54 protein-coding genes, 1 other RNA gene and 1 pseudogene (1 of these 56 cut by a window edge) are annotated in these 56,160 nt (G+C 68.8%); 34 read left to right on the top strand and 22 right to left on the bottom strand.

Annotation, left to right across the window (positions count from 1 at the left end):
- Nucleotides 1–16 precede the first annotated feature (16 nt).
- The 3 genes from ACH4EW_RS08700 to ACH4EW_RS08710 all read left to right on the top strand — a co-directional run bounded on the left by ACH4EW_RS08700 (nt 17) and on the right by ACH4EW_RS08710 (nt 3,873).
- Nucleotides 17–1,249 (top strand): serine/threonine-protein kinase, encoded by a 1,233-nt coding sequence (locus ACH4EW_RS08700; RefSeq protein ID WP_398253451.1) that lies wholly within the window; start codon nt 17–19, stop codon nt 1,247–1,249.
- 163 nt (nt 1,250–1,412) lie between these two features.
- Nucleotides 1,413–2,519, top strand: a complete 1,107-nt coding sequence (gene prfB, locus ACH4EW_RS08705; RefSeq protein ID WP_398253453.1) for a peptide chain release factor 2 — start codon at nt 1,413–1,415, stop codon at nt 2,517–2,519.
- Between the two features lie 403 nt (nt 2,520–2,922).
- Nucleotides 2,923–3,873: a hypothetical protein gene (locus ACH4EW_RS08710; RefSeq protein WP_398253456.1), complete on the top strand. Its 951-nt coding sequence runs from the start codon at nt 2,923–2,925 to the stop codon at nt 3,871–3,873.
- A 108-nt stretch (nt 3,874–3,981) separates the two neighbouring features.
- Here the strand turns inward: ACH4EW_RS08710 and ACH4EW_RS08715 are convergent, their stop codons facing one another.
- Nucleotides 3,982–4,182, bottom strand: coding sequence for a hypothetical protein (locus ACH4EW_RS08715; RefSeq protein ID WP_398253458.1), 201 nt, complete (start codon nt 4,180–4,182; stop codon nt 3,982–3,984).
- Nucleotides 4,183–4,451: 269 nt separating this feature from the next.
- Here ACH4EW_RS08715 and ftsE point away from each other — a divergent pair, with 269 nt between their 5' ends.
- The 5 genes from ftsE (at nt 4,452) to ssrA (ending at nt 8,505) form a co-directional block, all read left to right on the top strand.
- Nucleotides 4,452–5,141, top strand: coding sequence for a cell division ATP-binding protein FtsE (gene ftsE / locus ACH4EW_RS08720; RefSeq protein ID WP_398253461.1), 690 nt, complete (start codon nt 4,452–4,454; stop codon nt 5,139–5,141).
- 23 nt (nt 5,142–5,164) lie between these two features.
- Nucleotides 5,165–6,082 (top strand): permease-like cell division protein FtsX, encoded by a 918-nt coding sequence (ftsX, locus tag ACH4EW_RS08725; protein ID WP_398253463.1) that lies wholly within the window; start codon nt 5,165–5,167, stop codon nt 6,080–6,082.
- A gap of 232 nt (nt 6,083–6,314) precedes the next feature.
- Nucleotides 6,315–7,502, top strand: coding sequence for a S41 family peptidase (locus ACH4EW_RS08730; protein ID WP_398253465.1), 1,188 nt, complete (start codon nt 6,315–6,317; stop codon nt 7,500–7,502).
- Between the two features lie 18 nt (nt 7,503–7,520).
- Nucleotides 7,521–8,009 carry an SsrA-binding protein SmpB gene (gene smpB, locus ACH4EW_RS08735; protein WP_398253467.1) on the top strand — a complete coding sequence of 163 codons (489 nt, stop codon included), beginning with the start codon at nt 7,521–7,523 and terminating at the stop codon, nt 8,007–8,009.
- A 126-nt stretch (nt 8,010–8,135) separates the two neighbouring features.
- Nucleotides 8,136–8,505: a transfer-messenger RNA gene (ssrA, locus tag ACH4EW_RS08740) on the top strand.
- Between the two features lie 369 nt (nt 8,506–8,874).
- On the opposite strand, the gene ACH4EW_RS08745 is transcribed toward ssrA, so the two are convergent.
- From ACH4EW_RS08745 to ACH4EW_RS08760, 4 genes are all read right to left on the bottom strand, one after another.
- Nucleotides 8,875–9,354 (bottom strand): TrmO family methyltransferase, encoded by a 480-nt coding sequence (locus ACH4EW_RS08745; protein ID WP_398253469.1) that lies wholly within the window; start codon nt 9,352–9,354, stop codon nt 8,875–8,877.
- 240 nt (nt 9,355–9,594) lie between these two features.
- A complete protein-coding gene (locus tag ACH4EW_RS08750; RefSeq protein ID WP_398253471.1) occupies nt 9,595–9,930 on the bottom strand; it encodes a DUF6415 family natural product biosynthesis protein in 336 nt (111 codons plus the stop codon).
- A 5-nt stretch (nt 9,931–9,935) separates the two neighbouring features.
- Nucleotides 9,936–10,136: a hypothetical protein gene (locus ACH4EW_RS08755; RefSeq protein WP_398253473.1), complete on the bottom strand. Its 201-nt coding sequence runs from the start codon at nt 10,134–10,136 to the stop codon at nt 9,936–9,938.
- Between the two features lie 187 nt (nt 10,137–10,323).
- Nucleotides 10,324–11,544 (bottom strand): helix-turn-helix domain-containing protein, encoded by a 1,221-nt coding sequence (locus ACH4EW_RS08760; RefSeq protein ID WP_398253475.1) that lies wholly within the window; start codon nt 11,542–11,544, stop codon nt 10,324–10,326.
- Between the two features lie 109 nt (nt 11,545–11,653).
- Between ACH4EW_RS08760 and ACH4EW_RS08765 the strand changes: the two genes are divergently transcribed.
- The 3 genes from ACH4EW_RS08765 to ACH4EW_RS08775 all read left to right on the top strand — a co-directional run bounded on the left by ACH4EW_RS08765 (nt 11,654) and on the right by ACH4EW_RS08775 (nt 14,090).
- On the top strand, nt 11,654–12,562 hold the full coding sequence (locus ACH4EW_RS08765) for an aminoglycoside phosphotransferase family protein (RefSeq protein ID WP_398253477.1): 909 nt from the start codon (nt 11,654–11,656) through the stop codon (nt 12,560–12,562).
- A 161-nt stretch (nt 12,563–12,723) separates the two neighbouring features.
- Nucleotides 12,724–13,422, top strand: coding sequence for a class I SAM-dependent methyltransferase (locus ACH4EW_RS08770; RefSeq protein WP_398253479.1), 699 nt, complete (start codon nt 12,724–12,726; stop codon nt 13,420–13,422).
- Between the two features lie 323 nt (nt 13,423–13,745).
- A complete protein-coding gene (locus ACH4EW_RS08775) occupies nt 13,746–14,090 on the top strand; it encodes a hypothetical protein (protein ID WP_398253481.1) in 345 nt (114 codons plus the stop codon).
- 199 nt (nt 14,091–14,289) lie between these two features.
- Here ACH4EW_RS08775 and ACH4EW_RS08780 read toward each other — a convergent pair.
- A pseudogene (locus ACH4EW_RS08780) lies at nt 14,290–14,454 on the bottom strand (IS5/IS1182 family transposase); the annotation flags it as partial.
- Between the two features lie 42 nt (nt 14,455–14,496).
- Nucleotides 14,497–15,777, bottom strand: a complete 1,281-nt coding sequence (locus tag ACH4EW_RS08785; RefSeq protein ID WP_398253483.1) for an MFS transporter — start codon at nt 15,775–15,777, stop codon at nt 14,497–14,499.
- Nucleotides 15,778–15,861: 84 nt separating this feature from the next.
- On the opposite strand from ACH4EW_RS08785, the gene ACH4EW_RS08790 reads away from it, so the two are divergent.
- Nucleotides 15,862–16,890, top strand: a complete 1,029-nt coding sequence (locus tag ACH4EW_RS08790) for a LysR family transcriptional regulator (protein WP_398253484.1) — start codon at nt 15,862–15,864, stop codon at nt 16,888–16,890.
- The gene (locus ACH4EW_RS08795; protein ID WP_398253486.1) at nt 16,887–17,450 is read left to right on the top strand and encodes a GNAT family N-acetyltransferase; all 564 of its coding nucleotides are present in this window, start codon (nt 16,887–16,889) and stop codon (nt 17,448–17,450) included. The genes ACH4EW_RS08790 and ACH4EW_RS08795 overlap by 4 nt, the downstream gene beginning before the upstream one ends.
- Before the next feature lie 65 nt (nt 17,451–17,515).
- Here ACH4EW_RS08795 and ACH4EW_RS08800 read toward each other — a convergent pair whose 3' ends face one another.
- Entirely contained in the window at nt 17,516–18,070 is a 555-nt protein-coding gene (locus ACH4EW_RS08800; protein WP_398253488.1) for a GNAT family N-acetyltransferase, read from the bottom strand.
- Nucleotides 18,071–18,189: 119 nt separating this feature from the next.
- Between ACH4EW_RS08800 and ACH4EW_RS08805 the strand changes: the two genes are divergently transcribed.
- The 4 genes from ACH4EW_RS08805 to ACH4EW_RS08820 all read left to right on the top strand — a co-directional run bounded on the left by ACH4EW_RS08805 (nt 18,190) and on the right by ACH4EW_RS08820 (nt 23,860).
- Nucleotides 18,190–18,846: a CGNR zinc finger domain-containing protein gene (locus ACH4EW_RS08805; RefSeq protein WP_398253491.1), complete on the top strand. Its 657-nt coding sequence runs from the start codon at nt 18,190–18,192 to the stop codon at nt 18,844–18,846.
- A gap of 94 nt (nt 18,847–18,940) precedes the next feature.
- Nucleotides 18,941–21,346, top strand: coding sequence for a HelD family protein (locus ACH4EW_RS08810; RefSeq protein ID WP_398253493.1), 2,406 nt, complete (start codon nt 18,941–18,943; stop codon nt 21,344–21,346).
- Between the two features lie 488 nt (nt 21,347–21,834).
- A complete protein-coding gene (locus ACH4EW_RS08815) occupies nt 21,835–23,265 on the top strand; it encodes an NAD-dependent malic enzyme (protein ID WP_398253495.1) in 1,431 nt (476 codons plus the stop codon).
- A gap of 313 nt (nt 23,266–23,578) precedes the next feature.
- Nucleotides 23,579–23,860, top strand: a complete 282-nt coding sequence (locus ACH4EW_RS08820; protein WP_003968811.1) for an HU family DNA-binding protein — start codon at nt 23,579–23,581, stop codon at nt 23,858–23,860.
- Nucleotides 23,861–24,054: 194 nt separating this feature from the next.
- Here the strand turns inward: ACH4EW_RS08820 and murA are convergent, their stop codons facing one another.
- On the bottom strand, nt 24,055–25,395 hold the full coding sequence (murA, locus tag ACH4EW_RS08825; protein ID WP_398253499.1) for a UDP-N-acetylglucosamine 1-carboxyvinyltransferase: 1,341 nt from the start codon (nt 25,393–25,395) through the stop codon (nt 24,055–24,057).
- A 277-nt stretch (nt 25,396–25,672) separates the two neighbouring features.
- Between murA and ACH4EW_RS08830 the strand changes: the two genes are divergently transcribed.
- From ACH4EW_RS08830 to mycP, 7 genes are all read left to right on the top strand, one after another.
- Entirely contained in the window at nt 25,673–26,233 is a 561-nt protein-coding gene (locus tag ACH4EW_RS08830) for a YqgE/AlgH family protein (protein ID WP_398253501.1), read from the top strand.
- A gap of 30 nt (nt 26,234–26,263) precedes the next feature.
- Nucleotides 26,264–26,557, top strand: a complete 294-nt coding sequence (locus ACH4EW_RS08835; RefSeq protein WP_398253503.1) for a DUF3039 domain-containing protein — start codon at nt 26,264–26,266, stop codon at nt 26,555–26,557.
- Nucleotides 26,558–27,094: 537 nt separating this feature from the next.
- Nucleotides 27,095–27,991, top strand: a complete 897-nt coding sequence (locus tag ACH4EW_RS08840) for an FAD binding domain-containing protein (protein ID WP_398253506.1) — start codon at nt 27,095–27,097, stop codon at nt 27,989–27,991.
- Complete coding sequence (locus ACH4EW_RS08845; RefSeq protein WP_398253509.1) at nt 27,988–29,901, top strand: 2Fe-2S iron-sulfur cluster-binding protein; 1,914 nt, start codon at nt 27,988–27,990, stop codon at nt 29,899–29,901. The genes ACH4EW_RS08840 and ACH4EW_RS08845 overlap by 4 nt, the downstream gene beginning before the upstream one ends.
- The gene (locus ACH4EW_RS08850; RefSeq protein ID WP_398253512.1) at nt 29,898–32,234 is read left to right on the top strand and encodes a xanthine dehydrogenase family protein molybdopterin-binding subunit; all 2,337 of its coding nucleotides are present in this window, start codon (nt 29,898–29,900) and stop codon (nt 32,232–32,234) included. Before ACH4EW_RS08845 ends, ACH4EW_RS08850 begins: the two co-directional genes overlap by 4 nt.
- 181 nt (nt 32,235–32,415) lie before the next feature.
- A complete protein-coding gene (locus tag ACH4EW_RS08855) occupies nt 32,416–33,090 on the top strand; it encodes a hypothetical protein (protein ID WP_398253515.1) in 675 nt (224 codons plus the stop codon).
- 290 nt (nt 33,091–33,380) lie between these two features.
- On the top strand, nt 33,381–34,775 hold the full coding sequence (gene mycP / locus ACH4EW_RS08860; protein WP_398253517.1) for a type VII secretion-associated serine protease mycosin: 1,395 nt from the start codon (nt 33,381–33,383) through the stop codon (nt 34,773–34,775).
- Nucleotides 34,776–35,126: 351 nt separating this feature from the next.
- Here mycP and ACH4EW_RS08865 read toward each other — a convergent pair whose 3' ends face one another.
- On the bottom strand, nt 35,127–35,774 hold the full coding sequence (locus ACH4EW_RS08865) for a hypothetical protein (protein WP_398253519.1): 648 nt from the start codon (nt 35,772–35,774) through the stop codon (nt 35,127–35,129).
- A 418-nt stretch (nt 35,775–36,192) separates the two neighbouring features.
- Between ACH4EW_RS08865 and ACH4EW_RS08870 the strand changes: the two genes are divergently transcribed.
- Together ACH4EW_RS08870 and ACH4EW_RS08875 are read left to right on the top strand one after the other, a co-directional pair.
- Nucleotides 36,193–36,756 carry an RNA polymerase sigma factor gene (locus tag ACH4EW_RS08870; RefSeq protein ID WP_398253522.1) on the top strand — a complete coding sequence of 188 codons (564 nt, stop codon included), beginning with the start codon at nt 36,193–36,195 and terminating at the stop codon, nt 36,754–36,756.
- Nucleotides 36,753–37,904 (top strand): CU044_5270 family protein, encoded by a 1,152-nt coding sequence (locus ACH4EW_RS08875; protein ID WP_398253524.1) that lies wholly within the window; start codon nt 36,753–36,755, stop codon nt 37,902–37,904. Before ACH4EW_RS08870 ends, ACH4EW_RS08875 begins: the two co-directional genes overlap by 4 nt.
- A 246-nt stretch (nt 37,905–38,150) precedes the next feature.
- Here ACH4EW_RS08875 and ACH4EW_RS08880 read toward each other — a convergent pair whose 3' ends face one another.
- A complete protein-coding gene (locus ACH4EW_RS08880; protein WP_398253526.1) occupies nt 38,151–38,558 on the bottom strand; it encodes a hypothetical protein in 408 nt (135 codons plus the stop codon).
- 78 nt (nt 38,559–38,636) lie between these two features.
- Between ACH4EW_RS08880 and ACH4EW_RS08885 the strand changes: the two genes are divergently transcribed.
- The 4 genes from ACH4EW_RS08885 to ACH4EW_RS08900 all read left to right on the top strand — a co-directional run bounded on the left by ACH4EW_RS08885 (nt 38,637) and on the right by ACH4EW_RS08900 (nt 41,146).
- A complete protein-coding gene (locus tag ACH4EW_RS08885; RefSeq protein WP_398253528.1) occupies nt 38,637–39,458 on the top strand; it encodes a Scr1 family TA system antitoxin-like transcriptional regulator in 822 nt (273 codons plus the stop codon).
- 2 nt (nt 39,459–39,460) lie between these two features.
- A complete protein-coding gene (locus tag ACH4EW_RS08890; RefSeq protein WP_398254737.1) occupies nt 39,461–39,703 on the top strand; it encodes a DUF397 domain-containing protein in 243 nt (80 codons plus the stop codon).
- A gap of 198 nt (nt 39,704–39,901) precedes the next feature.
- Nucleotides 39,902–40,495, top strand: a complete 594-nt coding sequence (locus ACH4EW_RS08895) for an AAA family ATPase (protein WP_398254740.1) — start codon at nt 39,902–39,904, stop codon at nt 40,493–40,495.
- A 135-nt stretch (nt 40,496–40,630) separates the two neighbouring features.
- Entirely contained in the window at nt 40,631–41,146 is a 516-nt protein-coding gene (locus ACH4EW_RS08900; RefSeq protein WP_398253531.1) for a DUF1269 domain-containing protein, read from the top strand.
- Nucleotides 41,147–41,243: 97 nt separating this feature from the next.
- On the opposite strand, the gene ACH4EW_RS08905 is transcribed toward ACH4EW_RS08900, so the two are convergent.
- Genes ACH4EW_RS08905 through ACH4EW_RS08920 form a run of 4 tightly spaced genes read right to left on the bottom strand, consistent with a single transcriptional unit; the run spans nt 41,244 to nt 44,711 of the window.
- Complete coding sequence (locus ACH4EW_RS08905) at nt 41,244–42,101, bottom strand: histidine kinase (RefSeq protein WP_398253533.1); 858 nt, start codon at nt 42,099–42,101, stop codon at nt 41,244–41,246.
- Between the two features lie 21 nt (nt 42,102–42,122).
- Entirely contained in the window at nt 42,123–42,734 is a 612-nt protein-coding gene (locus ACH4EW_RS08910) for a hypothetical protein (protein ID WP_398253535.1), read from the bottom strand.
- Between the two features lie 12 nt (nt 42,735–42,746).
- Nucleotides 42,747–44,198: a hypothetical protein gene (locus ACH4EW_RS08915; protein WP_398253538.1), complete on the bottom strand. Its 1,452-nt coding sequence runs from the start codon at nt 44,196–44,198 to the stop codon at nt 42,747–42,749.
- A 39-nt stretch (nt 44,199–44,237) separates the two neighbouring features.
- Entirely contained in the window at nt 44,238–44,711 is a 474-nt protein-coding gene (locus ACH4EW_RS08920; RefSeq protein WP_398253540.1) for a hypothetical protein, read from the bottom strand.
- A gap of 286 nt (nt 44,712–44,997) precedes the next feature.
- Here ACH4EW_RS08920 and ACH4EW_RS08925 point away from each other — a divergent pair, with 286 nt between their 5' ends.
- The 4 genes from ACH4EW_RS08925 to ACH4EW_RS08940 all read left to right on the top strand — a co-directional run bounded on the left by ACH4EW_RS08925 (nt 44,998) and on the right by ACH4EW_RS08940 (nt 49,028).
- Nucleotides 44,998–46,464, top strand: a complete 1,467-nt coding sequence (locus ACH4EW_RS08925) for an MFS transporter (protein ID WP_398253541.1) — start codon at nt 44,998–45,000, stop codon at nt 46,462–46,464.
- Between the two features lie 32 nt (nt 46,465–46,496).
- Nucleotides 46,497–46,694: an Arc family DNA-binding protein gene (locus ACH4EW_RS08930; RefSeq protein WP_398253543.1), complete on the top strand. Its 198-nt coding sequence runs from the start codon at nt 46,497–46,499 to the stop codon at nt 46,692–46,694.
- The gene (locus ACH4EW_RS08935) at nt 46,694–47,062 is read left to right on the top strand and encodes a type II toxin-antitoxin system death-on-curing family toxin (protein ID WP_398253545.1); all 369 of its coding nucleotides are present in this window, start codon (nt 46,694–46,696) and stop codon (nt 47,060–47,062) included. Before ACH4EW_RS08930 ends, ACH4EW_RS08935 begins: the two co-directional genes overlap by 1 nt.
- A gap of 184 nt (nt 47,063–47,246) precedes the next feature.
- Entirely contained in the window at nt 47,247–49,028 is a 1,782-nt protein-coding gene (locus tag ACH4EW_RS08940; protein ID WP_398253547.1) for a DEAD/DEAH box helicase, read from the top strand.
- A 64-nt stretch (nt 49,029–49,092) separates the two neighbouring features.
- Here the strand turns inward: ACH4EW_RS08940 and ACH4EW_RS08945 are convergent, their stop codons facing one another.
- The 7 genes from ACH4EW_RS08945 to ACH4EW_RS08975 all read right to left on the bottom strand — a co-directional run.
- A complete protein-coding gene (locus ACH4EW_RS08945; RefSeq protein ID WP_398253550.1) occupies nt 49,093–49,803 on the bottom strand; it encodes a hypothetical protein in 711 nt (236 codons plus the stop codon).
- 3 nt (nt 49,804–49,806) lie between these two features.
- Entirely contained in the window at nt 49,807–50,871 is a 1,065-nt protein-coding gene (locus tag ACH4EW_RS08950) for a hypothetical protein (protein ID WP_398253552.1), read from the bottom strand.
- Between the two features lie 128 nt (nt 50,872–50,999).
- Nucleotides 51,000–51,509, bottom strand: coding sequence for a GNAT family N-acetyltransferase (locus tag ACH4EW_RS08955; protein WP_398254743.1), 510 nt, complete (start codon nt 51,507–51,509; stop codon nt 51,000–51,002).
- 25 nt (nt 51,510–51,534) lie between these two features.
- Complete coding sequence (locus ACH4EW_RS08960; RefSeq protein ID WP_398253554.1) at nt 51,535–53,955, bottom strand: site-specific integrase; 2,421 nt, start codon at nt 53,953–53,955, stop codon at nt 51,535–51,537.
- A complete protein-coding gene (locus tag ACH4EW_RS08965; RefSeq protein WP_398253557.1) occupies nt 53,952–54,302 on the bottom strand; it encodes a helix-turn-helix domain-containing protein in 351 nt (116 codons plus the stop codon). Before ACH4EW_RS08965 ends, ACH4EW_RS08960 begins: the two co-directional genes overlap by 4 nt.
- Before the next feature lie 17 nt (nt 54,303–54,319).
- On the bottom strand, nt 54,320–55,423 hold the full coding sequence (locus ACH4EW_RS08970) for a tyrosine-type recombinase/integrase (RefSeq protein ID WP_398253559.1): 1,104 nt from the start codon (nt 55,421–55,423) through the stop codon (nt 54,320–54,322).
- 65 nt (nt 55,424–55,488) lie between these two features.
- Nucleotides 55,489–56,160, bottom strand: the 3' portion of a protein-coding gene (locus ACH4EW_RS08975; protein ID WP_398253561.1) for a DUF6571 family protein. The gene runs 615 nt beyond the window's last position; 672 of the gene's 1,287 nt are visible here — the last part of the coding sequence; its start codon lies beyond the right edge, outside the window — the gene reads right to left on this strand; its stop codon occupies nt 55,489–55,491.

Below are 56,160 nucleotides of genomic sequence, written 5' to 3' on the forward strand. Positions count from 1 at the left end.
CGCTGAGGGAGCAGTCTTGGCACGGAATATCGGCAGCCGGTACACCGCCCACCAGATCCTGGGGCGCGGCACCGCCGGCACGGTGTGGCTCGGCGACGGGCCCGAGGGCCCGGTGGCCATCAAGCTGCTCCGCGAGGACCTCGCGTCCGACCAGGAGCTCGTGGGCCGCTTCGTCCGGGAGCGCACCGCACTGCTCGGCCTGGACCATCCACATGTCGTCGCCGTCCGCGACCTCGTGGTGGACGGCAACGACCTGGCACTGGTCATGAGCCTGGTACGCGGCACGGACCTGCGCACCCGCCTCGACCGCGAACGCCGTCTCGCGCCCGAGGCCGCCGTCGCGATCACCGCGGACGTCGCCGACGGCCTGGCCGCCGCGCACGCCGCCGGCGTGGTCCACCGCGACGTCAAGCCGGAGAACATCCTGCTCGACATGGAGGGCCCGCTCGGCCCCGGAGGCTCGCACCCGGCGCTGCTCACCGACTTCGGCGTGGCCAAGCTGATCGACACCCCGCGCCGCACCAAGGCCAGCAAGATCATCGGTACGCCGGACTATCTGGCCCCCGAGATAGTCGAGGGCCTCCCGCCCCGCGCCGCCGTCGACATCTACGCCCTCGCCACGGTCCTGTACGAACTCCTCGCCGGCTTCACGCCCTTCGGCGGCGGACACCCCGGCGCGGTCCTGCGCCGCCATGTCACGGAGACGGTCGTCCCGCTCCCGGGCATCCCGGAGGAGCTCTGGCAGCTCCTGGTCCAGTGCCTGGCCAAGGCGCCGGCCTCCCGGCTGCGCGCCTCCGAGCTCGCGGCCCGGCTGCGCGAGCAGCTCCCGCAGCTGGCCGGCATCCCGCCGCTGGACGTGGACGAGCCGGGCGCCGAACCGGAACCCCGGACGTACGACGAGCAGCAGTACGCCCCCGCACCCGAGGAGCCCCGCCGCAGCGGCTCGGTCCCCCTGGTCCCCGGCTCGTCCACCGACTCCAACCGGGACACCCACACGAGCATGCGTGTCCCGGCCCCCGACGAACTCTCCGGCGGCCCCCGGGGCACGGCCAGGGCCCCGCGTTCCCCGGGGCGGCCCCGCCCGGGCTCGGCCCGCAACAAGTCCGCGGCCATCCGCAAGCGCCGCCTGACGCTGGGTGCCGCGGCGCTGGTGGTGGCGCTGGGCGTGGGCGGCTGGCTGGCGCTGGGCGGCGACGAAGCGGACGCACCCGCGCAGGACACGAAGAAATCGGCGCCGGAAACACCCTGACTCCATGGGCCCCGGCGAGGCGGTTCCTGATGGCTTCCGGGGGTCGAAGGGACCCCTGCCGCCCCTTCGCCGTACGGCCCGGGGACGCGCCGCCCACACGGTGGCGGAATCGTGATCATGCGGCCCGAGGAATGTCCGTGCCGACAGCCGTTACGCTGGACCCGTGGCAGTCGTCGATATTTCCGAAGAGCTGAAGTCCCTCTCCTCGACCATGGGGTCGATCGAGGCCGTCCTGGACCTGGATGCGCTGAGGGCGGACGTCGCCGCGCTCGAGGAGCAGGCGGCCGCGCCTTCCCTCTGGGACGACCCGGAGGCGGCGCAGAAGATCACCAGCAAGCTTTCGCATCTCCAGGCCGAGGTCCGCAAGACCGAGGCCCTCCGCGGCCGGATCGACGATCTCGAGGTCCTCTTCGAGCTCGCCCAGGACGAGGGCGACGCCGATGCCCTGGCCGAGGCCGAGTCCGAGCTGGAGTCGGTCAGGAAGGCGCTGGACGAGATGGAGGTCCGTACGCTCCTGTCCGGCGAGTACGACTCCCGCGAGGCCGTGGTCAACATCCGCGCCGAGGCCGGTGGCGTGGACGCCGCCGACTTCGCCGAGAAGCTCCAGCGCATGTACATCCGCTGGGCCGAGCGGCACGGCTACAAGACCGAGGTCTACGAGACGTCGTACGCGGAAGAGGCCGGCATCAAGTCGACCACCTTCGCGGTCCAGGTGCCGTACGCCTACGGCACGCTCTCCGTCGAGCAGGGCACCCACCGGCTCGTCCGGATCTCGCCCTTCGACAACCAGGGCCGTCGCCAGACGTCCTTCGCGGGTGTCGAGGTGCTGCCCGTGGTCGAGCAGACCGACCACATCGAGATCGACGAGTCCGAACTGCGCGTCGACGTGTACCGCTCGTCGGGCCCCGGCGGTCAGGGCGTCAACACCACGGACTCCGCGGTGCGCCTGACCCACCTCCCGACCGGCATCGTCGTCTCCTGCCAGAACGAGCGCTCGCAGATCCAGAACAAGGCATCCGCGATGAACGTCCTCCAGGCGAAGCTCCTTGAGCGCCGCCGCCAGGAGGAGCAGGCCAAGATGGACGCCCTCAAGGGCGACGGCGGCAACTCCTGGGGCAACCAGATGCGGTCGTACGTCCTGCACCCGTACCAGATGGTCAAGGACCTGCGTACGGAGTTCGAGATGGGCAACCCGGAAGCGGTCTTCAACGGCGAGATCGACGGCTTCCTGGAGGCGGGCATCCGCTGGCGCAAGCAGCGGGAGAAGTAGGCGGGCTCCAGCAGCCTGTTGCTGGTCCTGATTTTTACGGCGGTGCCGGATACCTCACGGGTTTCCGGCACCGCCGTTTTCGTCGGGGACGGGCACGAGGCGGCACCGGAAAGCGAGTTGGAGTTCCGAGTTGCGCAGGTACCGCGGTGAGTGCGTCACAGTCGTGATTCCGAATCAAGGTCAACTGCCGTCAAATCGGTGCAGTTTGCACGGAACGGCCTTGACGTAGTCCTTAACTGTGGACAGGGTGCTAGGGCAGCATGCGTATGTCCGGGACGGATGCGAACGGGGGCGGGCGGCACAGCCATGACTCGATGTGGCGCCGTTCGGAGCGAACCCCGCAGAGCAGAGACCTGCATATGGCTGCTCCACTGACGAGAACAGCTACTGGGGGTAGCAGCAGATGACCAAGAAGACGCGAGTACGCGTCGCGCGCATAGCCGCGGGTGCGGTGATCGCCGCGGGCGCCTCGCTCACCGCTGCCGGAGCGGCGTCGGCCGTCGGCATCGGCGTCAACGTCGGAGGTCTCGCCACCAAGGCTGAGGTCGAGGACAGCGGTCTGGGGATCGACGCCGGCTTCAAGGGCCCGCAGGGCGAGTCCGGCGGCGATGCGGCCGGTGGCGGCGACAACGGCGGGCAGGGTGGTACGACCACCGACGGTGGTGCCGGTAACGACGGTGGTGCCGGCAATGACGGTGGTGCCGGTAACGACGGTGGCGCTGGTAACGACGGTGGTGCCGGTAACGACGGTGGTGCCGGTAATGACGGTGGTGCCGGCAATGACGGTGGTGCCGGTAATGACGGTGGTGCCGGTAATGACGGTGGTGCCGGCAATGACGGTGGTGCCGGTAACGACGGTGGCGCTGGTAACGACGGTGGTGCCGGTAACGACGGTGGTGCCGGTAACGACGGTGGCGCTGGTAACGACGGTGGCGCTGGTAACGACGGTGGCGCCGGCAATGACGGTGGCGCCGGCAACAACGGCGGCGCGTCGACTGATGGCGGCAGCTCCGACAACGGTGGTAACTCCGACAACGGTGGTAACTCCGGCAACGGTGGTACCACCGGCAACGGTGGTACCACCGGCAACGGTGGTACCACCGGTAACGCCTCCACCGGTACCCCCGGTGGCGAGACCTGCACCGTCGACCTCGACGGTGCGACGTGCGCGGACAACACCACCCCCGACTCGGCCGGCAACCAGCCGGTCGCGCAGAGCAAGGGCAAGGACGAGCTCGCCGAGACCGGTGCCGCTGAGACCACGTTCCTGCTGGTCGGCGCCGCGACGATGATTGCCGGAGGCATCGGCTTCCGGATCCTGCCGCGCCTGATGAACGGCCGTACGGTCGCCTAAGGGCCGCTCGCGGCACAGGTACGCACAGAGGGCCCGGGACGCCTGTCGGCATCCCGGGCCCCTCCGCGTACACGTACACGCTCTTGCGGGTGGGCGGACGGCCTTCGGCTACACGCCCTGGTGCGCCAGCAGCGCCACCGCGCCCAGCAGCACCACCAGCAGGGCCACCAGTGTCACAGGGCTCAGCCCCGCGAAAACCCCTTGCCCCTGTTCCTGCTGCAGCCGCTCGCGGCTCGCCCGGCATACGGGGCAGCGGCCCTCGTTCACGGGCGCCGCGCAGTTTGCGCACACCAGTCGGTCATAGGTCATGCGCTTTCCTCCTCCCGCGCGGCGGAGCCGCATACGCCTTCACTCCGCACAACGCTCATGGAAACGCAACCGTTCCCCCTACCACTTTGCCAGCTCGCGCGGATTTCGGCGCGGCCCGCCGGACATCACCCGTTCCGTAGCGCTTCGGCCCCGCTCTCGACCAGTGCCGTTCCGCCATAAATCGCCCATCCCCGTACGCGCGCCTGCGCGCGTGAGCCGGGTTCGCGTAAGGTCACGCACACCTACTCCCGGCCGACCGTGGTGCATCCGTGATCCGATTCGACAACGTCTCCAAGACCTACCCGAAGCAGAGCCGTCCCGCTCTACGGGATGTGTCGCTCGATATCGAGAAGGGCGAGTTCGTCTTCCTGGTGGGCTCCTCCGGCTCCGGCAAGTCCACCTTCATGAGACTCATTCTCCGTGAGGAACGTGCCAGCACGGGCTCGGTCCACGTCCTGGGCAAGGACCTCGCGCGCTTGTCCAACTGGAAGGTGCCGCACATGCGCCGCCAGTTGGGCACGGTGTTCCAGGACTTCCGGCTCCTCCCCAACAAGACCGTTGCGGAGAACGTGGCGTTCGCACAGGAGGTCATCGGCAAGCCGCGCGGTGAGATCCGCAAGGCGGTGCCCCAGGTTCTCGACCTGGTCGGCCTCGGTGGCAAGGAGGACCGGAGGCCCGGTGAGCTCTCCGGTGGTGAGCAGCAGCGCGTGGCGATCGCGCGGGCGTTCGTGAACCGCCCCATGCTGCTGATCGCGGACGAGCCGACCGGCAACCTCGACCCGCAGACCTCCGTCGGCATCATGAAGCTGCTGGACCGGATCAACCGGACCGGCACCACCGTGATCATGGCGACCCACGACCAGAACATCGTCGACCAGATGCGCAAGCGCGTCATCGAGCTGGAGAAGGGCCGTCTCGTACGCGACCAGGCCCGCGGCGTCTACGGCTACCAGCACTGAGCATCGAGCACTGAAAGGACGCCATGCGCGCCCAGTTCGTCCTGTCGGAGATCGGCGTCGGCCTCCGTCGCAACCTTACGATGACCTTCGCCGTCATTGTCTCCGTCGCCCTCTCGCTCGCCCTGTTCGGCGGCGCGCTGCTCATGCGCGAGCAGGTCAGCACGATGAAGGACTACTGGTACGACAAGGTCAACGTCTCGATCTTCCTGTGCAGCAAGAGTGATGTGACCTCGACGCCCAAGTGCGCCAAGGGTGCTGTCACCGCCCAGCAGAAGAAGGAGATCGAAGGCGACCTCCGCAAGATGAAGGTCGTCGACACGGTCACGTACGAGTCGGCCGACGAGGCGTACAAGCACTACCAGGAGCAGTTCGGCGACTCGCCCATGGCGAGCAACATCACGCCGGACCAGATGCAGGAGTCGTTCCGGGTCAAGCTCCACGACCCGAAGAAGTACAAGGTCGTCGCCACCGCCTTCGCCGGGCGGGACGGGGTGCAGTCCGTCCAGGACCAGAGGTCCATCCTGGACAACCTCTTCGAGTTGATGAACGGCATGAATGTGGCCGCACTCTTCGTGATGGCGCTGATGCTGGTCATTGCCCTGATGCTGATCGTGAACACCGTCCGGGTGTCCGCGTTCAGCCGACGGCGGGAGACAGGCATCATGCGGCTCGTCGGCGCCTCCGGCTTCTACATCCAGATGCCGTTCATCATGGAGGCCGCGTTCGCCGGTCTCATCGGTGGTGTGCTCGCCTGCGTGATGCTGCTGGCGGGCCGGTACTTCCTGATCGACGCCGGTCTGGCGCTGCAGAGCAAGCTGACCCTGATCGACTTCATCGGCTGGGACGCGGTCTTCACCAAGCTGCCCCTGATCCTGGCAATCGGTCTGCTGATGCCCGCCGTTGCCGCTCTCTTCGCGCTCCGCAAGTATCTGAAGGTGTGACAAGCGCCCCTGTGGCACGCGGTCAACCGGCCGTGCGCCACAGGGGCGTTGTCCTATGTGCCGCGATCGGCAAGGTTTGCCCCGTCGCGGCGACCGGCACGCGCGCTCGCGGCGTTGGCCAAAAGCCCTTGTAGCGCCGCTACAAGGGCTTCCGGCCGCCTTGCGATCACACGCACCGGTCGCCGCTCCTTGACGGGCAAACCTTGCCGATCGCGGCACTAGACTCGACGCCATGTCGGGCCCCACGCAATGTTTCGGGCCCTGCGGTGTGCGCCGCGGGGCGGCTCTGGCATTGGTCTTCGTGACCGTGCTGGCCACCGCGGCGGCCACCGGCTCGCTGCCGCACGATGGTGCGAAGTCCTCGGGCACAGCGACCCGTTCCGTCGCCTCCACCGTCGACGGCGACGAGGTGGCCGAGGCCGCCGCCCGGGCCGTGGCCGACGGCAAGTCCGGTAAGGAGGCGGCCGAGGAGGTCGTCAGCCGCAGCGGCGACCGCTGGGGCGCGGTGTACGACGAGCGGCAGTACAAGGAGTTCGAGCAGGCCCTCGACGGCTCGTACACCGGTGTCGGGATCGCCGCGAAGCGTTCCGCCGACGGCCTGGTCGAGGTGACCCGGGTCCAGCCCGGCAGCCCCGCCGACCGCGTCGGCATCGAGCCGGGCGATCTGCTCCGTACGATCGATGGCCACCGGATCGACAAGCGCCCCGTCGCCGAGGCCGTGGCCCTGCTGCGCGGAGACCGTACGGCGGCGGACGCCGGCACCACCGTCGTGGTGGGAGTTCAGCGAGGGGCCGCCCTTCGGACCGAGACGCTGCGCAGAGCCAGGCTCACCACCGAGGCCGTCACCGTGCGGCGCATCGGACCGGACCGTTCCGATTCCTCCGCGGCTGTACTGATCGAGGTCGACTCGTTCACCAGGGGCTCGGGCGCCGAGATCCGCGACGCGGTCCGGGACGCACCGGCGGGCGCCGGGGTGCTGCTCGATCTCCGCGGCAACTCCGGTGGCCTGGTCACCGAGGCCGTGACCGCCGCCTCCGCCTTCCTGGACGGCGGCCTGGTCGCCACGTACGACGTACACGGTGAGCAACGCGCTCTCTACGCACAGTCGGGCGGCGACACCGCCCGCCCCCTCGTCGTCCTCGTCGACGGCGGCACGATGAGCGCCGCCGAGCTCCTCACCGGCGCGCTCCAGGACCGGGGACGCGCCGTCACCGTCGGATCGCGCACCTTCGGCAAGGGTTCGGTCCAGATGCCCAGCAAGCTCCCGGGCGGCTCGGTGGCCGAGCTGACCGTCGGCCACTACCGCACCCCGGCGGGCCGCGGCGTCGACGGCCGCGGCATCACCCCGGACCTCGCGGTCAGCTCCGGGGCCGAGCGGCGGGCCGAGACGGTATTGAGTGGCCTCGGGGGTGGGTCGTAGTGCGAAAATGGTCGCACTATGGCTAAGGAAAAGGACACGGGGCGCAAGCTCATCGCGCAGAACAAGAAGGCGCGGCACGACTATCACATCCTCGACACCTACGAGTGCGGTCTCGCACTCATGGGCACCGAGGTCAAGTCGCTGCGGCTGGGCCGGGCCTCCCTGGTGGACGGCTTCGTCCAGATCGACGGGGGCGAGGCGTGGCTGCACAACGTCCACGTCCCGGAGTACGTCCAGGGGACCTGGACCAACCACTCGGCCAAGCGCAAGCGGAAGCTGCTGATGCACCGGGCGGAGATCGACAAGCTGGAGTCGAAGTCGGGCGAGACCGGCCACACGATCGTGCCGCTCGCGCTGTACTTCAAGGGCAGCCGGGTCAAGGTCGAGATCGCGCTCGCCAAGGGCAAGAAGGAGTACGACAAGCGGCAGACCCTGCGCGAGAAGCAGGACCTGCGGGAGACCAACCGCGCGATCTCGGCAGCGCGCCGGCGCCAGCGCAGCGCCTGAGGGCCGTCCGGGAGATGCCGGAGGCGTACGGCCGGCGCCGGCGGGAATAGGCTGGCATCGCCGCACGTCGGTCGCGTACGATGGCATCGCACCTCACAGCGGGTGCACACATTGAAAACACAACATGGGGATGATCGGTTTCGACAGCGGATGTCGAAGCAGGGGAAGCGTGTCGAGGAAGCGGCAATGATCTCGTAAACCATATGTCGCAACCAATAATCGCCAACACCAAGCGCGATTCCTTCGCCCTCGCTGCCTAAGTAGCGACCTGCGAAGTGTCAGCCCGGGGGTGATCCCGACCCGGATCCTGGCATCATCAAGGGATCTAAACTTCTGGACCCGGTCACGGGGCCTGGAAGGAAATCAAACAGTGACTGAGCCCGTCGGAGACTTGTTCGCGTGATCTCCGGGGCCGAGAAAAGCGCAGCGAACTGCACACGGAGAAGCCCTGGTTCCGCACCGTTGGACGCGGGTTCGATTCCCGCCATCTCCACAATTCCCATGTGAACGAGGACCCCGTTGCCCACCGGCAGCGGGGTCCTCGTCTTCTCTCCCCACGCGCCCATGCCCGCCACACGCCGGCCAGCCGCGCGCCTGCGGCCCGTTGTCGCGGCAACAAGCACGTGGTGCCCCACCGCCGTCGGCCCATCACGCAGTCGAACCCGGCTTCCGTGTCCTCGGCCCCGAGGGGCCTGTGGGCCGGGTCCGGGCACGACGCTCCCCGTGCCTGAACACCGGAACCGTGATCGCGCATGAGATCACCCCGGACGGCGTCACCGACATCCGTGCCTGACCACAGCTGTATGTAATCTCCGACAAGGCCTCGGACGTGCACGAAGGACGTCCGAGGCCAACGGCGCAGCGGTCAGCCCTTGGTGGGGGCGTAGTAGTTGCCGAGCATGTCGGTGACCCACTGGGGCTGGTGGACCCCGCCCCGGGGGCCCATCTCCTTGAACCAGGGCTTCACTTCGATGACCGGGGTGCCGTCCACGGCGTCGAGGTCTTCGACGTGAAGGTCCAGGCCGTCCACCTTGACCAGGCGGCAGCGGGAGACGCCGAGCCAGTTGAGGCGGCGCATGTTGCGGTGGCCGACGAAGCCGACTTCGGGCCAGTCGGGGTTGTCCCGGGGGCGGCGGGCGCCGAGGGGGAGGTCGGTGCGGTCGGTCAGGTGGAAGCGGAAGACCACGTCGAGGTGGGAGAACTCTTCCAGCCCCTTCGTGACCTCCAAGGGGAAGCGGCTGTCAAGGCGGATGATCGCACGGGTGCCACCCCAGTAGTCGTCAGTCGGCTCGGTGCGGCCTCCGACGACGTAACCCAGTGCCTCTACCTCGAATTTCTCTGCCATCAGGTTCCCTTCGGAGTCAGGCCGTAGCGGACAGGTAGGCCGCAGCCCGAGTGTCCACGATGGTGGCGGACCGGATGCCGCGCCGACGTAGCGGGGAAAGGGCTGCTCGCATGTCGGTGGCCGCCTTGCGAGTACGTGCGGACCGGACGCCGTCCATGGCGTCCAGAGATGCGGACCACGTTGTGCAGGCTTCTTCGACGCCCCGTCTTCGGGACGGTCGCGCGGGCTGCAACTTGCCGCTCACTGCTGCGGCCTGTGTTGTTGGATATGCGAGGCATACCGCATCAGGTAGTAGACCGCCTTGCCGAGCAGCCGGAGCATAGCGGCCGAGTCGCCGTCCTGGTCGCGGAACAGGCCGCGGGCGTGGTCCACGGTGGCGGTCGCAATGTCGCGGGCCCGGGAGTCGGCCAGGCCCTTCGCGTACTCCTCGGCCGGGTCGGCGAGCAGCCCGATGTAGGAGCGGAGCCGCTTGCGGACCTCGTCGGCTGCCGGACCGGTCGGCCGCCCCTGAGCGAGTGCGAGCGCCAGGTCCACGTCCCGGCCCATGTCGATCCAGGTCGGGGGCGTCTCGGTCACCGCGCTCACCGCCCGGTCAGCTCGTCGGTCCGGCCGTGCTCGACCTCCTCGTCCTCGTCCGGCAGCGGCCCGGTGCGGGCCAGGAAGGCGTTCCAGCCGTGCTGGCCTCGTGCGAGCAGACTGGCGGACGGGTGGCCGTCGGGCAGGTTCGTGCCAGGGGCGCGGATCGGAAGCGAGGTTTCGGATCGGTCGGACTGGGTGCTCATGCCAATCTCCGTGGTCGGCGGGTTCCGCCGCCCATTTCTGTCGGGGTCCGTGAGGACGGTGGGCGCTGCTGACGTTTAGTGAACGCGCAGCAGCGCCCCGGAACTGACACAAGTTGTGACAGTCTCGGGGCGCTGTGTGACAGTCCGGTAGAGAGGTCGCTTTACGCTATGCCGACGCTACGTACAGCTAGAGCTGGACGCCGCACCAGGAGGCGTATCCGATGAGGGTGTCCGGGGTGCTGCGGGCGGCGTGCACCAGCCCAGCGACGGTTTCGCGGACGGACGGGTGGTACTTGGCCTGCTGCGGCGCCACCTTCCGCGCCTTCAGCAGGGAGACGAGGGCGGCGTCGGTCTTGCCGCTCCAGAGCTGGGAGCGGGCGGTGTCGATCCAGAAGTGCCCCAGCCGGTCGGGGAAGTAGTCCGCCTGGGGCTGCACCAGCTTGGCGAGTTGGAGTGACTTGCCGTGGTTGCCCAGCTCCATCTCCACTGCTGCCGCGTGGATCGCCACGTTGGTCGGCCCGAACGACTGGATGTACGCCCCGTCCCGGGCCCCGCCGACGACCTCGCGGCCCAACTGTTCGGCCAGGCGACGGGCTTCGGCCAGCTCGTCCCGGGCAGAGTCGGCGTCGCCTTGCCGGGTGGCCAGCATCGCCGCCCGCAGGTGCAGATTCCCGGCGGAGCAGAGGGCCGGGACTTCCCCGGCGCGCACGCTCTGGTCGACGGTCTCGCGGGCCTTGGTGATGATCTTCCGCCCGACCTCGTGCCGTCCGGTGGCGAACGTCGAGTAGGCGCGCATGTAGCCGTACAGGCTCATCAGGTAGGGGTCGCCGGCGCGCTGGGCGGAGTAGTCCATGCGGGACAGCAGCAGCGACACCAGATCCGACAGGCCGAGCCCGTAGGCGACGTCGTAGGCGGACCGGTACACGTGCATGAGAAGCCGGTGCGCCTCTTCGGCCGACTGGCCCTGTGCGGTCTGGGAGACCTGGACCAGTTCATCGACGAGCGGGGGAGCCATGGCGACGATCCGTCCGAAGTTCGCCTTTCTGCGGGCGAGAAACACGGCGTCCACGTCGGCGGCGATTTCCGGCAGGGCGCGCACGGGGAGTTCGTCCAGCGGGAAGTCATAGTTGTCGAGTGCGGCGCGCAGGTCGGCCAAGGGGCTGTCGAGGCGGTCGTGGGCGTGGTCGGTGGTGTAGGGCTGGCCAGTGAAGGTGGTGACGGGTACGCCCATGGCCCGCGCCACGGCGGCGATGAACGAGCCGCTGGCGGGGCGACGGCCCTGCTCGACCTTCACCAGGAGCGAGTAGGAGACGGCTGCTTTGCCGGCGAGTTGCTTTTGCGTCAGGCGGTGCAGGCGCCGGTAGGCGGCGATCCGTGCCCCTGTTCCGATGCCAGTAGGCGTGGGCATACTGTGCTCCGTCCTCGTAGTCGCGTACTGGGACGGTACCCGTCGGCATGCGGCGACCGCCTCGGGTAAATCACTGGCGGCGGCAAAGCCTGGGCAGAAGGCTGCCACCGTGACACTTCATGAGAACGAGATCGGTGTGGACGAGGCGGTCGTCCGGTCGCTGCTGCGGGAGCAGCGGCCGGAATGGGCCGCCCTGCCCATCTCGCCGGCCGGTGCGGGCACGGACAACACGATGTACCGGCTCGGCAACCAGCTGCTCATACGGCTGCCGCGCACACCGGACAACGCGAAGGCGGTACAGAAGGAGCAGATGTGGCTGCCGCGGCTGGCGCCGCATCTTCCCTGTCGCATTCCGGAGCCGGTGCATGCCGGTACTCCGAGTTCCGCCTTCCCGCTCGCCTGGTCGGTTTACCGCTGGATCGATGGCGATGAAGCCGGCCTGGGATCGGTCAGCGATTGGCCTGCCTTCGGGGCCGACCTGGCAGCGATCGTGCAGAGGCTGCACTCCATCCCTCTCATGGGAGCGGTTCGTCGAGGCGAGCTCAGCTGGTACCGCGGGGGTGGCTTGGAAGTTTGTGACCGGTGGATCAGTGGGTGCTTCGACGACTGTCTGACGATCCAGGGTCTCGACCTCGACATCGCGCACCTGCGACACCTGTGGCAGGGTGCGCTCGCCCTGCCCGAGCCATCTGGCCGCCAGGTGTGGCTCCACGGAGACCTCAAACCCACCAACCTTCTGGTTCAGCAAGGCAAGCTGCACGCGGTCATCGACTTCGGAGGCCTCTCAGTCGGCTTTCCCGACGCCGAGCACGCGCCTCTGTGGGACCTTCCACCCGGGGCTCGACAGGCGTACTGGGACGCCATAAATCTCGACGACGTGACGTGGTTGCGTGCCCGGGCGTGGGCCATTGCCGTCGGAGTCAGCGGGGTGTCGTACTACTGGGGCACCTATCCCGCCTTCGTCAGCGAATGCTTGTCGCGCCTCCGCGCGATCCTGGGGGCTGCCGGCGAGCGGTGAACCAGTTCCGGATGGGCCTCGCCACGAAATTCGGTTCCGCAAGAGCCAACTCGTTTGAGAATGACCTGCGACTCCGTTCCCAAACCACCTGGCATCCCCACAGGTTGGAGACCTGCCGGCTGCCATCCCGGAAGGGACAGGACACCGTGTACGGGAGAGGTATGACGCAGATAGCTGATCCCCAGTCCTTCGACCGGTTCGCCCTTGACTACGACCGCTTCGTGAGTCTGCTCCCGGGACAGAACACCGCCTGGCTGCTCGGGCTGGGCTTGAAGGGCAAGCGCGCTCTGGATGCCGGCTGCGGTTCGGGCCACGCGGTCGAGGCCTTGGTGGACAGCTTTCAGGAAGTCATCGGCCTGGACCTGAGTGGTCCCCTGATCGAGATCGCCAAGGCCAGGAGGGCACGGCCCAACGTGCGCTACGTCGTGGAGGATCTGTTCGGGCTGGAAGACGAAGACGGTTTCGACCTGGTCTACAGCCACACGATGCTGCACCACCTGGAGGACTACCGCGCGGGTTTGGAGCACTTGAAGAGCCTCGTGCGGCCTGGCGGCACCGTTGTGCTGATCGACAACGTGTGTGATCTGTATCCAACGCCGCCGCGCAGGGCGTACACCTGGCCTGCGCTGTGGAGCTTCCCGGGTGAGATCCGACGTGTGGGGCTTCACGACGCGTGGTTCCAGCTGCGCTTCTGGCACAGCGGGCCGTGGCTGGCGCATCTGCTCAGCGACCGCTACCTGTCGCGCGAGCAGTTCCACGAGCTCTACGGGAGTGTCTTTCCCGGGGCCTGGTTCGATGACCTCGGCTTCGCCTTGGCTATGGTCTGGACGGCTCCGCCGAGCGGGGGCGAGGTCCAGTGACCCGGCTGTCGGCCGTCTCCGGGGCGGCGGTCGCCCGGTCGAGGGGGTCGAGGTGGGCTACATGGGAGGTGACGGGGAGGAACGCCGGGTGCCGCTGGGCCGCAGGGGTGCGGTTCGAGAACGGGCGGCCGGTGCGCGAGTTTCCCCTCGTATCGCGGGCAACGGAACTATCCCGGCCTGTACTGGTCGGCGACGGCCGGCATGCACGTCGGGTACGAGTCGTGGCTGGAGCGGGACCACGCGATGGGATGGTCGTGCCCGTGATCGAGAAGGTGTCATGACCTCGCTCCCCGCCTGTCAGTGGTGATCGCCATCATGGGGATATGACCAACCCGGACCTGACCGCCGGCAGTACCTGGCGGCTTCACCACGGCGACCAGGAGATTGCCCGGCTGACCGTGACCGGCGCCGACATGCCCTGGACCCACGCCGAAGTCGAGACTCTTCCTGGCTTTGAAGAGTTCCGCCCCCTCTTCACTGAGCAAGAGCGGGCTGTCGACGACGAGGACTGGGAGCAGGTCGACGCCTGCTACACCCAGATCCGCAGTGCGCTCACCATGGCGTTTCCAGACGGCAGCCCGGTCGCCGAGTTCATGCTGCACATCCATGACGACAGCACCGCCGGCTGGCGCTGGCACGACGAGCCCTTCGACGCGGTGAACCCGTGACATGTTGGTTTCGCTGTTTCTGGGACGTTCTGGGACGAGGAAGCCGTCTGGTTCTACTTCGAGCTGGACACCGATGGGTACGTGATCCGGCAAGTCGAGCTGCAGGAGCCCGGAAACAAGGCATTGGTCGTCGCCTCGCCGGCCGAGTGGCAAGAAGCCCAAACGGCGGGTCTGCTGACCAAGCGAGTGCTGGAGTCCGCGCCGCGAGTACCACCACCGCGATGGCCAGGCCCAGCACGTCCACGGCGATCCCGCGCTTGCGGTCCGGTGCCTGCTTCGCGGCGTCCTTGCCGGTCGTCGCCGCGGGCACGTTCACCGCGGCGTGGACACTCTGGGTGTCCAGGACCACCAGGGACGGGTTCTCTGCGTGTGCGTGGACTACCGGTGTGCCCGCCTGTTCCCGTACTCATGCCCGTTCCTGTGCCCGTGCTCCGGCGCCGGGGGTGCGGACCCCGGCCATCGCGACGACCAGTGCCAGTCCGGTCGCGCACATCGGTACGACATAGCCCGTCACCTGCCCCATGTGCTCCACCATCCAGCCACCGATCGCCGAACCCGCGGCGATTCCGCCCAGCAGCGCGGTCACGGCCAGGGTCATGCCCTCGTTCAACCGGCCCTCGGGGGTGAGGTGTTGCACCAGTGTCATGCCGGTGACCATCGTCGGGGCCGTCGCCGCGCCCGCCAGCAGGAGTGCGCCCGCGAGAGCGAGCAGCGAATCGGTCGAGGAGGCGGCGAGCAGCGGCAGGGACATCAGCGCCGTCATTCCCGCCAGACAGCCCAGCAGCCGGCGCCGGATGTCCGCGGCCGGGCGCAGCGATCCATACAGCAGCCCCGCCACACACGATCCGGCAGCCTGGAGGGCCAGGATCGCGCCCCCGGCATGCGCGATCGTGACGACCTCCATCGCGCCGAAGACCGCGCCGGTGGCAAGGAAAGTGGCGAGCAGGGCCGGCATGCCCGGGGTGCGGGACGGGGAGCGCGCGCCGGTTCGGGGTGCCACCGGCGGTTCGGTGGCGCGCTGGGCGGCGAAGATCAGCACGCCCGTCATCAGCAGAATCGCCCCGACGAGTGTTCCGGCCTCCGGGAAGAGTGCCGTGCACAGCAGGGCGGCAAGGGCCGGGCCGAGCATGAAGCAGAGTTCGTCGGCGGCCTGTTCGAAGGAGTTCGCGGTGTGCAGGGCGGCCGGATCACCCCGGTGCAGATGGGCCCAGCGGGCCCGGGACATCCCGCCGGTGTTGGGGGTGGTGGCGGTGGCGGCATAGGAGGCGAAGAGCGTCCAGGCCGGGGCGTCGTAGTGCACGCAGAGCAGCAGCGCGAGCGATCCGAGCGCGGCGATCGCGGTGGCGGGCACGGCGACCCTGGCCTGTCCGTACCGGTCGACGAGCCGGGCCGTCCAGGGCGCGACCACCGCCGTCGCGGCGAGGCCGGTCGCGGTGACGGCACCGGCCAGGGCGTACGAGCCGCGCGAACCGGCGATCATGATCACCGCGCTGACGCTGAACATGCCCATGGGAAGCCGGGCGAGGAGATTGCCCGCGGTGAAGGCGCGAGCACCCGGGGTGGCGAGCAGCCGGCGGTACGGGTTGGTGGGCGCCGGCCTGGTGGCGGCGGTGCGCGGGGCGATGACCAGCAGGTCTCCGGAGACGGCGAGCATGGGGCCGGTGGGCGGGTTTCTCTCGTACGGCATGGATCAACCCTCGCGGCGCACGCCCCGCTGGGTCCAACACCTTCCCCGTACCGATTGACGCATCTGTGTTGTAAATTCCCGGGCGTGGCCTCCTCCGCTGCCGATACGGGCATCCAGACGCACACCCATACCGACCCCCGGCTGCTCCGCGCCTTCGTCGCCGTCGCCGAGGAACTGCACTTCACCCGCGCCGCCGCCCGGCTCTACATCGCCCAGCAGGCACTGAGCCGGGACATCCGCCGGCTGGAGCGCGAGCTGGGTGCGGAACTGTTCGTACGCACCACCCGGCAGGTCTCCCTCACCGCCGACGGCGAACGGCTCCTCCCGCACGCCCGGCGGGTGCTGGAGGCGCACGCCGATCTTGCCGCCGCCTTCGCCGATCCCGCGGCCCGGCCGCTCTTCGTCGACCTCAACACCGACGGCATGACAGCCGCCCGCGTACTCGCCCGCGCACGGGAGCTGGCTCCGGCGTGCGAACTGATGGCGCGCTTCGAGAGCGGACTCACCTGGGCCGCCGACGAGATCCTCGCCGGGCGCCTCGACGTCTCCTTCGGCCGCGCCGCCGGACTCGACCCCGCGGTGCGGGCAGGGCTCGGCGTGCAGCCGGTGCGGTACGAGCCGATGGCTATTCTGCTCCCCGCCGATCACCCCCTGGCCGCGCGCGAGGCCGTCGCACTGGCCGACCTGACCGGCGAGACCGTCTACGCGGGCGCCGGGAACCCGCGCACCGGGGAGTGGACGGACCTTGCCCGGCGCCTCTTCGCCGAGTGGGGCATCGAGCTGGCGCCACCCGTCCCACTCGCGATCGGCGTGGCCGAATTTCAACGGGTCACGGCGAAGTCGGGGTACCCGGTTCTGTGCATGGTCGACTTCCCTCCGATGCCGGACACCGTCGTGCGTCCGCTGGTCCGGCCCGTACCGATCTCCCCGTTCCTGCTGGTCTGGCGCAAGGGGCTGCGCCACCCCGGCCTCGACGCCCTGCGTGAAGCCGCAGCTCAACTGGGCTCCGAGGAGGGCTGGATGGTACGGCCCGACGGAAGTTGGCTGCCCGAGACCGATGCATCCCTCATGTTGAAAGCGGCGAACCGAGGCCGGGATAGCGTGCTGGGATGATCAACGACATTCACCGGCTCGACGCGGAGGTACGACTCCGTCCCCCCACCCCGGCCGACGCCGCCTCCCTCGCCGTATCCCTGACCCGCAGCCGCGCGTACATGCAGCCCTGGGAGCCGGTGCGGCCAGACGCCTTCTTCACCGAGCAGGGACAGCGGGAACGGCTGGCCGGGTTGCTCGCGGACCGTGACGCGGGGCGGGTGATGCCGTGGGTGCTCGCCGATGAACAGGACCGTGTGGTGGGTGCGTTCAACCTCAACGGCATGGTGCTCGGGCCGTTCCGCAGCGCGGTTCTCGGCTACTGGGTCGATGTCGCGTACGCGGGCCGCGGACTGGCCACGGCCGCGGTCGAGCGGATATGCGCGTTGGCCAGGGACGAACTGCGCCTGCACCGGGTCGAGGCGGGGACGGTGCCGGACAACGTGGCGTCGCAGCGGGTGCTCGCCAAGTGCGGCTTCGAGCAGTACGGGATGGCTCCGCGCTACCTGCACATCAACGGCGAGTGGCGCGACCACCGGCTCTTCCAGCGCATCCTGCACGATGGGGCGTTGCCGGGGTGACGGCCGGTCCGGTGTGTCCCCGATCGCCGGAAGGGCTCGATTGCCGCGAGTGAGGACGCGGACGGCTACCGGACGCCCTGGCTACGCACCCGCACATGCCGGTGTCCGCCCAGCGGCCACGGCGGCCGTGCCGGAAGAACCTCCGCGAAGCCGTATCCGCTCTTCTCCGCAACCCGGCAGGACGCGTCGTTGTTCATCCGATGCAGCAGGTCCAGCTGCACGAGCCCGTCCCCGGCGAACGCTTCGAACGCCCAGTCGGTGAGCGCCCCGAGAGCCTGCGGTGCGATTCCGCGGCCGCGCGCTCGCGCCGCCGTCCAGTATCCGACCTCCGCGCTGCCGGTGCCCGGTGCGGGGTACTTGAGCGCCACATTGCCGACCAGTTCGCCGTCGAGATCGCGATCGACCACCGCGAAGCCGAAGTAGCTGCCGGCTTCCCGGCCCTCTTGCCGCACCCGCAGCCACTGCTGCGCGTCCGCCTCGTCCGTGACCAGCATGCGCAGCGTGGCGCGCATCGCGGGATCGCGGTACGCCTCGATCAGGGCCGGCACGTCGTCGGGCAGCCATGGCCGCAGCAGGAGCGGGCCGGCTGCAAGGGTGGCCGTACGGAGATCGTCGTCCATCGGAACACCATACGGGCCCCGGGTGCAGCGACCCGTGGGGCAACGGGGGTTCCGGGTCCGCCTTCCGAGGAGCACTCTGGGGAGACCCCGATCAAAGACCCCGAGGCGGTGAGATGCTCATGGCAGCGGGCAAGACCTCATACGACTGGCGGTTCGACTCAGGCCGTCCCTGCCTGGATCTGGTGGCCACAGGAATCGGCACCTTCGGCGCATGCGAACTGCTCGACGGCGCCGAGCGCCTCGCCGACTGGCTGGTGGCCACCGGACTCGTACCGAGCGGCACCCACCTCGGTGCCGTGGACGACACCTGGGTGGTGCGCTTCCGCCAGCTGAGGACCGGCGTCGACCGCCTGCTGACCGCCGAGCTCGGTGGCCGCAGAGCCGAGAGCGCCCTGGAGCGGGTCAACGCGCTCGCCGCGGCCGCACCACCGGGGCTGCGGGCCGTACGCGGAACAAGCGGCACGCTGATACGGACACTGAGCGCCGATCCCGAGTGCGGGGCGCTGCTGGCCGTCGTGGCGCGCGATGTCGTGGAGCTCCTGACCGACCCCGTGGCGCGAGCCGGCCTGCGCCGCTGCGAGGCCGGCAACTGCCGCCGTCTCTACCTGGACACCTCGCGCGGCCGCCGACGCCGCTGGTGCTCCAGCGAGGTGTGCGGGAACCGGGAGCGGGTGGCCCGGCACCGGCGCCGGGCGGCGGCCGTGGCGTTCACGGACGAGGCAGCGGATGCGGTCACCAGCGCCGTCACGGATGCGGGCGCGGGCGCCGGTGAGTAATCACGTGCCATTTCCATAAGCGCGGCAGGTGCGCGGCGGGCCCGGATTCGCATAAGGTTGACGGCTGCCCAATGCACGTCAGAAGGGGGCCTCGGTGGCCGCGCAGGATTCCGCTGTCGATTCGATGCGGGACCGGGAGATCGGTGTCGAGCAGGAACATCTCGACCGTGTTTACCACCGCCTCGAAGAGAAGATCCACGAGGCGGAATTTCTCATGAATGACGCCGTCAAGCGCGGCCAGGTCGGTACCCCTGGAGCGCTCGCCGAGCGCGACGCCCAGGTATTCCGGGCCGGAATCCACCTCAACCGGCTGAACAGCGAGTTCGAGGACTTCCTCTTCGGAAGGATCGATCTGCTGCTCGGCAAGGACGGCGAACGAGGCCCGGACGGCGCGTACACGTCCGTCGAACCGGCCGACGACGCCGTACGCGACGGCAACCGCGCCGATATCGCGGAGACGCTGCACATCGGCCGGATCGGGGTCCTCGACTCCGACTACGCGCCGCTGGTCATCGACTGGCGCGCACCGGCCGCCGCACCGTTCTACCGGTCGACGCCGAAGGAACCGGGCAGGGTGGTACGCCGCCGGGTCATCCGCTCCAAGGGCCGCAAGGTCCTCGGGGTCGAGGACGACCTGATGCGCCCCGAGCTGACCGCTTACCTGAGCGGCGACAAGCTCCCCGTCATCGGTGACGGCGCACTCATGGCGGCGCTCGGCCAGGCCCGCAGTCACACCATGCGAGACATCGTCTCCTCCATCCAGGCCGAACAGGACCTGGTGATCCGGGCCCCCGCCGCGTCCGTCACCGAGGTGTCCGGCGGCCCCGGCACCGGCAAGACCGCCGTCGCCCTGCACCGCGCCGCGTACCTCCTCTACCAGGACCGGCGGCGTTACGCGGGCGGCATCCTCGTCGTCTCGCCGACCCCGCTCCTCGTCGCGTACACCGAAGGCGTGCTGCCCTCGCTGGGCGAGGAGGGGCAGGTCGCGATCCGCGCCGTCGGCTCGCTCTCCGACGAGGCGGCGGGCGTCGAGGGCGCCACCACCTACGACGAACCCGCCGTCGCCCGGATCAAGGGCTCCTCGCGGATGCTCCAGGTGCTGCGCAAGGCGGCACGCGGCGCGCTGGAACAGCCCGGCACCCCTCGCAAGGCGGAGGACCGGGGCGGCCAGCTGTCCTTCGACGACGGAACCGACGCACCCGGCGGAACCGGCGGAACCGACGCGGCCCCGGCCACCCCGACCAGGCTGCGGGTCGTCGCGTTCGGCGCCCGTGTCGAGCTGAACGCCGACGAGCTGCACCGCATCAGGCAGTCCGCCCTCGGCGGCACCGCCCCGGTCAACCTGCTGCGCCCGCGCGCCCGCAGGCTGCTCCTGGACGCCCTGTGGAACAAGTCCTCGGGCCGGGGCCGCTACACCGACCCCGAGCTGGCCGCCGAGCTGCGCTCCTCCTTCGACGAGGACGTCTCCACCGAGACGCCCTTCCTCGACTTCCTCAACGCCTGGTGGCCCGAACTCACCCCGCGCGGGGTGCTCGCCGCGATGGCCGACGAGAAGCGGCTCGGCCGCTGGGCGCGCCGGGTCCTCAACCAGGGCGAGGTGCGCCGCCTCGCCCGCTCCCTGAAGCGGCTCGACAGCGAAGGGAACGGGCCGCTCTCCGTACACGACGTGGCGATCCTCGACGAGCTGCAGACGCTGCTCGGCACCCCGTACCGGCCGAAGAAGAAGCGCGAACTCGACCCGCTGGACCAGCTCTCCGGCCTGGAGGAGCTGATGCCTCAGCGCGAGGAGACCCAGCGCGAGCGGGCCGAGCGGCTGGCAGCGGAGCGTACGGAGTACGCGCATGTCATCGTCGACGAGGCGCAGGACCTCACGCCCATGCAGTGGCGCATGGTCGGCCGCCGCGGCCGGCATGCCACCTGGACGATCGTCGGAGACCCGGCGCAGTCCTCCTGGTCCGACCCGGACGAGGCGGCCCGGGCGCGCGACGAGGCGCTCGGCAACCGGCCGCGTCGCCGCTTCACCCTCACGGTCAACTACCGCAACCCGGCGGAGATCGCCGAGCTGGCCTCGAAGGTCCTGGCGCTCGCGATGCCCGGACTGGAGTCACCGGCCGCGGTCCGTTCCACGGGTGTGAAGCCGCGCTTCGAAACCGTACGGGACGGCGATATGGCCGCTTCGGTGCGCGAGGAGGCGCGGCGGCTGCTGGCCGAGGTGGACGGCACGGTGGGCGTGGTCGTCGCGATGCACCGCCGGGCGCAGGCCCGCAACTGGCTCGCCGAGCTCGGCGAGCGGGTGGTGGCGCTGGGCAGCCTGGAGGCGAAGGGCCTGGAGTACGACGCCACGGTGGTTGTCTCGCCCGCGGAGATCGCGGACGAGTCCCCGGCCGGTCTGCGGGTGCTGTACGTGGCGCTGACGCGTGCGACGCAGCAGCTCACGGTGGTGTCGGGGGAGCGGGACCTGCCCGACGAGGGCGGCGTCCCGGACCTGCTGAGGGACTGAGCTCGGTGTTTGTCCGCCGAGAGCCTGTCGGACGACCGCTGACCGGGCGGGTCGAAGGTCACCCGACAGGTTCTGAGGCAAGGAGCGGAGGCATCGCAGGCGGGGCAGTTTTCCGAACCGGACTGTCCTGCGGGAATCACTTCCGTGGGGTCTTTGTTAGCCTTGTGTCGGCACCGGCTCGATCCAAGCCCCCGGGCCCAACCTTCGTCGCTTCGAGCGACCACTTGCCGCGAGGCGAGCATGGCGGGTCGGTGCCGTTTGAACAAGAAGACAGACTCGTGTCACCTTCCGGTGGCGTCGGGTCTGTTCTTGTTTAGGGACCTGCCTTGGCCACCGAAGCAGCCATGTCTCGTATCGTGGAAAATAATTTCCGAAACGTGGCAGTCATTACCGGCTACCAGCCAGTAGGTGCGACGATCGGGAGGCGTGTCCGAGGTGAACGCCCCGGTCGCGCGGCAATGAAGCTAAGGAAAGCGAAGGACTCGGCCATGGCAACGGCGCCCAGCGTCTCGTACTCGATGACGGTCAGGCTGGAGGTGCCCGCGAGCGGCACAGCGGTCTCCCAGCTGACCACGGCCGTGGAGTCCTCCGGCGGTTCGGTCACCGGCCTCGACGTGACCGCCTCCGGCCACGAGAAGCTGCGGATCGACGTCACCATCGCCGCCACCTCCACTTCGCACGCCGACGAGATCGTGGAAAACCTGCGCGGGATCGAGGGCGTCGTCCTCGGCAAGGTCTCCGACCGTACGTTCCTGATGCACCTCGGCGGCAAGATCGAGATGGCGTCCAAGCACCCCATCCGCAACCGTGACGACCTCTCGATGATCTACACCCCGGGTGTGGCCCGGGTCTGCACGGCGATCGCCGAGAACCCCGACGACGCCCGCCGCCTCACCATCAAGCGCAACTCCGTCGCAGTTGTGACGGACGGCTCCGCGGTGCTCGGCCTCGGCAACATCGGCCCGATGGCCGCTCTCCCGGTGATGGAGGGCAAGGCCGCCCTCTTCAAGCGATTCGCAGGCATCGACGCCTGGCCGATCTGCCTGGACACCCAGGACGCCGACGCCATCGTCGAGATCGTCAAGGCCATCGCCCCGGGCTTCGCGGGCATCAACCTGGAGGACATCTCCGCACCCCGCTGCTTCGAGATCGAGGCACGGCTGCGCGAGGCCCTGGACATCCCCGTCTTCCATGACGACCAGCACGGCACCGCGATCGTGGTCCTGGCCTCGCTGACCAACGCACTGCGCGTGGTGGGCAAGGGAATCGGGGACGTACGCGTCGTCATGTCCGGCGCCGGAGCAGCCGGTACGGCCATTCTGAAGCTGCTCATCGCCGCGGGCGTCAAGCACGCCGTCGTCGCCGACATCCACGGTGTGGTGCACGCGGGCCGCGAGGACCTGGTCTCCGCCGCCGCCGACTCGCCGCTGCGCTGGATCGCCGACAACACCAACCCCGAGTCCGTCACCGGCACCCTCAAGCAGGCCGTCGTGGGCGCCGACGTCTTCATCGGCGTCTCCGCTCCGAACGTGCTGGACGGCGCCGATGTCGCCGCCATGGCCGACGATGCGATCGTGTTCGCGCTTGCGAACCCGGACCCCGAGGTGGACCCGGCAATCGCCCGCCAGACGGCGGCAGTTGTCGCCACCGGCCGCTCCGACTTCCCGAACCAGATCAACAACGTGCTGGTCTTCCCGGGTGTCTTCCGCGGTCTGCTGGACGCCCAGTCCCGTACCGTCAACACGGAGATGATGCTCGCCGCGGCGCGCGCCCTCGCCGATGTCGTCGCCGAGGACGAGGTGAACGCGAACTACATCATCCCGTCGGTCTTCAACGACAGGGTCGCGGGAGCGGTCGCAGGCGCCGTCCGGGATGCCGCGAAGGCGGGCGGTGCTGTGACAGGCACCACGTTGGCCTGACGTACGGCGCGTCGCGGGTCGCGGCGCCCCAAACGCCCCTTTAGGGTGGGCGGGCGGCGCGTCTCGCAGAGCCCCGCATCCGCTGCGGACCGCTTTCGGGGAGTCGACGGAACGTCACCACGATGAGGAAGTGGTGTATTCCGCGTGACCCCGGAGGGTGCCGGATTGGCTTTCCCGCCGCAGGTGGGGGCAGGATGCGTAATCGGGCGCGAGGGTCTGACTACGGACCCGGGTCCGGGGACTGTCCGAGGGCCCTGGCAGCATCGGCTTCGATCTCACGCCTCACAGGCAAGAAGAACACGGGAGTAACAACATGAACCGCAGTGAGCTGGTGGCCGCCCTGGCCGACCGCGCCGAGGTGACTCGCAAGGACGCCGACGCCGTGCTGGCCGCGCTCGCCGAGACCGTCGGCGAGATCGTCGCCAAGGGCGACGAGAAGGTCACCATCCCCGGCTTCCTGACCTTCGAGCGCACCCACCGTGCCGCTCGCACCGCTCGTAACCCGCAGACCGGCGACCCGATCAACATCCCGGCCGGCTACAGCGTGAAGGTCTCCGCGGGCTCCAAGCTCAAGGAAGCCGCCAAGGGCAAGTAAGCCCCCACAGGCGCGACGAAGGGCGGTCACCCGACCAGGGTGACCGCCCTTCGTGGTACCGGCCCGAGAGGGCCCGTTCTGAGCTTCTGCCGCCATCGCGGACCAGGTGTGCGAATCCGCCCCTCCCGCGGACGCGGAACGGGGGCCCGGGGCAGCGCCCCGAACCCCCGTCAGCAGCCGTCGGGCGCCACGCCTCAGACCAGCGCCCCGCCCGGCAGCTCCACCTTCGCGCCGAGCTTCTCCAGCTTCTCCATGAAGTTCTCGTAGCCGCGGTTGATCAGGTCGATGCCGTGCACCCGCGAAGTGCCCTGTGCCGCCAGCGCGGCGATCAGGTAGGAGAAACCGCCGCGCAGGTCCGGGATGACCAGATCCGCGCCCTGCAGCTTCGTCGGCCCGGACACGACCGCGGAGTGCAGGAAGTTGCGCTGGCCGAAGCGGCAGTCGGAGCCGCCCAGGCACTCGCGGTAGAGCTGGATGTGCGCACCCATCTGGTTGAGCGCGGAGGTGAAGCCGAGCCGGGACTCGTACACCGTCTCGTGGACGATGGACAGGCCCGAGGCCTGCGTCAGGGCCACGACCAGCGGCTGCTGCCAGTCGGTCTGGAAACCGGGGTGCACGTCCGTCTCCAGGGCGATGGCGTTCAGCGCGCCGCCCGGGTGCCAGAAGCGGATGCCCTCGTCGTCGATCTCGAACGCGCCGCCGACCCGGCGGAAGGTGTTCAGGAACGTCATCATCGAGCGCTGCTGTGCGCCCCGTACGTAGATGTTGCCCTCGGTCGCCAGCGCCGCGGACGCCCAGGAGGCTGCCTCCAGACGGTCCGGGATCGCCCGGTGCGTATAACCGTCCAGCCGGTCGACGCCGGTGATCCGGATCGTCCGGTCGGTGTCCAGCGAGATGATCGCGCCCATCTTCTGCAGGACGCAGATGAGGTCCTCGATCTCCGGCTCCACGGCCGCGTTGGACAGCTCCGTGACGCCCTCGGCGAGCACGGCCGTCAGCAGCACCTGCTCGGTGGAGCCCACCGACGGGTACGGCAGCCGGATCTTTGTGCCCCGCAGCCGCTGCGGGGCCTCCAGGTACTGGCCGTCCGCCCGCTTCTCGATGGTCGCGCCGAACTGCCGCAGCACGTCGAAGTGGAAGTCGATCGGCCGGCCGCCGATGTCACAGCCGCCGAGCCCCGGGATGAACGCATGGCCCAGCCGGTGCAGCAGCGGGCCGCAGAAGAGGATCGGGATGCGCGACGAGCCCGCGTGGGCATCGATGTCGGCGACGTTGGCGCTCTCGACATGGGTCGGGTCCAGGATCAGCTCGCCCGGTTCGTCACCCGGCCGGACCGTCACACCGTGCAGTTGCAGCAGCCCCCGCACCACCCGCACATCGCGGATGTCGGGCACATTGCGCAGCCGACTGGGCCCGCTGCCGAGCAGCGCGGCGACCATTGCCTTCGGCACCAGGTTCTTGGCGCCTCTGACGCGGATCTCGCCCTCCAGCGGGGTTCCGCCGTGGACAAGCAGGACATCGTCTGTGCCGGTCATGTATCTCGCGTTCCGGATTGGTCGGGCAGGGGGCCAAACGAAAGGGTAATGGCCCGCTACCCCCCATCCGTAAGGCAGCAGGGGGTGTACGAACGTCATGAATCCGCCACAACACGCTCTGCTCTCCCGCTCTTGCGGAGGGTTACCGTCCGCAATGCCTTTCCGGGCCGCGCGCGCCTCTTGCATCCGTGCGCCCTGAGCTGTGCTCGAGCCCCCTCGGTGACCGGGCGGCCCACTTGTCCCCCGCGGAGAGCGAAGATGCGGGATCATTTCTGCCATGACCGAGGTGTCCTCGCTCACAGGGCGACTGCTCGTGGCCACACCCGCGCTCGCGGACCCGAATTTCGACCGCGCGGTGGTGCTGCTCCTCGACCACGACGAGGAGGGCTCACTCGGCGTGGTCCTGAACCGCCCGACCCCGGTCGGCGTCTGCGACATCCTCACGTCCTGGGCCGGCCTGACCGGCGAACCCGATGTCGTCTTCCAGGGCGGCCCGGTCTCGCTCGACTCGGCGCTCGGTGTGGCCGTCATCCCCGGCGACGAGGGCCCGCTCGGCTGGCGCCGGGTGTACGGGGCGATCGGCCTGGTGGACCTGGAGGCCCCGCCGGAACTGCTGGCCGCGGCACTCGGCTCGCTGCGGATCTTCGCCGGGTACGCCGGATGGGGCCCCGGACAGTTGGAGACTGAACTGGCCGAGGGTGCCTGGTACGTCGTCGAGTCCGAGCCCGGGGACGTCTCCTTCCCGCGCCCCGAGAATCTCTGGCGGGCGGTCCTGCGCCGCCAGCGCAGCGAATTGGCGATGATCGCCACCTATCCGGACGACCCTTCGCTGAACTGATGCTCCGGGCTTTCAGTACCCTTGGCGGTTATGAGCACTCTTGAGCCCGAGCGCGGGGCAGGTACGGGCACCCTCGTAGAGCCGACGCCACAGGTGTCGAACGGCGACGGCGACCACGAGCGCTACGCCCATTACGTCCAGAAGGACAAGATCATGGCGAGCGCCCTGGAGGGCACTCCCGTGGTCGCACTGTGCGGGAAGGTCTGGGTACCGGGTCGAGACCCGAAGAAGTACCCGGTCTGCCCCCTGTGCAAGGAGATCTACGAGTCCATGGGCGCCGGTGGCGACAAGGACAAGGGCAAGGGCGGCAAGGACAAGAAGTAGTCCGGAGCCGTCCGGTCGCCATTGCTTCAGGCCCCCGGGGCGTGCATTCGATGCGCGCCCCGGGGGCCTTTTGCGTTGCGCGGGCCGTATCGCCGGTCGCGCCCTAGGAACCGCTCCCCGTGCCTGCGGGCCCTTCCGAGGTGGCGGCCCGTCACTTCCTCGGCAACCGGGCTGATGTCCGGACCGGGGTCAGGCGTAACCGGGCCCCCGTCACCCTCCCGGGGAGCGTGACGGCCCCCGGTCGTTCCTGCGGAACTCGCCCCGCAGGAACGGAAGGACCGGAACGCGGCCCCGCCGGAACCGGACAACCGGAACCGAACAAGCCGTACAAGGCTCGCCGAAGAGTGGCAATTCGCGCTCCGCGTCGAAGCAGGGCGAATCGGCATCATCCCCCTGGTCGGGGACGGATGCGCCCTTCGCGGACCCTCGCGTCGGGCCGGTCGGAAGATGTGCCAGAGTTGCCACGTCCAGGCTTTGAGCACGTACCGTACGGCGAAACAAGCCGGACAGCCGGGACTCCGGGAAGGGGCAGCTGGGTTGACCACGCACGCACCGCAGGCGACGCAGTCCGTGACACTGCCGGCCTCGCTCGACGAGGCCGTGGCGGCGCTGGGCGCCATGCCCGCCGCCGTTCCTGTGGCAGGCGGTACAGACCTGATGTCGGCCGTCAACAAGGGGCTGCTGCGCCCCTCGGGGCTGGTCGGCCTGGGCCGGATCAGCGAGCTCCGCGGCTGGCACTACCAGGACGGCCACGCACTGCTCGGCGCCGGACTCACCCACGCACGCATGGGGCGGCCCGACTTCGCCGCCCTCATCCCCGCTCTGGCCGCGTCCGCGCGCGCCGCGGGCCCGCCCCAGATCCGTAACGCCGGAACACTCGGCGGCAACATCGCCACCGCCGCCCCGACCGGTGACGCCCTGCCGGTGCTCGCCGCGCTGGAGGCCGAGCTCGTCATCGCGGGCCCCGGCGGCGCCCGCCGCGAGATCCCGGTCTCGCACCTGCTGGCCGGCCGCGACATGCTCGAACCCGCCGAACTGATCGGCTTCGTCCGGGTACCGCTGCTGCACGCCCCCCAGGTCTTCCTGAAGGCCACCGGCCGCACCGGCCCGGGCCGCGCCACCGCATCCGTCGCGATAGTCCTCGACCCCGCCCGGCGCGGGGTGCGCTGTGCGGTCGGCGCCATCGCGCCGATGCCGCTGCGCCCGCTGGAGGCCGAGCGCTGGATCGCCTCACTGATCGACTGGGACGGGGAACGGGGCCTGGCAGCCGACGCGCTGGCCGCTTTCGGCGAGTACGTTGCCGCGGCCTGCATCCCGGACCAGGCGCCGCTTGCCGACGGGGGAGAGGCGCCACCCTTGCCCCCCGCCGTACTGCATCTGCGGCGGACCGTCGCCGCGCTGGCCCGACGCGCGCTGGGAAGGGCACTGTCGTGAGCAACGAGGACCACAACGATCAGTACGGGCAGCGGGAGCAGCCGCAGCACGGGGGCTGGCAGCCGACACCGCAGGGCGGCGAGTACGACGCCGATGCGACGGCCTTCGTCCATCTGCCGCCGGAGGACCTGGCGAACATCCCGCTGGCCGCGCCCGGCCAGGGTTTCGTACCGCCGATGATCCTGCCGCTGACCCCAGCGGCCGGACACGACCCCGCAGTCACGGGCAGCTGGGTCGTACAGCCGCAGGGCCGGCAGGAGCCGGGCACGGGAGCGGAGCAGCCGGCACCCGAAGCGGTGCAGTGGCCGGACCCGAACCAGCAGCAGCCGCAGTACAAGTACGAGTACCAGCAGCAGGAGCAGTACCAGGGGCAGTACCAGGAGACGCCGGCCGCGACGGGCCAGTGGAACTTCACCGAGTCCACCGAGTTCGGCAATCACGCCGACCACAGTGGTCCGGCTGACCACATTACTTCGGCCGACCACAGCGGTCGGTCCGATCACGGCGGTCACGCCGACCACAGCGGTCACGCCGACCACAGCGGTCAGTCCGAGCACGGCGGCCAGCCCGATTACAGCGGTCAGGCCGGCCCTCGTGGGCATGTCGGCTCCGACGGCCACACCGGCCAGTGGACGATCCCCGTCGCCGACGGTGACCTGCCGGAGGAGTCCGGCGAGTTCGCGGCCTCGGCTCTGGCCTCTCAGTGGTACGCGGACCGGACCCCGCCGGCCACTCTGCCGGGCGGTGCGCCCGCTCCGTGGGCGACACAGCAGCCGATCGTGAACCCCGAGCCCGAGCCCGCGGTGGAGCAACTGGCATCCGGAGCGGGCATCGAGCCGGAGCACGCGCCAGGAGCAGATTTCGCGCCTGCGGTGGAGCCCTCCGCGTACGTGGACAGCGTCCAAGCCTCCCAGGCAGCACCGGAAACGGCCCCCGAGGACGGCCCCGTATCCGTATCCGCTGCTGGAGACACCCCCGCTGTCGGTGTGGACCTCGCACAGGTCCCGACCCCCGACGCCGCCCCGACCTCCGACAGGGCACCGACTCCCGACACCGCGTCGGCGGCCGACACCGTACCCACCCCCGGCACAGCCCCGATCCCCGACACGGCACCGACCCCCGACATCGCCCCGGTGGCCGACACCCCGGCCGAGCACCCGGCCGAGTCCCCGGTGGAGGCCACGTCCGAGCACCACCCGGCCGAGCCGCCTGCCGACACGGCACCCGACTCCGAGCCGGGCACGGCGCCGGGCACGGCGCCGGACGCACCCCCACGGGACATCCCGCCGGAAGCCTCACTGCTCCCCAGCGAGCACCCCGCCGCCTCCTACGTCCTGCACGTGAACGGCGTCGACCGCCCCGTCACCGACGCCTGGATCGGCGAGTCGCTCCTCTACGTACTCCGCGAGCGCCTCGGTCTTGCCGGTGCCAAGGACGGCTGCTCGCAGGGCGAGTGCGGTGCCTGCAACGTCCAGGTGGACGGCCGTCTGGTCGCCTCCTGCCTGGTCCCCGCGGCGACCACGGCCGGCAGCGAGGTCCGTACGGTCGAGGGCCTGGCCGTGGACGGCGAGCCGTCGGACGTCCAGCGCGCCCTCGCCAAGTGCGGTGCCGTCCAGTGCGGTTTCTGCATCCCCGGCATGGCCATGACCATCCACGACCTGCTGGAGGGCAACCACGCCCCCAGCGAACTGGAGACGCGTCAGGCGCTCTGCGGCAACCTCTGCCGCTGCTCCGGCTACCGCGGCGTCCTCGACGCCGTGAGCGAGGTCATCGCAGGCCGCGAGGCGATCACCGACCCCGCCTCGTCGGACTCCTCGTCCCCGGAGTCCGACGAGTCCCGCATCCCACACCAGGCGACCCCCGGCGCCGGTAGTGTTCAGCCGCACCTGCAGGACGGAGGCATGGCGTGAGCAACGACGCAGCCACCGCTGCCAACGCGACCAGCACACGGATCACCACCCCGTCGGTCGAAGGTCCCGACACCGAGCCGCCCGCACTCGGCCTCGGAGTCTCCCTCCAGCCCACCGACGCGCGTGCCAAGACCGAGGGCACCTTCCCGTACGCCGCCGACCTCTGGGCCGAGGGTCTGCTGTGGGCGGCCGTCCTGCGCTCGCCGCACCCACACGCCCGCATCCTGTCCATCGACACCTCGGGCGCGGCCGGGATGCCGGGGGTACGGGCCGTCATCACGCACCAGGACGTCCCCGGGGAGAGCGCGTACGGCCGCAGGGTCGTCGACCGCCCGGTCTTCGCCTCCGACCTGGCCCGCCACCACGGCGAGCCGATCGCCGCAGTCGCCGCCGACCACCCCGACACGGCGCGTCTCGCCGCCGCGGCCATCGTCGTCGAGTACGAGGTCCTCGAACCGGTCACCGACCCGGAGAAGGCCTTCGCCGCCGAACCGCTGCACCCCGACGGCAACCTGATCCGCCATATCCCGCTGTGCTACGGCGATCCGGGGGTCACCGGCGACGTCATCGTCGAGGGCCTGTACCGCATCGGCCGTCAGGACCCCGCCCCGATCGGCGCCGAGGCCGGACTCGCCGTGCCCCGCCCCGACGGCGGCGTGGAGATCTACACCGCCTCCACCGACCCGCACACCGACCGCGATCTCGCCGCCGCCTGCTTCGGCCTCGAACCGGACCGGGTGAAGGTCGTCGTCACCGGCGTCCCCGGCGCGACCGGCGACCGCGAGGACCCCGGCTTCCAGCTCCCGCTGGGCCTGCTCGCGCTGCGCACAGGCTGCCCGGTCAAGCTGGCCGCCACCCGCGAGGAGTCCTTCCTCGGCCACGCCCACCGCCACCCGACGCTGCTCCGCTACCGCCACCACGCGGACGCCGAGGGCAGGCTGCTGAAGGTCGAGGCACAGATCCTGCTCGACGCGGGCGCGTACGCCGATGCCTCGTCCGAGTCGCTGGCCGCGGCGGTCGCGTTCGCCTGTGGCCCGTACGTCGTCCCGCACGCCTTCATCGAGGGCTGGGCGGTCCGCACGAACAATCCGCCGTCCGGCCATGTGCGCGGCGAGGGCGCGATGCAGGTCTGCGCGGCGTACGAGGGCCAGATGGACAAGTTGGCCGCCAAGCTGGGCATCGACCCGGCCGAGTTGCGCCTCCGTAACGCCCTGTCCACCGGCGACATCCTCCCCACCGGCCAGACGGTGACCTGCCCGGCACCGGTAGCCGAACTTCTGCAATCCGTAAGAGACTTCCCCCTCCCCGCCCTCCCCAAGGACGCCCCCGAGGGCGACTGGCTGCTCCCCGGCGGCCCGGAGGGCGCGGGCGAGCCCGGTGCGGTGCGCCGAGGGGTCGGCTATGCGCTCGGCATGGTCCACATGCTCGGGGCGGAGGGCGCCGACGAGGTCTCCACGGCTACGGTCAGGGTCCACGACGGCACCGCCACGGTCATCTGCGCCGCGGTCGAAACGGGCCAGGGCTTCTCGACCCTCGCCCGCCAGGTCGTCCAGGAGGCCCTGGGCATCGAAGAGGTCCACGTAGCGTCTGTCGACACCGACCAGCCCCCGGCGGGCCCGGCCGCGCACGGCCGCCACACCTGGGTCTCGGCCGGAGCGGTGGAACGCGCCGCCAAGATGGTCCGCACTCAGCTTCTCCAGCCCCTGGCCCACAAGTTCGGCATGTCCACGGAGCTGCTGCAGATCTCCGGCGGCAAGATCACCTCGTACGACGGGGTGCTGTCCACGACCGTCATGGAAGAGCTGGCCGGCAAGGAACTCTGGGCCACCGCCCAGTGCCGCCCCCACCCGACCGAACCCCTGGACGAGTCGGGCCAGGGCGACGCCTTCGTCGGCCTCGCCTTCTGCGCGATCCGCGCGGTGGTGGACGTCGACATCGAACTCGGCTCCGTACGGGTCGTGGAGATGGCGATCGCCCAAGACGTCGGCCGGGTCCTCAACCCGGCCCAGCTGGCGACCCGTATCGAGGCGGGCATCACCCTGGGCATCGGCGCCGCCCTCACCGAGAACCTCCGCAGCGCCCGCGGCCTGATCCGCCACCCCGACTTCACCGGCTACGCACTGCCGACTGCCCTGGACGCACCGGACATTCGCATCGTCAAACTCATCGAAGAACGCGACGTGGTGGCCCCCTTCGGCGCCAAGCCCGCGTCAGCCGTGCCCGTGGTGACCTCCCCGGCAGCGGTGGCCGCAGCTGTGCGAGCGGCCACCGGCCGCCCGATCAACCGCCTTCCGATTCGACCCCAGGCGGCGGTGGCAGCCCCCAAGTCCTGAGCTTTGCAAGGCTGTTGTGCTCCGGGTTGCAGCTGCAACCCGGAGGCACGCATTGTCACCGCTGCTGGCTAAGGTGAACCCGAAGCTGTAATTGGCTGTTGCCAAACGGGGGAGGGTGCTGTGCGACCGAGCGAACCGGGGGGCGGAATCTCCGGCGTACCCATGGGGTGTTGTCGGTGCAGTGGGCGCCATCGGCGCGGTGGCCCCGGGCGCCGCGGGCGAACTATTCACCGAACTCTCGTCGTTCACCAACTTCCGCGACCGCATCGACGGCCTGCTGCGCGACCTCAAGGCGTCTCCGGCCGGGCCGGGGAAGGTCGGCGAGGACACTGTGGGGCGTTCGCAGTTCGGCGGCGGTGAGAAGGGGTGGACGGAGGCTGAGGCCCTCCACGCCTCGTACTCCGGAGTCATCAAGGAGTTGGAAGGGCTGTCCCAGCTGCTGTCGGACTCCATCGAGGGCATGAGTATCGCGGTCCTCGCGTCCCACAAGGGCAGACCGCGCCTCTTCTCCTGCAATCGGTGGATTTCCCCCCATCGTCAGCACAAGCCCCGTCTCGCGACCGGCGACGAACGGCGGTGGCAGGATTCCGGGAGGCGTACGCCCGCCTGCGACCTCGACCGGCAGGGTAAGTCCGGGCACCGGGCCGGTCGGCCGGCCACCAGGTGGGGACGGCATCGTCGGCGGCCGTCCTACTCCGCAGGCTTCTGGTCAGCCGACGGGCGGCCTTCCTCGCAGCGCCGTGATCGGCAGCGAGGGACCTCACTCCGGCCGTGCGCCAACCGGGCATGGCATGGGTACGGGCGGCATCGGGGGCGGCCAGAACGGCATGGTTGGCGGTCGACGTCTGGCGGGTGAGACCGGTGGAGTAGTCGGCGGCCGCCCCCAGCAGTCTGTACGCACGAGCGCTCGCCCCTTCACCCCAGGCGGCACCGGTTTGGTGCGGGGGGCTGAGGGTGCGGGTGCCGGCGTACCGGCAGGACGGGCCGGCGTATTCGCTCCGCAGCGCCAGCGCGATGCCCGTCGTGCTGATGGGGAAAAGAGGCCGAATTACCTCACAGAGGATGAGGAGACCTGGCAGCACAACGGTCGGCGGGTAGTGCCCCCAGTTATTGACTAAGCGACTCGAATTCACCGAAGGGGATCGAATGTATGCCAGTAGTAGCCGCGCGAGAGTCGTTTGCTGCGGAACTGGGGTGTTCACCGCGGTGCTGGGGCTGCTACTGGTTGGGGCTGTCCCCGTATCTGCGGATTCCGTGCGATCGGATCAGTGGCATCTGGACGCCATGAAGGCTGAGCAGGTATGGAAGTCGAGCACCGGTGAGAACGTGACAGTTGCAGTCATCGACACCGGTGTGAATGCCTCGAATCCCGATCTCTCCGGACAGGTTCTCAAAGGGCTGGACTTGGCACCCGGATCGCCTGGTGACGAACGAGTTGACTACGACACTCATGGAACGGCGATGGCTGGCCTGATCGCAGGCACAGGCAAGTCGGGCGGAGGGGACGGCGCCTTCGGGCTCGCTCCGGGGGCCAAGATCCTTCCCATCCGGTTGAGGGATGACACCGGAAAAGTCAACGGCGCTACGGGGAGCGTGAATTTCAACAAGGATGTTTCTGCTGGGATCCGCTTTGCAGTGGATAGTGGTGCCAAGGTTATCAATATTTCGCAAGGTAATTCTGCTGGATCGCAGGAGATTTCAAGTGCGGTGAAGTATGCCCTCGAGAAAGGGGCGCTCATTTTTGCTGCTGTTGGAAATACTGGAAATGAAGGAAATGGGTTGGAGTACCCGGCGGCTACGCCCGGTGTTGTCGGGGTCGGGGCGCTTGGTAAAGACGCCAAGAAGACTGCAGAATCTCAGTATGGAGTTCAAGTAGACCTCTCGGCTCCGGGAGAGGATATGGTCCATGCGTGCGGAGGCCCGGGAGGCCTTTGCCGGACTCATGGAACCAGCGACGCCACCGCCCTCGCCTCCGCCTCCGCTGCTCTCATCTGGTCCAAGCACCCTGACTGGACCAACAATCAGGTTCTCCGCGTCATGCTGAACACGGCCGGCGGGTCGACCAGCGGGGGCAAGCGCAACGACTACGTCGGCTACGGCGCGGTGCGCCCCCGCATCGCCCTCGAGACCCCGGGCGACCCCGGCCCGGCCGACGTGTACCCGCTCCCCGATCTCGCGGCGGCCGAGAGTCCCAGTCCCTCCGCCAAAGCTCCCGGGGGTTCAACGGGCGACGGCAAGCCTGCCGCGGGAGCCCCGGCGTCCGACGAAAGCTCCAGCAACACGGGACTCTGGTTCGGTGCCGGCGCAGTCGCTCTCATCGGCGTAGTGGCCGCCGCCCTGGCTGTCCGGTCCCGTCGGCGCAAGGCCGCCACCACAGCCGCCCCGCTCGCGTACCCGTACCAGCCTCCGCACCCCAACACGTACCAGCAAGCACAGCCTCAACAACAGCCCACGAACCCGGCCTATGGCCCCCCTCCCACAGCTTCCCCAGGATTCAACTCGCCCTATGTCAGGCCTCCTTACGGTGAAGGGCCGAGCTGATACACAAAGTGCTCTCGCGGCGTCACCAACTGTCCGTTTGTGTGAAGAGATCACGGCGGGTGCGTGAGGCTCAACTGTGCCGAGCACACTGCGATGACCTATCCGACGGGGACACCCGGCCGCCCTGGCGGACCAAAGACGGAGGAGCTGAGACCGCGGGAACAGCCGGCCTTCTGGTCGTCCAACGAGAAACACTGAGGAGCAGCGGCAGGAGTACCTTGAGATCGCTCCGGACCTGGTCGGGAACCTCGACGACGAAGTTCAGCAGTGGCCGCAGCAGTACGAGCCGCCACCCGCCGCCCGATCAACGTACAGCGCAGCACTCCGGGCGCCTTCGCGCTGCGCGATGTCCTACTTGGTCAGTGCCGCAACAGCAGCAACAGCAGCAGTCACTGCGGCGGCAGCAGAGACTGCTCCAATCCTCTCGTTACTCGACAACCGACTCCACCAAGATCCTGTAGGCACCTCTGACGTGACGAACAGGAGAGGTCTCTGGGCTCGATCCCTGATCCACTCGATGAGACCACCTAGAGAAAGAAGGAAGAGGGTCAGCCCCCAAACATGTGGCAGCTTCATGTCCTTATCTCCTGAAAAGCCCAGAGAGGCCAAGACGGCCGCGAGTAGGTACGCCAAGCCAAGGACTAGAAACCAACTTGGGCCACCCTTCCTTGAGCCTGGGGTATAACCGCCGGTCTCTGGAACGATGTTCTTCAGTCGAGCGGCTTGTCCCAGTACCCATCTTTCGTCGGATTCAGAGACATCGATCTCGGTGCGCTTCAGGTCTATGGAAATGCGCACGCGAAAGTCATCGCCAGCAGCCGCTTCGAACTCCAAATTTGTCCAACTCTGACTAGCTGCAGGCCCCTGTGACTGCCTCACAAGATCAAGAAGCTCGGTCAGTGACGGCTGGCTATAGCGCGTGCTGCCGCGTTGAGTAGAGATGGCCACCTCGGCAGGAGGGACGTCCTCTGACGCCACTGTGAACAGGTGATCGAGCATGCTGCGTCCCCAACGGCAACCGTGAAAGATCATACGTGGGGCGCTAGTTGTCCATGCTGGTGGTGTCATATGTCTATCTTGGAGGACGGTGGCGCCGGCGCAGAGTTCGCCGACCACCATGTCCTGCTGATCAGTCTCCTGCGCAGCCCCCGAGAGCCGTCACGGCAGCCCATGAGCGGGTCGTAGTCGGGGGTGCCGGAACGGGCGGCTCAGTTCGGGCTTTCCGCCGGCGATCCGGGCGTGCGCCAGACGCGTGACTTCGACTGTTCCGGCGAGGGCGTCGCATGCGACTGCGGGCCCTCGATGTGACGTACGCCTCACCTCTCGGGCGTGTTTCCTGACCTGCCGCTGTAACGATCACCCCGCTCGGCCCACTACCCAGTGACAGAACACACCAAGAGGGTGAGGAGGTGCGGCAGTGCCCGACTACGACGCGGATCGATTCACCGCCATCTACGACGGCTGTCGGCAACGCGTGTGGGCCTACGTGGTCAGCCGTGCGGGACGACAGGTCGCCGAGGAGGTGGTCAACGAGACGTTCACCGTGGCCTGGCGCAAGCTGGACGACGTCCCCGAGACGCCGCTGCCGTGGCTGCTCGGGGTCGCCCGCAACATCCTGCGCGACAGCATCCGGGCGGAGGCCAGACGCGCGTCGTTCGCCGCCGAAATGCGCTCCTGGGAGGAACCCGTCGAGGCGGACATCGCCGAGGAGGTATCCGAGCGAAGCGCGCTGCTCAAGGCGCTGGCCACGCTGCCGGAGGACGACCGGGAACTGCTGATCCTCTCCGCGTGGCAGGGACTGACCCCGGCACAGGCGGCCGCGGTGGTCGGCTGCTCGCCCATCACCCTGCGGGTCCGTCTACACCGGGCGCGCAAACGTCTCACCCAGGCCGCGTCGGCCTCCCCGCTCGCGGAGGAAGCCGCAGCCACGCGGCGCGTGTCCACCCGAGTCCCGATCGCCGTAGGAAAGGAAGCCCGGTGAAGAACGACATCCTGCACCGTCTGACAGCCGCCCGCCCCGCCCACCTCGACCCCGGCCGCCCCACGCCGTCGCCGGTTCGCGAAGAGGAGCTCGCAACGGTCATGACCCCTCCGCGCGCGACGCGCACGGCTCACGTCACCGCCCGGCCACGGAGGATGGGCCGCCCTCTCGTCTCGGTTCTCGCCCTGGCCACGGCGGCGGCGGTGGCGGCTGTGGTGATCACCGAAACCGTGCCGGAGAAGCCGGCACCCGCACCCGCCACGACGTTGGGCTCCGGCAGCAAGGTCCTTCTCGCTGCCGCCTCCCACGTCGGGCAGCAACCGGCCGGCTCCGGCACCTACTGGTACATGGAGAAACACCACGGTCGCTTCCAGAAGGTCCCCGGCAAGAATTACACCGTCGACGTCCGCACCGAGAATCGGTCCTGGACGGCCGCCGCCAAGAACAAGCGGTGGTCGCAGGTAATGGACCCGGGGGCCCGTCCGGCCACGAAAGCCGACGAGGCGGCATGGAAGGCGGACGGTTCCCCCACGTCGTGGAAGCTGACGGATAATGAGACCGTCACCTATGCCGGCAAGGGCGAGATCAACCGCGACGCCCCCGGCGGAACCTCGGACGGCGTCCCGATGCTCGACGTCCCCCTCCACCTCCTGGCCACGCTCCCCACCGACGAAAAGGCCCTCCGCAAGCGCCTGTTCGCCCTGGTCGACAAGGACTACAACGGCCCCAGGAGGATCCTCGACGAGATCGTCGTCGACACAGCTGTCCAACTCGCCACGACCCTCCCGTCCACCCCGGCCCTGCGCGCCGCCGCCTACCGCCTCCTCGCCGCCGAACCCGGCGTGCGCTCCCTCGGCGACGTCAAGGACCACACCGGCCGCACCGGCTACGCCGTCGCCCTCTCCAGCCCCCACGATCCCGCTCCCGAACTCCGCCTGATCTTCGACAAGTCCACGGGCATGCCGCTCGGTACCGAGACGGTCGCCACCCGGGGCGGTGATGGTGTGAGCAAGGGCGAGCCGCTGGGCTACACGACGATCACATCGATGAAGTGGACCGAGGAGGCACCGCCGTTCAACACCGACTCCAAGGACCCGGGTCCGATTTACCCTCCGGACGAGGCGCCGGAACCCAAGCCGGCTCGCTGAGGCTGTTCTCGCTTCCCTTCCCGCCGCGAGGAAGGTCTTTCGAACCGCCAAGGAAATACCGATCAGGCCGCCGACGCCGTGAACGCCGGCATCCTCACCGAGCACCAGGCCGTAGCCGGCCACAGCCTCGCCCCGGCCTACGTGCGTGACATCTCCGAGGCCCGGTTCGAGGGTCGCACCGTCCAACGACGGTGCGACCCTCTTTGGAGTATTCCAAGGCCGCCGCACCCACCACCCTGGACCCTCTCACCCTTCCTCCGGTACCAACTGCGCCATCACCAGCCCGTACAGAAGCTCCACATCCACGAACTCCCCTTCCCCGGGCGCCCCGTACCGCCAGCTCAGCGGGTACGTATTGCCGTCCGGTGCCGGGATACCCACGTACTGGTCCCGGGCGGCCGGGCCGAAACACCTGGCGCCCGGTGGCCAGTCGTACTCCTTGCTCGATCCGGGCGGGATCAGGAAGTACATCCACCGGCCGCCCGCGATCTCCCGTACGACCGGGCCCGGCTCGCCCTCGGTGAGCGTCCCGAGGTGGTGCAGCACTGCCTCGCCCCGTACGCCCCGCAGTCGGATGGCGTCGAAGTGGATGCCGGTCAGGTGGAGTTGGTGTCCGGTGGACGGCACCCATTCGGGGCGCTTCTTGCTCGTCATGGCTATGAGGATTCCCTTGGTTGCGTAGCGTGACCAGGGGGACACGATTCACATCGACGGGATGTAGTGAGGGTGGTGGTGGCTGTGGGGAACAGTGGTGAGCCGTCGCGGGTGCGCAGGCTCGTGGGAGACCTGATTCGTATCCATCGGGTGCGGGCCGGGCTTACGCAGAAGGACGCTGCGGACAAGTTGTTGATCTCGGAGTCGCTGATGGGGGCGGTCGAGCGGGCGGAGCGCATTCCGACGCTGGAGCTGCTGGCCGACGCGGACGGGGTGTTCGTCGCGGGTGGTGCGCTGAAGGCGTGCATTGAGCTGATCGACGAGGAGAAGTACCCGGCGAAGTTCCTGGACTGGGCGCGGCTGGAACGGCAGGCGCGGGTCATCAGCGCGTACGAGACGATGCTGATTCCGGGGCTGCTCCAGACGGAGGCGTACGCGTACGCGCTGTACCGGTCACGCAAGCCCGCGTACACCGAGGACGAGATCGTCCGGCACGTCGAGGCGCGGCTGGAACGGCAGGCAGTGCTGTTGCGCACGCCTCCGCCGTACGTCGGGTTCGTCATCGAGGAGTCGATCCTGGACCGGACGCTCGGTGGCGCGGAGGTGTTGAAGGAGCAACTGCTGCATCTGCTGGAGTGCATGGGGCGGATGAACCACCTCACGGTGCAGGTGATGCCCTCGGACCAGCACACGCACGCGGGGTTGATGGGGCCAATGCAGTTGATGTGCACGGCGGAAGGCCGCAATCTTGTCTACGTGGAGGCGCAGGGCGGCGATAGGTTGATCTCCAGGCCGGAGCAGGTGGGGGACATGTTCGACCTCTTCGGCATCCTGCGGGCCCAGGCGCTCAACCCCTGGAAGTCGGCGGAGATCATCGAAACGAAGGCGAGGCAACTGTGACCATCGGGACCGAGCTCTCCTGGTTCAAGTCCAGCTACAGCGGCAACGAGGGCGGCGCCTGCGTCGAAGTCGCCTATGACTGGCGCAAGTCCAGTTACAGCAACAACGAGGGCGGCGCCTGCGTCGAGGTGGCCACCTGCCCCCACACCGTCCATGTCCGTGACTCCAAGGTCGTCGACGGTCCCACCTTCGCCGTCGCCCCCGCCGCGTGGAACGCCTTCCTGGCGGGTGCCGTCCCCGGCTGATCTTTGGGACGCTTCGCGCTGCTGCCGACTCCGGCGGCAGCGCCATTCCCGTACGCCGAAAGGCCGCCGACAAGGCCGCCGACAGGTCCGTCGCCAGGTCCGCCGGTTCCTTCGCGTGCGGACTCGGACACCAACTGACGTCGGCCCGAGTGGCCGATCTGCTGAGCCAGAGGAGAGAGAGCAGTGGACGACGACGTGATGACGCAGGGGCGCGGCGAACGGGGTGTGAGCCGCGACGAACCCGGCCCCGCCGTCGTCCTCATCACCGGCGTGATGGCCTCCGGTAAATCCACCGTCGCCCAGGCCCTGGCCGAGCGGCTGTCGCGGGCTGTCCATGTGCGGGGGGATGTCTTCCGGCGGATGGTGGTGTCCGGGCGGGCCGAGATGGTGCCGGGGGCGTACGAGGAGGCCGTGGCGCAGCTCCGGCTTCGGTACCGGTTGTCGGCGATGACGGCCGACGCGTACGCGGGTGAGGGCTGGACCGTCGTGGTGCAGGACGTGGTGCTGGGGGAGGAGTTGGCCGGGTACGTCGAACTCGTACGGACCAGGCCGCTGTACGTCGTTGTCCTCGCGCCCGAGCCGGCAGCCGTTGCCATGCGGGAGGCCGGGCGGGGCAAGAACGGTTACGGGGCTGGGTGGACGGTCGAGGCGTTGGACCGGGTGTTGCAGGAGGAGACACCGCGGATCGGGCTCTGGCTGGACACGACCGGGCAGAGCGTGGAGCAGACGGTCGACGCGGTGCTTGCGGGGCTGGGGCGGGCGCGGGTGGACGGTGCCGTCGCATCGGGCTGAAGCGGGCGCGGGTGGCAGGTGCGGCGGAGGCCGGTTGACGGGTCTGAAGGGGTGATCCGGTGGGGCCGGAATGCCCAGTTTGGAATCTCTTCCTATAGTTGGTGGGGTAACGCGCCATGAGGAGGAGCCAGCCGTATGAGTAATCTGTTTGTCATCGCCTACGACGATCTCGCCACCGCCGACCGCGTCCGGGACAAGATGCTGTCCATGAACCGCGAGCACCTCGTGGAGCTGGAGGACATCGTCGTCGTCGAACGGCGCGCGAAGGACGGCAAGATCAAGCTGCATCAGGCCGTCAACCACGTCGGAACCGGTGCGGTGGGCGGCGCGCTGTGGGGGAGCGTCATCGGGCTGCTCTTCCTGGTGCCGTTCCTCGGCGCAGCGGTGGGCAGTGCGGCAGGCGCCGCCGGTGGGGCTGTCACCGACACCGGTGTCAACGACGATTTCATGAGGGAGCTCGGCACCAATCTCAGGCCCGGTGCCGCTGCCGTCTTCGTGCTCGTCCGGACGGCTGCCCGCGACAAGGTCATCCCCGAGATCGCCAAGTTCGGCGGGCAGCTCGTGCAGACCTCGCTCAGCAAGGAGGACGAGGCGCACCTGAAGGAGATGGTGAAGGAAGCGCTCAAGGGGGATACGGCGTCAGCCTCCTGACCTTGAGCTCTTGACCGTACGGGAGAAGGCGGCCACCCCGTGCTGTGCGCGGGGTGGCCGCCTTCGTATGCGTAGGGGCACGAAGACCTCCGAGTTTCTAGCCCTGGCGTGGCCGGCCTGCCTCGGCGCGCCGGAGCTCGCCCTCGTCGGGCAGGAGGCCGGTGATCCGCGTCCAGATCGTCTTGGCTTCCACGCGGACAAGCCTGAAGGTGCTCGTCGGGGTGATCCGCTCCGCAGGCACAGGCTCGGTGGGCAGCTCACGCAGCCAGTATCCGAGGGGGCCGCAGTCCCAGACGGCGAAGCCGCGCGTCTCCACACCGTCCTGGCCCTCATGGTGGGTCTGCCAGGCCGCGGTCAGACGCCAGCTCGACCGGAGCTCGGAGATCAGGTCGGCGACGAGCGTCAGCGCCGGCTCGCCGAGGCTGCCGCCCGTCGCGAGGGCCCGGCGGATCGCCTCGCGCTCGTCGTCGGCGGACCGGACGAGGTGCTCGCCTTCCAGTACCGCGAGACCCGCCTCGACGGTGCCGATGGTCGTCTCGACGACGGAGAGAGCCGTGTCCCGGGCGGCCGAGGACTGCTGGAGGTTCACCATGTCGGCGAGCTTCCAGACCAGCATCTTCGGCTCGACGCAGGAGTACTCGGCCTCGGTCACGCCCGGCCATGCCTCGTGCACGACGACGTGCTTCTCACCGATGAGCATGCCGTGGTGCAGCTTGCCCTGCCGGCCGGCGGTCTCCAGCGAGATGACCACCCCCGGGGTGAGGACCGTCTTCACCAGCGGCAGCAGCAGATGGGACAACTTCCCGTCCTCATCGATCAGACCGCAGTCCAGCAGCTCCTTCCGGGCCGCCGCGAACTCGTCGGGCACCTCGTCCCCTGCCGCCAGCTCGGAGAGCACGATCACATGCTCGTCGGCCAGCCGGAAGCGAGACCGGGAAACGTCGAACGAAGGCATACACACTCACTTGGTAGTCGCTCAGTACTGGGAATCGGCCCAGAAGTTGAAGATCCTCGAGAAGCCCGCCCGTACGGCGCCGCGCCGCGTGAGCACGGACCGGTCGACTCCGGAGAAGAGAGCCGCGAGGGAGACGTCGGCGGGCAGGATCCGGCCTGCCGCCCGCACGGTTACTTTCCTGCCGCTTCCGAGGCCCGACTGCCGCACCGTGATGACGGCACCGGGGTCCTCGGCGTCGGGCTGCCGGGACAGCTTGTACGCCCGGCGGTTGATCGCCGTGAGCCTGTACTCGTCGCCCAGATACGTCATGTGCAGGGAGCGCCCCCGGTGCGTCGGTGCCCACCGGTTCCGGCTCATCCGCACGAGCCCGTCGCCCAACCGGAGTGTCGCGCGGTTCAAGGTCGGCATCGATACGACGTCCGTGTGCATGCCACGTGTCTCGAACGTGGCCGTGGGGATCAGACCACCGCGCACATCCGTGACGATCACGTTCGGCATGTCCCGGCCCGCCGGGTATACCACCCGGATGTCGCCGAGCTCCGGAGAAGTGCCCTGCCAGCCGAATTTCGTGCGCCCGGCGGGCTGTTTCTCCTTCCAGTACGTGAGCGTGAACGGGCTGATGGTCGTGTGCATGTCTTTCCCTCGCTAGTCGAACGGGTTGAGGGCGCTGCCCAGCTTCTTCGCCCCCTCGGCGATACCGTCCCCGATGTCCGAGGCCTTGTCGCCGATCCAATCCCCGGCCTTCTCGATTCCTTCGCCGATGGCCTCGTGGTTGTCCCAGATCAGGCAGCCGGCGTACACCACGCCCGTGCCGATCGCCAGGCCGGCCGTGACCGGGTTGGGTGCCACGGTCAGCGCGGTCATCGAAGCGCTGAACGCCGTTCCGCTGAGGTCGGTGGCGAACTTCGAGGGATTGGCCTTGATCATCTCCGCGTCGTACGTGGCCAGGTTCGCCACGCCGTAGGCGGTCGCCGCGACACCGCCGACGACACCCGCGCCCCGGATCCATCCGGCGGCCTTCGCGGCGTTCGCGAGGCCGCCGTTCTGTGCGACCTTGACGAGGTTGGCCTCCGCCGCCGTCGGCATGAAGAAGGCGCCGTTGCGCACGTACCCGCCGAACATGGCTGCTTCGTCGGACCCGGTGATGGCGTTGACCATGCCGGGAGGAATCTTGCTCAACAGGCTTCCGGGCGCGGCCCCGGCCATGCGGTTGTTGATGAAGGTGGAGAGGAAGGTGCCGGGCGCGGTGACGTCCTTGCCCTGCTTCAGGTACTTGAACAGTTTCCAGGAGCCGCCCAGGGACCCGCCGGTCGCGGCGGCGAACGCGGAGGCGGTGATCGTGCCCTTCTGGACGGCGGCGAAGAGTTCCGCGAGCCTCTTGCTGCCGGTTATCTTCTCCACGCCCTCCTTCTGGAGGCGCTGCAGATAGTCGTCCAGGGTCTCGTCGTCCCGCATCGTCAGCGAGGCGAGCTCCATGCGCTCCTGCTTCTGCTGGTCGTCCGCCTTCGCGACCTTGTCGGCGTTGCCGTTGAAGCCGCCCGCCGTACCGTCGTTCTTGCCGCCGCCGTTGTCCTTGACGACGGCTTCGAGGTCTTTCTGGATGTCCTTGTCGGCGTCGTCGACGGCCTTGACGCAGGACTTGATGTAGTCGGCCCAGGACTGCTCGCTCTCCCGGACGCTTCTGGCGTAGTCCGGGTCGTGGCGGAGGGCGTTGCGCTCGCCCTCGGTGGCCCTCTCGTGGTCGAAGGCGACATTGCCCTGTTCGGAAACCTTCATGCCCGCCTTGATGGCGTCGGCGCGTGCGGTCTCCAGCTGCTTCTTCAATTCGACGAACTGGTCGTGCGCGTTACGCAGCAGTGTCGCCGTTGCTTTCGCCTGGGTCTGGGCGGCCTGGTACTCGTACCGGGTCGCGGCGAAGTTCATGGCGGCCGCGTTCGCGCTCTCGCCCTGCCAGCCGTCGCCGAGCGTGATTTTCTGGACGCTGTCCCGGTAGCGCTTTTCGACCTTCGCGAATTCCTCCGCCATCGACGTCCACTTGTCGGCAGCGGCGGAGAGCTTCCCGAAGTCGGTCGTCATGACTTCGCGATATGTCAGCATGCTCATTTCCCCTGAGGCGCTTTGGAGTCGTGCCGTGGCTCACTTGTAGCCGTCGAACACCGACGGTGTCCTGATGCCGTTGATGTCGTTGCGGCGGCCGGTATCGACGCCCGTCAGGGTGGTGACGGTGTTCCTGAGACCGTCGCGCTCCTTGCTCAGACGGCCTGCGAGCGTCTTCACCTGCCCCTCCCAGGTGGTTTGCACCTTCTTCAGCGCGGTTGCGGTCGCCCATCCGCTGAACGCGCTGACGGCACTGCCGTTGGCCTCGTCCGCGTGGTCGCCCGCTTTTTTGGTACTGGTCAGCAGCTCGTTCTCGATGGTGCCGGCGGCGGCGTTCTTCTCGGCCGGCGTCGATGCGAGCTTCGACGTGCCGCCGGGGCCCGGGGCCGGGCCGTCCTCGGGGATCCGGTTCAGTCGCATGGCCGTGGAACCCCGTTCGGCCGCCTCGGCTCGCAACTCGGCCCATTCCTCATCGAAGCCCAAAGTGAACCAACCCCCGATGCTGATGATCATGACTTCGCGTCGCATCGTACATGCGGCGCCGCAAAGCGCCAGAAGCGATCACGCAGGGAGATCGGCTTCGGTTCCCGCCGGGATAACTCGACCGTATTCTGGGAGAATTGCGGATTTGTGAGGATCCGGCTCTGCGGCGTTCTCGTAGCAAGGGGTGCGGGTCGGGCCGTCATGCGAATGCCGTACCGCGTTCACGATCGGCTCTGTGGTCCTACGACCAATGGACGGGCGGCGGACCACCTCGCGACAGGGGCCAGATGAGATCTTGCCCCTTACTCTTGGGCTCATGAGTGCCCTGGAACCGCGTGACGACGTCGATGTCTCACCCCCTGCCGTGGACGCCCCTGTCGCCGCCGAATCCGGAGGGGTGCTCGGGCGGACCTATCGGGCACTGAGTATCGGAATCGTCTCCGTCGTGTTCCTGATCGCTTTCGAGGCGACGGCCGTGGGGACCGCGATGCCGGTCGCCGCCCGGGAGCTGCACGGCATTCCCCTTTATGCGTTCGCGTTCTCCGCGTACTTCACCACCAGCCTCTTCGCCATGGTGCTCTCCGGGCAGTGGGCGGACCGGCGTGGGCCGCTGGCGCCGCTCGCCACGGGGATCAGTGCCTTCGGGGCGGGGCTGCTGCTGTCGGGTACGGCGGGCAGCATGTGGATGTTCATCGCCGGGCGGGCCGTCCAGGGGCTCGGCGGCGGGCTGGTGATCGTGGCGTTGTACGTGGTGATCGGCCGGGCGTATCCGGAGCGTCTGCGGCCGTCGATCATGGCCGCGTTCGCGGCGAGCTGGGTGATCCCGTCCGTCGTCGGGCCGCTCGCCGCCGGGACCGTGACCGAGCACCTGGGGTGGCGGTGGGTCTTCATCGGCATCCCCGTGCTCGTGGTGTTCCCGCTGGCGCTCGCGCTGCCCGCGATACGGCGCCGGGCGTCGGGGCCGGCCGATCCGGCGGCACCCGTCGAGCCGTACGACCGGCGCCGCATCGTGCTCGCGCTCGGGATGTCGGTGGGGGCGGGGCTGCTCCAGTACGCGGGGCAGGAGCGGAACTGGTTCGCGCTGTTCGCGGCCGTCGCGGGGGCTGCCCTGCTCGTCCCCGCCGTGCGCGGACTGCTGCCCCGGGGGACCGCCCGGGCGGCGCGCGGGCTGCCCTCGGTGGTGCTGCTGCGCGGGGTGGCGGCCGGGTCGTTCATCGCCGCCGAGTCGTTCGTACCGCTGATGCTGGTGACCGAGCGCGGGCTGAGCCCGACGCTGGCCGGGCTCTCGCTCGCGGCCGGGGGCGGGACCTGGGCGCTCGGTTCGTACGTACAGTCCCGGCCGCGCCTTGAGCCGTACCGGGAGCGTCTGATGGTGGGCGGCATGGTGCTGGTCGCCGCCGCGATCGCGGCCGCGCCGTCCGTGCTGATCGACGCGGTGCCGGTCTGGACCGTGGCCGTGGCCTGGGCCTTCGGGTGCTTCGGCATGGGCATGGTGATCGCATCGACGAGCGTGCTGCTGCTGAAGCTGTCGGCGCCGGAGGAGGCGGGCGCGAACTCGGCCGCCCTTCAGATCTCCGACGGGCTGTCGAACGTCCTGCTGCTGGCCGCGGGCGGAGCGGCCTTCGCGGCGCTCGGCGGCGGTGCGGTGGGGGCCGTGCACGAGGCGGCCGAGGCGGGGGCCTCGGGTTCTCATCCGGGGGCGTTCGCGGCGGTCTTCCTACCGATGGCGGGTGTGGCGCTGGTGGGGGCGTGGGTGGCTACGCGGGTGCGGACAAAGTCTTAGTACTGAGCGGTACCACGCGGTACCATCCGTACATGGCTGGTCTGAATCTGCGGTTCACCGAGGAAGAGCTGGACGCACTGCGTGCGCGTGCCGAGTCGGAAGGGCGGAGCATGCAGTCCTTCGCCCACGACGCGGTGATCACCGCCATAAACGAACACTCGCGCCTCTTCAACGAGGCCGCCGAACACGTGCTGAAGGTGAGTGAGGAGCTCAATCGGAGGCTCGCCTGATGAAGTACCTGACTCTCCCCGAGCTGCTCAACCTCGCCGAGCGCCTCGGGGCCGCCGAGGTGCGCGACTACGGGCTGCTCGATTCGGCGCTCGCCCGCCCGCAGGCGAGTGTGTTCGGCCAGGACGCCTATCCGGACGTCTGGCAGAAGGCCGCGGCACTCATGGAGTCACTGGCGCGCAACCATGCGCTCGTCGACGGCAACAAGCGCATCGCCTGGTATGCGACCTGGGTCTTCCTGCACGTCAACGGGCATCGCCTGAGCGCGGACTTCGATGTCGACGAGGCCGAGAAGTTCGTGCTGGACGTGTGCCAGGGGGCTCTCGACATGCCCAGGATCGCGGAACGGCTCCCTGAGTTCGCCGCGTAACGGCGCTCTGTGAAGAGGGTCTCAGAGGCGGTGAACCACCGCTCGTCCACACGGTGCTCGCGTCGGCCCCCCGGTAGGGTGGCCCGGTTGTCGTATCGCGTACGTGTCCGTCCCTGTCCGTACGGGCCGGGACGGACACGTACGGACAGCGCCCCACGTACCCGAGAGCCCCGAACCGGAGACCGTGACTACTACCGCCTCCCACCACCTCTCACCCGCCTTCCCCGGCCGCGCCCCCTGGGGCACGGCCGGCAAGCTGCGAGCCTGGCAGCAGGGCGCCATGGAGAAGTACATCCAGGAGCAGCCGCGCGACTTCCTCGCGGTCGCCACACCCGGCGCGGGAAAGACCACCTTCGCGCTGACCCTCGCGTCATGGCTGCTGCACCACCACGTGGTGCAGCAGGTCACCGTCGTCGCGCCGACCGAGCACCTGAAGAAGCAGTGGGCCGAGGCCGCGGCCCGGATAGGGATCAAGCTCGACCCCGAGTACAGTGCGGGCCCCGTGAGCAAGGAGTACCACGGGGTCGCGATCACCTACGCGGGTGTCGGCGTCCGGCCGATGCTGCACCGCAACCGGTGCGAGCAGCGCAAGACACTCGTGATCCTCGACGAGATCCACCACGCCGGTGACTCGAAGTCCTGGGGCGAGGCATGCCAGGAGGCATTCGACCCGGCCACCCGGCGGCTCGCGCTCACCGGCACGCCGTTCCGGTCCGACACCAACCCGATCCCCTTCGTCGCGTACGAGGAGGGCAACGACGGTATCCGGCGCTCCTCGGCCGACTACACCTACGGGTACGGCAACGCGCTCGCCGACGGCGTCGTCCGGCCCGTGATCTTCCTCAGCTACAGCGGCAACATGCGCTGGCGCACCAAGGCCGGTGACGAGATCGCCGCCCGGCTCGGCGAGCCGATGACCAAGGACGCCATCGGGCAGGCCTGGCGGACCGCCCTGTCGCCCACCGGGGACTGGATCCCCAATGTGCTGAGCGCCGCCGACAAGCGGCTGACCGAAGTGCGCAAGGGCATTCCGGATGCCGGCGGGCTCGTCATCGCCACCGATCAGGAGTCGGCGCGCGAGTACGCCAAGATCCTGAAGAAGGTCACGGGCGAGAAGGCCACCGTCGTCCTCTCCGACGAGAAGGCCGCGTCGAAGAAGATCGACCAGTTCAGCCAGGACGAATCGCGTTGGATGGTCGCGGTCCGCATGGTGTCGGAGGGCGTCGACGTGCCGCGCCTCGCTGTGGGCGTGTACGCCACCACCATCTCCACGCCGCTCTTCTTCGCGCAGGCCGTCGGGCGTTTTGTGCGTTCGCGCAGGCGCGGCGAGACCGCTTCCGTCTTCCTGCCGACCATCCCGATGCTGCTCGACTTCGCCAACGAGATGGAGGTCGAACGGGACCACGTCCTCGACAAGCCCAAGAAGGGCAGCGAGGAGGAGAACCCGTTCGCGGAGGAGGACAAGCTCCTCGCCGACGCCGAGAAGCTGGAGGACGAGGAGACCGAGGACCAACTGCCCTTCGAGGCCCTCGAATCCGACGCGGTCTTCGACCGGGTGCTGTACGACGGTGCCGAATTCGGCATGCAGGCGCACCCCGGCAGCGAGGAGGAGCAGGACTACCTGGGGATTCCGGGGCTTCTGGAACCCGACCAGGTGCAGCTGCTGCTGCAGAAGCGGCAGACCCGACAGATTGCGCACAGCCGCCAGAAGCCGGCCTCGGACGCCGATCTGCTGGAGAAGCCGGCCGAGGCGAGGCCGGTGGTCACGCACAAGCAACTGCTCGGGCTGCGCAAGCAGCTCAACACGATGGTGTCGGCATACACGCACCAGAGCGGCAAGCCGCACGGAGTGATCCACACCGAGCTGCGGCGGGTGTGCGGCGGGCCGCCGAGTGCGGAGGCCACGGCCGGGCAGATCCAGCAGCGGATCCAGAAGGTGCAGGAGTGGGCCACCCGGATGAGGTGAGGTGGCGCCGACGGTCCCCGGTTCGCGGGCGGCGTCATCCGCCCGCGAACCGGGGACCGGGCTGTCAGTCGGTGGCCAGGGCGTCGGGCACTTCGGCAGGTAGTTTCGCCTGTGCCGCGCAGCCCAGCTCCTCGGCCAGGGCGCGGGACACACCGTTGAGGACGGCCATCTGGTCCTTATCCGTACTGTCGGGCGCGATCTGCCCCCTCGTCACAGTGAGGTTCGCCCTCACATAGGGGGTTCTTTCCCCTCTCCCCTTGGTGGGGCACGCGAAGACCAGAGTGGCGCCTCCATCCTCGTGCGTGACCGCGAATTCCCCGAGTGGGTAGAAAACCAGGTCGTCTGCGCCTTCCGCGGCCACCTTTTTCGGATCCGAGTGGCTCGCCCTCGCCTCAAAGTCGATGCTGAGCACGGGGAAGTCACTGTCGTTGTCGTCCCTGTACGGCTTGCACCGGTTCCGGTCACCCAGACCGTCATGCAGACGCTTCGCGGCGAGCGGCAGGGAGAACGCATTCGGATCCCCGATCTCATTGGTGCCGTCGAGTTCCGTGAAACGGGCTGTCGTGCTGAGGCGCTTCAGGGCGGCCGCGCCCGAGAGCCCCAGGGATCCGTCGCAGACCTGGGATGCGGAAAGCGTCTCCGGCTGTTCGGTCCCGGTCTCGTCGTCGCTGCACGCAGTGGCCCCGGTGGCAACGAGAACCGCGCACACGGCCCAGCGCAGTGTCGCCTTCATGACTTCCTGCCTCTTCACATGTCCGACTCTTCCCTGTCTCATCGATCAGTCCTTGTACGGGGGCCGCCCGCGGTGGTCGTTCTGGGACGAGCCGCTTTCGTAGCTGTAATTGATGTCCTGTGTCCAATTGTTTTGGTCGTTGGCGTCCCCGATCCGAGGGTTGTTGTCGAGATAGGCGGCGTAGGCTTCGCCGAGTTGCTTGGTGCCCGCTCCGTAGAATTCCCGGCTGGTCATCTGGGACTTCTCGGTGGGGTCGTCCTCGGCGCCGTCGATGCTCTTGTCGACCTGGTGGCCGATGAATGTATTCACCATTTCGCCGACGGTGTCCGCTGCCATGGGAGCGACTACCAGGGCTGCGGCGGTGGAGCCGGGCAGCGGGATTGCCGCGATTCCGCCTCCCACCACCACGCCGGCGCCCAGCTTGACCCAGTCCCCGGACCGGCCGAGAGACTTGTTGGCTTGCTCGGCGTCGTCCTTGTACGTGGTCTCCGCCTGCTGCACACGTGCGTGGTCCAGAATGCCTCGCGCGTCGGCACCCGTCGTCAGTGCGTCGTGGGCGCTGTCGATGTTCTCCTCGCTGGTGGCGGGGAAGGCGTCCAGTGCGCTGAGCGTGTACAGGTGCTGCGCGGCCGAGACCACCCCGTGCGAGGTCTCGTCCTGACCCAGCACGCTCAGGAAGTCGATGGCGCCCTGGTTGCCGAAGTTCGCCCGCCCGCCGTACTTGGCGGGGAAGGCCCCATCGTCCTTCACGGAGTCCCCGACACCCGACAGGCTGTAGTCGATGTCGTCGATGTATGCCGCGCCCATCTTCCCGAGGCTGTCGGCCAGTTGTGACTGCTCGTGCAGCATTTTGGGGCCGTCCTCGCTCCCGTACAGGAACGCCACCTGTTCCATGACGCCTGCCGTCGCGGCCGTCCGGTGGTCTCTGCTGCCGGGGACCATGGGGTCCTTGCCGGACATCGGGTCGGCGTCGTACGCGTATCCGGTGGCGGCCGCTTCCAGGGCGTGACCGAGCGAGTCATGGCCGGCGATGACCTTGTTGTCGCCGTCGAGGGTGGCATCCGGGAGCCAGATGCGGTCCTTGGTCAGGTACTTGAGGTGATCGTTCACCTCGTCTTCCTTGTCGACCGTCGCCCCCGCGCCGTCGGGCTGTAATGGTGGAGTCGGGTATTGGAACTCTCTGAATGCCTCCCGTCCTCGGGGCTCGGCGCGGGTCCCCGGCGTGCTGCGGTCCTGTATCAGGTCAGGTCGGTGCGAGGGTCGATAGCCCAGTGGTTGGTTTGCAGGATTCGACCGGCGAAGGGCACGTCTTGCTTGCCCAGGAATCGGAAGCCGAGCGTGCGGCAGATGCCGTTGGACGGGGCGTTGGCTGTTGCCGGGAATGCGTGTATCAACCCCCACCGGCCGTCGTCGCGGGCCAGCTCAAGCAGCGTGCGGACGCCCTGCTTCCCGAGCCCCTGTCCCTGGTACTCCGGCAGCACCATCCAGCCGATCTCGGAGATGCGCTCGCCGTCTGCGTCGTGGGGCCACAAGGTCACGGTTCCCGCGACCACGTCCAGCTCGGCCTCGTCGGGCACGATCATCTTTGTCCAGTCGGTGTCCGCTGCCACTCGTTGAACATCACGTTGGACCTTCGCCTCCATGCCTTCGCGAGGCAGCGGGCCCCCTAGCTCGGCCATCATGACCGGGTCGCATCGCATCCGGACGTAGGCGTCGACGTCGCCGTACTCAACATCACGTAGCAGCATCTGCGTTGCTCCCTTGTCTTTGGATTCAGACGTCATGGTGGCGGCGGCTGACCTCGGCTGCGTAGGCGGCCCAGTCCCCGGCGGCGGCTCGCTGCCATTTGACGGCGACGGTGATGTCGATGCCGAGGGTGCGGGCGAGGACCGCGGCGGGCAGCTCGGTGGCGAGCTGGAACAGCGCGGTCGAGCGGGCTTCCGCGAGCCGGATGCCGAGTTTGCGTAGCCTCTCGCCCATGGCCCAGGCACTGATCGGCCGGCCGGGCTGGCCGCCGGGAAAGAGCCAGGGTGAGTCTGTCTGGGCGAGGACGGCATGGCTGCGGCGGGCCGCGACCTGCTGTCGGGCCAGGTCAGCGACGGGTGCGGGAAGCTCGACTGGGACGGCGCCGAGGCGGATGCGGACGGCTCCGTCCGTCTCCTCAATGTGGCCGACGGTGAGGCGGGAGATCGCCGCGGGCCACTGGGCATAGAGGAGCAACAGCAGTCCGGCGAGGCGGTCTTCAGTCTTGAGGGTGTCGTCGTGCAGCAGGCGGCGGGCGGTGTCCCAGCGGGCTTCGTCGTCCATCGCCTGGGAGGGGCCGTTCCATCGCTCGGCAGGGAAGCTGAGATCGCGGGCGATCTTCTGGGAAAGGGCCCAGCGCACGAAGTGGCCTGCCTCCCGGCGATGGCGGACATCGTCGCTGGTCATCCAGCGTTCAAGGTCGGCCTGACGACAGGTGGAAAGGGTCAGATTCTGTTCCTCGAACCAGTCCAGGAGATGAACGGCCGCCCGCAGATGTTGCCGCGCAACTGTGAGCTGGTAATGCGTAATCTCCTTGCCGCGGCTGCGTCGGCGAAGCCGGCGCAGGAGGTGCCATGTTGCGTACCGGTGCAGGATTTTCCGGCCGTCGGTCGTCGCGTGGGAGGTGACGAGGTCCTTCACGTGCCGTTCGAGACGGACCATCTGTTCATCTCGCTGGGGCAGGGCTCCGGTGGCGACGAGGACGCTGCGGATGTGCTCGACGACCTTGCCTTCGGGGAGCTCGTCCAGGGCCTCATGGGTGAGAGCCCGGCGGCCGGAGCCAAGATCGGACAGGACGGTGGAGACGATCCCCTTGGAGAGCCAGCGCATCGCGGTGCCGGCTCGTTCGGTGTCGGCCAGGGCGTCGTGCAGGGACTGGAGCTTCGGGTTGATGGAGCCAGTGTCATCGGCGAGGAGTTCGTGGAGCCGCTGCTTGAGGGTGCAGCGGGGGCACGGTCCCGGCGCGTGCAGCCGTTCGGCTTGTCCGCAGGTGGGACAGGGGCGCCAGAGCTCGGCGTCCGGTGTGGTGCAGGGGCCGCAGACGGGGGCGTCCGCAGTGCCGGAGTAGATGCCGCGCATTCGTCCGCAGACGGTGCAGTGGGCTTGGCGCCTGTCACAGCCGCCGCAGCGGGGCAGGCCGGTGAGCTTCGAGAGCATGCAGGGTGCGGTGCGGCCGCAGATCGAGCAGAGCAGAATGGGCAGGGGACGGCAGTTCGGGCAGATCGGCCCGTCCGTGGTGCGGTTGCTGACCATGCGTGACTCGCCGCAGACGATGCAGGTCTCCAGGTTCGCCGGGTCCTTGACCAGGCAGCTTGGACACAGTGGTCGCCCGTCGGCGTCGCGGGTGGCCGGCTCGCGCCGGGCACCGCAGCGTACGCATTCTTCGAAGCGGGACTTGGCGATGCAGTTGCGGCAGACCCGCTGCCCGTCGAGCGGCTTGTCGATGCGGACCACCCGGTGGCAGCGAGGGCAGGCGGGCCGGACGATCCCGGACACACCGGCCTCGTGCAGCAGGTCGATGAACCGCAGGATGGCGCGATGCGGCGCCAGGTACCCCTCCCCGGTCAGCAGACGAGGGTTCTCCTCCAGGGCCCAGACCAGTCTCTGCCGGTAGGTGGGACGGTTGGGTGCTGTGCGGCGAAGGGCTTCGGCGACCGCATCGCGGTCGGCGACCGGGGCGATCGCGGTGATCAGTTCGTGGACGACCGTCACGGGATCGCGGTCGTCGCTGTCGGGACACATCTTGCAGCGGGGTAGGCCCTTGTGGTCACGGAAGCTGACGCGTCGGGCGTTTCCGCAGGCGGTGCACTCAGCGGTCTCCTGCCCGCAGACCGAGCAGTACCAGTCTTGGCCCCTGCGCTGGAGGGTTCGCAGCTGCTTGCCGCACCCCGCGCAGACCGGCGGTGCGATCGCCGAGGCGCCGGCCTTGCGGAGCTCGATGAGCAGATCGCCGACAGCCCGGGGCGCCGGCGACCGGCCGTCCGTCAGAACGGCGGGCCGGATCGCCAGGGCCTTGGCCAGCTGTCGTGACTTGGCGCGACCGCCAGCAACCGCGGTGACCATGGTCCGGATGGTCTCGCTGTCGAGATTGTTCTCGACAGCGGCGACGAGGTCTGTGATCAGGCCGATCGGATCGGCGACGGCGCGGTCGAGCTGGTCCGCTGTGGTCATGAGCGGTCAACACCCCTGATCCGGGCCCGCTTTGGCCGCAGCCCGCCGAGCCCCTCCGTATTGGGTGCCGAGCCTCCGGCGGCTGCCTTCTTCGGCTTCTTCACGGCGCCGGCCGCCGCGATGGGCTCGATGAGGTCGTCCATGGTGCAGTCCAGGATGTCGAGCAGGGCCATGAGAATCTTCAGGCTCAGTCGCTCCGGCCGCTCGACGACGAGCCGGTAGACCTGGCTCGACGACAGGCTGATGCCGCGTTCGGCGAGCGGAGGAATGAGGTCGGTGGTGGAGAACATCCCGCGGTCGGCCATGACCTTGCGCAGGTGCCAGTGGTAGTCGAGCTTGGCGGCCATCGCCGGATCCCTCCTGATCAGACCCCAGCGAACGCCGGGGCCAGTGCCTTGTGCAGGGAAGTGTTCATGAAGTCGTCGCTGACGTGCGTGTAGATGGCCAGGGAGCTGTCGCACTCGTGGCCGACCTGCTGCTGGATGAACCGTCGGTCGACGCCGTCCTCGGTCAGATGCGTGACGTAAGAATGACGAAGTCCGTGCGGGGTCAACTCCTTGGGCAGCCCCAGGGCGTCCCGATATGCCTCGAACCGGTCGTTGATCGAGCCGGGCTGCAGGCGGCCCCCTCGCTCGGTGATCCACAGAGCCGGGTGATCGGGGAATCCGAAGCGCGGTCGGACGTTCTCGACATAGTCGGCGACCGCCTCGACGGCCCAGTCCATCACCGACAGCACGTTCCGCCGCCGCGGCGGCTGCCCCTTCTTCGCCTTGCCGTAGCGGACATTGAGCGTGCCGTACCGGCCGAACTGCCGGGCCTGTGGATTGCGCCCGAAGTCGACCACGTCAAGCTTGGACGTCTCGGTCCGCCGAAGCCCCCACCCGTAGATCACCTTGAAGAGGGTGGCGTCGCGGTAGGCCGCCAGGACGCCCTTGCGTTTCGCCCGTACCGCTCGTTCGACCTGTTCGTCGGCATAGTCGAGGAAAAGCTGCAGCTCTTCCCTGGTGAACGGTCGTGCCTCCGGAGATCCTTCATAATCCTGCAGGTGAGGGAGGGTATTCCACTCATGGCAGATCGCCACCGGGAAGGTGCCGAAGGCTTCCTCGCAGGCGGGGGCCCAGCCGTATCGGGCGTCGATGAGGAGCTCGGTGAACAGCCCAACGGTGCCCTGGTAGCTGCGGATCGTGGAGGGCGCCAGGTGCCTCTCGCTCGTCAGCGATGCCGACCACTCGTCCAGATGGGCGGGCGTCCACCGCCACGGGTACTCGTTCGTGAACTCCAGGAACCGGCGTATCAGCCGTTCCCTCGGGTCGATCGTCTCGTCCTTCAGCCCTCGCGACTTCTGCTGAGCACGCCAACCGCGCAGCATCGCGTCGAACATCGCATCCTCGGGGCGAAGCTGGACCACCCCGGAGACGAGCTCCAGTTGAGCCGACCCGGCCAGGGCCACCTTGCGCTGATGCACCACTCCAGACCATCCCTTCTGGAGAGCAGATCATGCATCAGAAGGGAGCTCCTCGGCAACATCCCTGTTCAGGAGGCCAGTTCGTAGAGGCTAGGGACTCCTTCCGCTTCCCTCCGTGACCAGGTGACCTGCGGGTTCTCGCCCGCCTGATGCAATTCCCGAGGGTTTGCGAAGAACTGGGTCGAGGCGTCGGGGTTGTGGCCCAGGGCTTCCAGGAAGCCGGTCATCGGGTCCCGGCCCCGGTCGTTCTTGCCGTAGAAGTTGAGGTCTCCCTGATTCCAGTTGTTGACCCAGGGACTCATGTCCTTGACGTTGCGTTCCTTGTCATAGGCGATGAGCTTGTCGCCGTAGTCGTTGAGGAACTGGTCGTCGTAGTCGCCGAAGCGCATGAGGTTGCTCATGACCCCGAAGCCCGTCGGGTCGTTGGCGTCGTCGATGCCGAGCCGGTCCGGGCCCAGCTTCACCATCTTCTCTTCCCAGCCCTGCATCTTGTCGCTGTCGGAAAGCGTGGCCGTGCCCAGTGTGATGCCGAGATTCTTCTGGAGCTGCTTCGCCTGTTCGAAGAACTTCGGGTCCCTTCCGAAGCCCTGGTACGGGTCGGCGACTCCGGCGTAGAACTCGAGAATCTTCTTCGGCTCCACCTGAGTGGCGAACCGCTCGGCGAAGAGAGGGTCGTTCTTGTATGCGGCCAGGGTGGTGTTGAGAGTGTTGAGCTCGGTCAGCGTGACGTCGTGCGGGTC

It is taken from the genome of Streptomyces sp. NPDC018000 (genome assembly GCF_044328025.1).
Taxonomy (GTDB): domain Bacteria; phylum Actinomycetota; class Actinomycetes; order Streptomycetales; family Streptomycetaceae; genus Streptomyces.

Excerpts from the sequence above, each read along its gene's own strand:
- ACH4EW_RS08775 (WP_398253481.1), top strand. The coding sequence starts at position 13,746 with ATGACCAACCCGGACCTGACCGCCGGCAGTACCTGGCGGCTTCACCAC.
- ACH4EW_RS08895 (WP_398254740.1), top strand. The coding sequence starts at position 39,902 with ATGACGCAGGGGCGCGGCGAACGGGGTGTGAGCCGCGACGAACCCGGC.
- ACH4EW_RS08925 (WP_398253541.1), top strand. The coding sequence starts at position 44,998 with ATGAGTGCCCTGGAACCGCGTGACGACGTCGATGTCTCACCCCCTGCC.
- ACH4EW_RS08795 (WP_398253486.1), top strand. The coding sequence starts at position 16,887 with ATGATCAACGACATTCACCGGCTCGACGCGGAGGTACGACTCCGTCCC.
- ACH4EW_RS08965 (WP_398253557.1), bottom strand. The coding sequence starts at position 54,302 with ATGGCCGCCAAGCTCGACTACCACTGGCACCTGCGCAAGGTCATGGCC.
- ACH4EW_RS08830 (WP_398253501.1), top strand. The coding sequence starts at position 25,673 with ATGACCGAGGTGTCCTCGCTCACAGGGCGACTGCTCGTGGCCACACCC.
- ACH4EW_RS08905 (WP_398253533.1), bottom strand. The coding sequence starts at position 42,101 with ATGCCTTCGTTCGACGTTTCCCGGTCTCGCTTCCGGCTGGCCGACGAG.
- smpB (WP_398253467.1), top strand. The coding sequence starts at position 7,521 with ATGGCTAAGGAAAAGGACACGGGGCGCAAGCTCATCGCGCAGAACAAG.
- ACH4EW_RS08880 (WP_398253526.1), bottom strand. The coding sequence starts at position 38,558 with ATGACGAGCAAGAAGCGCCCCGAATGGGTGCCGTCCACCGGACACCAA.
- ACH4EW_RS08805 (WP_398253491.1), top strand. The coding sequence starts at position 18,190 with ATGGCAGCGGGCAAGACCTCATACGACTGGCGGTTCGACTCAGGCCGT.
- ACH4EW_RS08935 (WP_398253545.1), top strand. The coding sequence starts at position 46,694 with ATGAAGTACCTGACTCTCCCCGAGCTGCTCAACCTCGCCGAGCGCCTC.
- ACH4EW_RS08730 (WP_398253465.1), top strand. The coding sequence starts at position 6,315 with ATGTCGGGCCCCACGCAATGTTTCGGGCCCTGCGGTGTGCGCCGCGGG.
- ACH4EW_RS08785 (WP_398253483.1), bottom strand. The coding sequence starts at position 15,777 with ATGCCGTACGAGAGAAACCCGCCCACCGGCCCCATGCTCGCCGTCTCC.
- ACH4EW_RS08930 (WP_398253543.1), top strand. The coding sequence starts at position 46,497 with ATGGCTGGTCTGAATCTGCGGTTCACCGAGGAAGAGCTGGACGCACTG.
- ACH4EW_RS08960 (WP_398253554.1), bottom strand. The coding sequence starts at position 53,955 with ATGACCACAGCGGACCAGCTCGACCGCGCCGTCGCCGATCCGATCGGC.
- ACH4EW_RS08915 (WP_398253538.1), bottom strand. The coding sequence starts at position 44,198 with ATGCTGACATATCGCGAAGTCATGACGACCGACTTCGGGAAGCTCTCC.
- ACH4EW_RS08745 (WP_398253469.1), bottom strand. The coding sequence starts at position 9,354 with ATGGCAGAGAAATTCGAGGTAGAGGCACTGGGTTACGTCGTCGGAGGC.
- murA (WP_398253499.1), bottom strand. The coding sequence starts at position 25,395 with ATGACCGGCACAGACGATGTCCTGCTTGTCCACGGCGGAACCCCGCTG.
- ACH4EW_RS08945 (WP_398253550.1), bottom strand. The coding sequence starts at position 49,803 with ATGAGACAGGGAAGAGTCGGACATGTGAAGAGGCAGGAAGTCATGAAG.
- ACH4EW_RS08865 (WP_398253519.1), bottom strand. The coding sequence starts at position 35,774 with ATGCTCGATCACCTGTTCACAGTGGCGTCAGAGGACGTCCCTCCTGCC.
- ACH4EW_RS08755 (WP_398253473.1), bottom strand. The coding sequence starts at position 10,136 with ATGAGCACCCAGTCCGACCGATCCGAAACCTCGCTTCCGATCCGCGCC.
- mycP (WP_398253517.1), top strand. The coding sequence starts at position 33,381 with ATGTATGCCAGTAGTAGCCGCGCGAGAGTCGTTTGCTGCGGAACTGGG.
- ACH4EW_RS08815 (WP_398253495.1), top strand. The coding sequence starts at position 21,835 with ATGGCAACGGCGCCCAGCGTCTCGTACTCGATGACGGTCAGGCTGGAG.
- ftsX (WP_398253463.1), top strand. The coding sequence starts at position 5,165 with ATGCGCGCCCAGTTCGTCCTGTCGGAGATCGGCGTCGGCCTCCGTCGC.
- ACH4EW_RS08920 (WP_398253540.1), bottom strand. The coding sequence starts at position 44,711 with ATGATCATCAGCATCGGGGGTTGGTTCACTTTGGGCTTCGATGAGGAA.
- ACH4EW_RS08910 (WP_398253535.1), bottom strand. The coding sequence starts at position 42,734 with ATGCACACGACCATCAGCCCGTTCACGCTCACGTACTGGAAGGAGAAA.
- ACH4EW_RS08835 (WP_398253503.1), top strand. The coding sequence starts at position 26,264 with ATGAGCACTCTTGAGCCCGAGCGCGGGGCAGGTACGGGCACCCTCGTA.
- ACH4EW_RS08900 (WP_398253531.1), top strand. The coding sequence starts at position 40,631 with ATGAGTAATCTGTTTGTCATCGCCTACGACGATCTCGCCACCGCCGAC.
- ACH4EW_RS08820 (WP_003968811.1), top strand. The coding sequence starts at position 23,579 with ATGAACCGCAGTGAGCTGGTGGCCGCCCTGGCCGACCGCGCCGAGGTG.
- ACH4EW_RS08800 (WP_398253488.1), bottom strand. The coding sequence starts at position 18,070 with ATGGACGACGATCTCCGTACGGCCACCCTTGCAGCCGGCCCGCTCCTG.
- ACH4EW_RS08710 (WP_398253456.1), top strand. The coding sequence starts at position 2,923 with ATGACCAAGAAGACGCGAGTACGCGTCGCGCGCATAGCCGCGGGTGCG.
- ACH4EW_RS08715 (WP_398253458.1), bottom strand. The coding sequence starts at position 4,182 with ATGACCTATGACCGACTGGTGTGCGCAAACTGCGCGGCGCCCGTGAAC.
- ACH4EW_RS08770 (WP_398253479.1), top strand. The coding sequence starts at position 12,724 with ATGACGCAGATAGCTGATCCCCAGTCCTTCGACCGGTTCGCCCTTGAC.
- ACH4EW_RS08760 (WP_398253475.1), bottom strand. The coding sequence starts at position 11,544 with ATGCCCACGCCTACTGGCATCGGAACAGGGGCACGGATCGCCGCCTAC.
- ACH4EW_RS08955 (WP_398254743.1), bottom strand. The coding sequence starts at position 51,509 with ATGCTGCTACGTGATGTTGAGTACGGCGACGTCGACGCCTACGTCCGG.